A 57,671-nucleotide genomic window follows, 5' to 3' on the forward strand; every position below is an offset into this window, starting at 1 on the left:
TACAGCACCGAGACCCAACGGCGCGCCGCCTTGCCCGGCTGGCTACACGGCTACAACCATCACCGCCACCACACCAGCATCGGCGGCCCACCCGCCAGCCGCGTAACCAACCTCTCAGGTCAGTACACCTAGTCGACGCCCGCGGCGGTGACCACCGCGTCGCGCAGGGCCGCGCGCAGGCGGCCGACCTCCAGCGGTGAGAGCACCGCGGTCTCCCCGGGCGGCGCGACGATGACGACCCGGCCGTGGTTGACGAACACCGACATGTCTCGTCGCCGTCCGGCGACGTCGCGGCAACTGACGTGCCACTCCTGGTTGGGCCCCACAGTCCCAGCCTCCCTGTGCCGATCCGCTTGGTGCGGTGGAGCCGCGCAGCGCGCGCTCCTGGTGGAGGGACGCACCGATCCGAGGGGCGTGACGGCACTTCGCCGAAACAACGGGGAAAGTGCGCGCGGTCACGGCCGGGTTCGCGGGCCCGAACGCAACTCGGGGCGACCCCCACAACCGGGAATCGCCCCTGAGCGAACGCTGTTAGCCGACGACACTCGTCCGGGCCAAGGAACCGTCAGACCGGACGCACCTTCAGCCCTGCGGGCTCGGCGGAGAGCACGACCGCGCCCTCGAAGTCGGCGATCGGGAGCTCGTCGCGCACCAGGCGGTGCGGCGCGTCGGACGCCTCGATGCGGATCTTGCCGGTGTTGATCGACCGCTCGTCCAGCCCCTGGCCGCCGAACTGCACGCTGAGCTGGTCGCCGGTCACGGTGGCGGTCAACCAGCCGCCGTCGATGACCTGCTCGGTGCCGTCGAAGGAGACGGTCAGCCGGCCGTCGGTGGGCTTGTCGCCGCGCACCGCGACGTGCGAGATCGCGACGTCGCGCTTGCCGGATTCCTCGCCGGCCAGGGCGATGACATCGCGGGTGACCTCGTCACCCGGCTCGGTGCCGGGCTTGGGGGTCAGCACCGGGGCGCGCAGCTGCGCGGCGAGCCGGTAGGGCTGCCACGAACCGGCGCCGATCAGGTTGACCACGGCGCTGACCGCCACGTCGGCCAGCAACCGGTCGCTGCCCGGGGCGGGCGTGACCTCGATCGCGGGCACGTCGCGCCGGGCCAGCAGATCGCGCAGTGCCTTGGCGCGCTGACGGCTGTTGCGGTCAAAACCGCGGGTGATCGCCACCGTCCCCGATCCGGCGGCCGCGACGGCGGCCTCGGTCAGGTCCGCTAGCGGCGCCCAGATCTGCGCGGGGTCCTGTTCAGGACGCTGCCGGCGCGAGCGGGCGAAGCCTGGGGCATCGGTCGTGGTTTCCATCGCCCTCCACTTTAGTCCGCGGCGAAGGATGACCTTGCCTTCCGGTGGGGGCTTTCACGGTGTGAAATCGATCGCGGTCGCACTGCTCCATCGGGGTGGCTTTTCCCCCCGGAGGGCTCATCCGCTGCGGCATTCGTCGCATTCTCGCAGGTCTTGGGAGCCGGGGGGCGGCATGACCGATCTTCACCTGCCGGGCGCGGGCCCGGCCTGCTGGCTGCTGGTGCGCTGGCTGGCCTCCGACGGGAGCCGGGTGCGGGCGGGCCAGCCGCTGGCCGAGCTGCGTCCCGCCGAGGCCGACGGCGCCGCGATCCGGGTGTCGGCGCTGGCCACGGGGACCCTGTGGCACCAGGTGCGGCCTGGCGAAGCGCTCCACGTCGGCCAGGTGATCGGGTTGATCGAGTGAACCCGCGCGCCCCGGGGGCTTGCCCTCGGTTGTTAGGTTGGTGCCAGTGACGCGGGGTGCCCTGCCAGGGCTGAGAACAGACCCGTTGAACCTGACCTAGCTCGTACTAGCGGAGGGACGTCATGGCTCCCAATGTGCTGACCATCGCCGGGACCGACCCCAGCGGCGGCGCCGGAATCCAAGCTGATCTCAAGGCGTTCTCGGCCAACGGCGCCTACGGCATGTCGGTGATCACCGCGCTGGTCGCGCAGACCACCACCGGGGTGAGCCGGGTGCAGGAGGTCCCGCCGGACTTCATCACCGACCAGCTGGTGACGCTGCTCGACGACGTCCGGGTGGACGCGGTCAAGATCGGCATGCTCGCCAACGCCGAGGTCATCCGCGCGGTCACGGCCGTGCTGGAGCGCTACTCGCCCCCGTTCGTGGTGCTCGACCCGGTCATGGTCGCCAAGAGCGGTGACCGGCTGCTCGCGCCCGAGGCCGTCGGCGCGCTGCGCGACGAGCTGCTGCCGAGGGTGGACCTGATCACGCCGAACCTGCCGGAGGCGGCCGACCTGCTCGGCGAAGCCGAGATCGGCGGCCCCGACGAGATGCCCGCGCAGGCCGAGCGGCTGGCCGCGCTGGGCGCCAAGCAGGTGCTGCTCAAGGGCGGGCACCTCAGCGGCGAGTCGAGCGTCGACCTGCTCTACGGCGACGGCCTGGCGGAGTTCCTCAGCAGCGAGCGGGTGGCCACCACCAACGACCACGGCACCGGGTGCACGCTCTCGGCGGCGATCGCGGCGCTGCGCCCGCAGCGCGCGGACTGGCTGGAGGCCGTCCGCGAGGCCAAGCGGTACCTCACCGAGGCCCTGCGCGCCTCGGAACGCCTCGACGTCGGCCACGGCCACGGCCCGGTGCACCACTTCCACCAGTGGTGGTGAGCGGCTGAGGGCGGTCTCGGTCCGAACCGCCCGTGGTCGAAGTCCGCTTCGCCCGGACGGTTCGGACGACAACGCCCGCAGCTGCGCCACCGCACCCGAGATTCCGAATTCTGTGAGGGGTTCTCATGAGCACGTTGCCCGCTCCGCCCGCCGGAGGGTTCTGCGCCCAGGCCTGGGAGCGCACCGCCGGATTGCAGCAGGCGATCGTGGACCACCCGTTCAACAAGGCGCTGGCCGACGGCAGCCTTCAGCGGGACGTCTTCGTGTTCTACATCGTGCAGGACGCGCGCTACCTGGTCGGCTTCGCGCAGGCGCTGTCGGCAGCTGCGACCAGGGCCGATGACGCGGCCGACGCGGCGTTCCTCGCCGGGGCCGCGCAGGGCGCGCTGGTGGAGGAGCGGCGGCTGCACGCCGGTTACGTCGCCGAGTTCGGCCTGACCGACGAGGAGATCTCCGGTGTGGACACCTCGCCGTCGTGCCTGGCCTACACGTCCTACCTGCGCGCCTGCGCGCTGACCGAGTCGTACCCGGTGCTGCTGGCCGCGATCCTGCCGTGCTTCTGGGTGTACCAGTACGTCGGCAGCAAGATCCTCGACGCCACCGGCGACATCGAGGGCCACCCCTACAAGGCGTGGATCACCACCTACGCCGACGACGAGTTCGCCGAAGCCGTGCTGGCCGCCCGGGAGCTCGTCGACAGGGTCGCGGCGCGCTCGGACGACGCGACGCGCGAGCAGATGTTCGCCGCGTTCACCCGGGCGACGGAGTACGAGTGGGTGTTCTGGAACGGCGCGTGGGTCAAGGAAACCTGGCCCACTGCGAAATTCCTTGCGTGACAAGGGTTTCGCGTCTCGGAAACATCGATGACGGCTCGCCGGGAACGGCGGGCCGTCATTCGTTTCGCACCACACCACCGCGTGATTCATTCTGTGATGCGCGACACAATCTTGGGGTGTTAACGAAGTGGCTCGCACAGCGACATGCTGGGCGAGCCCCCTGTCCTAGCAGGGCGTTGTGAGTGGCGGAATCTTCCGCAGGCGTGGATGGAGTTCTGGGGCAATGTCTTCACTTCTGATCGTTTTTCTCGGCATGTCGGTTCCGATCCTGGCCGCCGCGCCGTTCTACATCGCCGACCGCCGCAAGGACGTTCGCGAGACCCCCGAGTCCGCGCAGCTGCTCCCCGGCATCGAGGCGCCCCAGATCTGGCCGCAGTCCGCTGTCGAGCCCGAGGCCCCGGAGTGCGAGATCCCCGAGTCGCGCACCCCGGAGGAGACCAACGCGCTCGCCGAGACCGTGCGCATCGAGCAGGACCGGGTCGCTCAGCCGTAGATCGCCTTCGCCAGCGCCGCCTTGCGCTGCTGCAACTCGCGCAGCGCGGCGGAGCTGAAGCCGCCGGCGCTCGGGCTCGGCGGGATCCGCAGGCCCTCGCTCAGCTCCCAGCCGGAACCGCGGTCGATCAACGACCGGTGCTTGTTGGTGTAGTAACCGGAGTTGATCGACACCGCGACCCCGCTCGCGCCCGCGGCGGCTGCCATCAGGTGCAGGTGGAACCGCGTCGACAGCCACCGCTGCCCGGGCTTGGCGGGCAGGCCGTCGCGCATGATCTCGTCGAACGCGTGGAAGCGGGCACCCGGCAGGTCGTGCTCGACCAGCGAGAACACCTCCCGGTCGGCGCGCGGGATGCCCTCCACGAAGGCGACCTGCTCGGGCTTGACCCGCCACTCGCGCAGGGTGTCCAGCAGGAATCCGGCCAGCGCGGGCACCGACTCGTCGAGCAGGTCCGACTGCATGCACACCACGACGTCGCGGATGTCGTCGTCATCGGTGCGGAAGAGCCCGGGTTCGACGCCGAAGAACATGTCGTCACCGGTGACCGACGGTTCGATCAGCAGCGATGCCGACGCCTCGTCGCGAACGTCGACGACCTCGAACTGCTCGGCGAGGCTGCGCAGCAGCGGCTCGGCGCCCTCGGCGATCGGCGACAGGCCCTGCCCGGTCATCACCGCCCGGCCGCCGGAGCGGTGCGCTGCGGCGGCGGTGGCCGCGAGCAGGCCGATGTGCCGCGGCCAGATGCCGTTGATGAAGCCGCCGCCGATCACGTGGAACAGGTCCATCTGCGAGGCGAGCTCGATGCCGGCGACCCAGCGCGGCGCCAGGCCGGGGTTGTGGATCGCGTGCTGCACGAAGGCCGCCACCGACCACGGCTCGTCGCCGGGCGCCTCCCAGCACAACCGCCAGAAGGTGTCGGTGAACTTGACGTTCGGGTGCAGGTGGGACAGCCCCACGGAGCTGGGCCCGGGGTTGGGGGAGTCCAGCCAGACCTCGCTGTGGGGAGCCACCTTCGCCAGGTGCTTGAGCCAGGCCGCGGCGATGAGCTCGTCGCCGTAGTTGGGGTGGCCCGTCGTGGCGACGAGGTAGATCCTGGGCGGGTTCTTCACCTGGGAGACTCCAGCCGTAGGTTGCTAGGTTCGCCGTCGAACCTAGCAACCGGCAAAATGCCCGTACCAATATCGCACCGCACGGGCGGGACGGCCGGGGTCAGCCGGCGTTGCTGATCTCCGCGCGGATGCGCTCCAGGCGTCGCTGGGAGCGGTTGAACCGGGCCCGGTAGCGGGCGTCGAAGATGTCGGTCGGCAGCTCCGGCATCTCCATCGGTTCCGGTTCGCGGGGCTTCGGTGCGGTCGCCTCGATCTTCACCGGCTGCGTGGCCTCGCCGTCACCCTCGCGGTCGGTCTTCTCGTCCGAGCCGTTCGCCTCCGGGGTGGTGGCGGAGTCCTTCGGCGCCGAGGTCGCCCTCAGCGCGTGCTTGCCGTGCGGAGCGGTCTGCTGCGATTCGGTCGTCTTGCGGTGTGCGCGGTGGAGCAGCGGCCAGAACACCAGCGTGGCCACCGCGACACCGCACACGAACATCAGCACGAGCATTTCCACCAGCGCCTCCCTGATCAGTTCTGCCGCGCACTGGGAGCCTTCGACGCTCCGTTGGTGGTGTGCTGCGGCTCGATGGGGATCGTGTAGGTCTGCACGTCGTCGCGCTGCTCGGGCAGCGTGACCTGCTGCAACTGGTGCTCGTCCGGCTCGACCGGGCCGGAGGGCTCCGGCGTCGCGGCGGTGTCGGTCTTGGCGCGCACGGTAGCGGCCGATTCTTCGAGCACCTGCTTTGCGTTGTCCATCGCCGCGAGCACCGAGGTCCGGAGCTCTTCCAGCCGCAGCCGCTCGACGCGGATCTCCTCCAGCGCCTCCAGCCGCATCTGCTCGGACTCGGCGTCCCACTGGCCGCACTGCCTGCGGGTCTCGGCGATCAGCGCGTCGGATTCCTCCTGCGCGTTGGCGATGACCCGCTTGTACTCGTTGCGGATCTCCTGGCGCAGCCGGTACTCGCGGCTGCGCTGCTCGCTGATCTTCTGCTCGTGCTCGCGCTGCAGCTTCGCGCGCCGGGACTCGACGTCGTTGACGAGTTCGGTGCACTCCTCGCGGAGTTCGTCGGCGGCGCGCTCGGCTTCGCTGATCAGGGCTCGGGCCTCGGTCTCCGCGGTGCCGCGGATGATCTCGGCCTGTCGCTTGGACTGATCGCGCAGGGTCTGCACCTCGTCCTCGGCGATCGCGAGCATGTTCTGCACGCGCTGGGAGGCGGCGGGCAGGCCCGTGTCGGAGGACTCGATGCTCTTGAGTCGTTGTTCGGCTCGGTCCAGGCTCCTGCGGGTGTCGTCGCAGAGCGTGCGCAGGTCGTTGTTCAGCTTGACCGCTTCGTTGCGGTCGATGGTGACCATGCGCAGCTGATCTTCCAGGAGCTCGATGTGCTCGACGACCTGGTTGCGGCTGAAACCGCGGACCTGGATGTCGAAACCCGGCCGGAGCGGCACGACTGCGTCGGCGTCATCCATGGGTGATCTCCTCTCCGGACGGTAGGCCCATTCGATGAATCGGAGAGTAGGGCGGATGTTCAGGCAACGCCCAGCGAGACACAACGACCGTCACCGGATCAGGTGTTGATCAATCGTGTGGTCTTGCTGCCACGTCCGAGGATGCTGACACGCATCTGTCCACTGTGCACGTTGTGGGAGGACGCCGATTCGTCCGGTCGGCCCGATCAGTCCCGATCTCCGGGTGATGGCCTGTCTCCCGGCGGAGTGATTAGGTTAGGCTCCGCTTACAAATTGTCTTGGGAGGGAGCGCGGCGTGTCTCACGGAGCCGACCTGGTCGGGCGACAGCACCAACGGGCCTCGGTGCTGTTGCGGCGTTGGCTGGCCGAGACCCACACGCCGGTCGCCGAAGGTCCGCTCCGGCTGACCATCGCATCCTTGCCGCTGCACGTCGACGTCGTCTACGACTCGCCGACCGGTGCGCACGGGTTCGGCTCGATCGGCGTGCTGGACAAGTCCGGTCGGACGCTGGTCTCGGCGGACCCGGCGCTGCTGGCCGCCGCCTGCTCGGCCGACGCGCGGGCGCGCTCGCGGGCGGACGCGCCGATCAACGCGCCGGAGTCGGGAACGCTGGTCGACTGGCTGCTGGACGCCCTGCCGCGTCGCGAGGTCGATCCGCTGCCGCTGCCCGACGACCTGGTGACCGTCGGTCGCTCGCTGTCCAACGCCGCCGAGGCGCAGCGCTGGCTGACCGGGCACATCGAGGAGCGGCTGCTGCCGGGGGTCCTCGCGTCCGACGGCGCGGACCGCGCGGAGTTGACCGCGCGCCTGCTCAGCCGGGGTGTGCTGGTGGTCGTCGGCCTGCTGGGCCGCCGCGGTGTGGTGCACGAGGAGTACATGCTCGCCGAGCTGGTCAAGCGGCTCGGCGCGATCGCCGAGCAGCACCCGCAGAGCGCTGACCTGATCGACCACTGGCTGACCAGCCCGACCCTGACCGATCTCGCCGCGCTCAACGGTTCGCAGCTGCGCTACCGGGATGAAACCGGTGCCGTGCGGGTCCGTCCGGTCGCCTTCGAGGTCCGCAACCCGCTGCGCCTGGAGCCGCCGGCGGCGGTGCCCGGGGTGCCGCTGCCGGAGCTCGGCGACGGCTGGAGCCTGCGGCCGGTGGCGATTACCGGCGACGACGGCGGCCCGGACGTCGAGCTGGTGCACCGCTGGATGAACCGCGAGCACGTCGCGGTCAACTGGAACCAGGACTGGTCGCTCAAGCGGTGGCGCGACGAGCTCGCGACGCAGCTGGCGGGGGAGCACTCGGTGCCGTGCATCGTCTCGCGCGACGGCCGCGACATCGGTTACCTGGAGCTCTACCGCGTGCAGCGGGACAAGCTGGCCCGCTGCTACTCGCACGCGCCCCACGACCTGGGCGCGCACATCGCCATCGGCGAGCCGGACGCGATCGGCAAGGGCGTGGGTTCCGCGCTGCTGGAGGCCGTCGCGCGGGGGTTGCTGGCGGCGGACCCGGCGTGCCGCAGCGTCGTCGCCGAGCCGAACGTCCACAATGGAGCTTCGGTGGGCGCCTTCGGCAAGGCGGGGTTCGCCCGGGCGGCCGAGGTCGGTTTGCCGAACAAGAACTCCGCCTTGATGGTGTTCCCACGTCCAGGTGAGTAGTCCCACGTCAGGCGGTCTGGCGTGCGGTTGTGCTCCCGATCGAACCTGAACTAAGGTTAGCCTTACTTTTGTGTTGATCGTGGGGAGAGCAATGCCGTCGCGAGCTGACCAGCTGCCGTTGTCCGCGGCGCAGGCCGGAATCTGGTTCGCCCAGCAACTCGACCAGGCCAAACCGATCTTCAACACCGCTGAGCGCGTGGAGATCGCGGCCGAGGTCGACCCGGAACTGTTCGCCGAGGCGCTGCGCGCCGTGGTCGCCGAAGCCGAGACGCTGCGGATGCGGGTCGTCGACGACGGAGACGGCCCGCACCAGGTCATCGACGCGCTCGACGCCGTCGAGCTGCCGGTGCTGGACTTCTCCGACGAGGAGTACCCGGACGCCCGCGCGCAGGAGTGGATCCAGGCCGACCTGAACGCACCGGTCGACCTGACCCGCTCGCAGGGCGACGGCGGCAGGCTCTGGACCGCCGCGCTGTGCAAGCTCGGGGAGCGGCGCTGGTGGTGGTACCAGCGCATTCACCACGTGGCCATCGACGGCTACGGCTTCTCGATCATCATCCGCCGGGTCGCTGAGCTCTACAGCGCGCTGGCGGCGGGCGAAGATCCCGGCGAGTCGCCGTTCGCCGGGTTGGACGCGCTGATCGACGACGAGCGCGCGTACCTGGAATCGGCGAAGGCCGAGCGCGACGCCGCCTACTGGCGCGAGCGCTTCGCCGACGAGCCGGACGTGGTCACCCTGACCGAGCGCTCGCGGCCGACCGCGCACACCTTCCACCGGCAGCTCGCCGCCACCTCCTCGCTGGAGGGGCTCGGCGCGGCCGCCGAAGCGGCGCGCACCATCTGGCCGGACGCGCTCATCGCCGCCTTCGGCGCCTACCTGCACCGGATGACCGGGGCCAACGACGTCGTGCTGGGCCTGCCGGTGATGGGCCGGATGGGTTCGGTCGCGCTGCGGGTGCCGGGCATGGTCGTCAACGTGCTGCCGCTGCGGCTGCGCGTCGAGCCGGGCACCACCCGCGACGAGCTGATCGCGCAGGTCGCCAAGGGTGTGCGGGACCTGCGCAAGCACCAGCGCTACCGCAGCGAGCAGCTGCGTCGCGACCTGATGCTGCTGGGCTCGGACCGGGCGCTGTTCGGGCCGATGCTCAACATCAAGTCCTTCGACTACGACCTGGACTTCGCCGGTGCGCCGGGCCAGGTGCACAACATCGCCGCCGGACCCGTCGAAGACCTCAGCGTGCTGGTCCACACCGAGGGCGACGAGCTGCGCTTCGAGTTCGACGCCAACCCCGACCGCTACACCCCGGAGGAGCTGACCGGGCACCGCGAGCGGTTCCTGCGTTTCCTGGACTCCTTCGCAGGCGCCGACGCCGACTTCCCGGTCGGGCGGATCGATCTGCTCACGCCGGCCGAGCGCACCCGCGTCCTCGACGAGTGGAACGCGCCGGTGCCCGGCTTCGCCGAGGCCGAGCCCGCGACCCTGCCCCAGCTGTTCGAGGAGCAGGCGCAGCGCACGCCGGCCTCGGTGGCGGTGACCTTCGAGGACGAGTCGCTGACCTACTCCGAGCTGGACGCGCGCGCCAACCAGCTCGCGCACCACCTCATCGACCACGGCGTGGGCCCCGAGCAGCTGGTGGCGCTGGCGCTGCCGCGCTCCACCGAGCTCGTCGTGTCGCTGCTGGCGGTGCTCAAGGCGGGAGCTGCCTACCTGCCGCTGGACCCCGGACATCCGGCCGAGCGCGTCGCCCACATCGTCGGCGACGCGCAGCCGACCATGCTCATCAGCGACCGCGAGCACGCCGACCGGCTGCCCGAGGGCATCACGCGGGTGCTGCTGGACGAGGACAAGGCGATCGCCGAGATCGTCCGGCACTCCCAGCGCAACCCCAAGCCAGGTGAGCGCGGGCCGCTGACCAGCGAGCACGCCGCCTACGTCATCTACACCTCGGGTTCGACCGGAGTGCCCAAGGGCGTGTCGATCCCGCACCAGAACGTGGTGCGGCTGTTCTCGGCCACCGACCCGTGGTTTGGCTTCACCGGCGAGGACGTGTGGACGCTGTTCCACAGCTACGCCTTCGACTTCTCGGTGTGGGAGCTGTGGGGCGCGCTGCTGCACGGCGGCAGGCTCGTCGTGGTGCCGCACGAGGTGAGCCGCTCGCCGAAGGAGTTCCTGGACCTGCTCGAACGCGAGCAGGTCACCGTGCTCAACCAGACGCCCTCGGCGTTCTACCAGCTCAGCCAGGCCGACCGGGAGAACCCGGGCGCGCGGCTGGCGCTGCGCTACGTCGTGTTCGGCGGCGAAGCGCTGGAACTGTCCAGGTTGGACGACTGGTACCGGCGGCGCCCCGAGTCGCCGAAGCTGATCAACATGTACGGGATCACCGAGACCACCGTGCACGTCTCCTACGTCGAGCTCGACGCCGACCTGGTCGCCCGCCGCGACGGCAGCGTCATCGGTAGGGGAATCCCGGATCTGCGCGTGTACCTGCTGGATTCGCTGCTCCAGCCCGTTCCGCCCGGCGTGACCGGTGAGATGTACGTGGCCGGTGAGGGTTTGGCGCGCGGGTACCTCGGGCGGCGCGGGCTGACCGCGCAGCGGTTCGTCGCCGATCCCTTCGGCGAACCCGGTTCCCGGATGTACCGCTCCGGTGACCTCGGTCGCTGGCGGGACGACGGGTTTATCGAGTTCATGGGCCGGGCCGACCAGCAGGTCAAGGTGCGCGGATTCCGCATCGAGCTCGGCGAGATCGAGGCGAACCTGGCCGTGCACCCGCAGGTCAAGCAGGCCGCGGTCGTGGTGCGCGAGGACGTCCCGGGTGACGAGCGGCTGGTCGGCTACACCGTCGGCGACGCCGACCCGGCTCAGCTGCGCGCCCACCTGGCCGACCGGCTGCCCTCCTACATGGTCCCGGCCGCGTTCGTCGCGGTCGACGAGATCCCGTTGACCGCCAACGGGAAGCTCGACACCAAGGCGTTGCCCGCGCCCGAGGTCGCCGGTGGCGGTCGGCAGCCGCGCAACGACGCCGAGCGGGCGCTGTGCCGGTTGTTCGGGGAGGTGCTCGGCGCCGAGCAGGTCGGCATCGACGACGGCTTCTTCGAGCTCGGCGGGCACTCGCTGCTCGCGACCCGGCTGCTGGCGCGGGTGCGCACCGAACTCGGCGCCGAACTGGGCATCCGGACCCTCTTCGACCACCCGACCGTCGCGGAAATGGCCGAGCGGCTGGAGGTTTCGGGCGGTGGCAGGCACGAGCTGCGTCCCGCGCGCCGTCCCGAGGAAGTCCCGTTGTCGTTCGCGCAGCAGCGGCTGTGGTTCCTCAACCGGCTCGAAGGCCCCAGCGCCACCTACAACATGCCGCTGGTGCTGCGGATGACCGGCGAGCCCGACGTGACCGCGCTGCGCGCGGCGATCGGCGACGTCGTCACCCGGCACGAGAGCCTGCGCACCACGTTCCCCGACACGCTCGGCGAACCGCGTCAGCTGGTCGGCAAGCAGGTGCCGGAACTCCCCGTCACCGAAGTATCCGATGTGGACTCCGCGCTGGCGGGTGCGGCACGCCGGGGCTTCGACCTGGCGCAGGAACCGCCGATCCGCACCGAGCTGTTCCGCGACGGCGAGCGCACCGCGCTGCTGGTGCTGCTGCACCACGTCGCGGGCGACGAGTGGTCGGTGCGGCCGCTGGTGCGCGACCTGTCGGACGCCTACGCCGCCCGGCTCGACGGCCGCGCGCCGGAGTGGGAGCCCCTGCCGGTGCAGTACGTGGACTACGCGCTGTGGCAACGAGAACTGCTCGGCGACGAGGACGATCCGAACGGCCTGGCGGCCCAGCAGCTCGACTTCTGGAAGCAGGAGCTCGCAGGCCTGCCCGACCAGCTGGAACTGCCCACGGACTACCCGCGCCCGGCGGTGTCGAGCCACCGCGGCGAGACCGTGCGCTTCGGCCTCGACGCCGAGCTGCACCGGCGCATCCGCGAGCTGGCGGCCGAGCACCAGGCCAGCGCGTTCATGGTGCTGCAGACCGCGCTCGCCGCTCTGCTGACCAGGATGGGCGCGGGCACCGACATCCCGATCGGTTCGCCGGTCGCCGGACGCGGTGACGACCGGCTCGACGACCTCGTCGGGTTCTTCGTCAACAGCCTGGTGCTGCGCACCGACACCTCCGGCGAGCCGACGTTCGCCGAACTGCTCGACCGGGTCCGCGACACCGACCTGGCGGCGTTCGGCAACGCCGAGCTGCCGTTCGAGCGGCTCGCCGAACTGCTCAACCCGGCCCGCTCGCTGGCCCGGCATCCGCTGTTCCAGGTCATGCTGGCCTACTGGGGCGCCGCCGAGTCGGTGCGCGCCGACCTGCCCGGCGTCGAGACCGCTGTGGACACCATCCCGGCCGGGGCGGCGAAGTTCGACCTGGCCTTCAGCCTCAGCGAGAGCGCCGACGGCGACGTGCGCGGGCTGGTGCAGTACAGCACCGACCTGTTCGGCGAGCGCACCGTGGAATCCCTCGTCGAGCGGTTCGTGATGCTGCTCGAATCCGCCGCGTCCGCACCGGAAACGCCGATCGGACGGCTGGACATCCTCGGCGACCAGGCGCGCGAGCAGGTCCTGGCGTGGGGTGACGCGACCGGAGACGTCGGCCCGGCGGGGACCTTCCCGCAGGTCCTCGCCGAACGCGCCGACGCCACCCCGGACAAGCCCGCGCTCGTCTTCACCGACACCGAGCTCACCTACCGGCAGCTGCGCGAGCGGGTCACCGAGCAGGCGAAACTGCTGGTGGAACGCGGTGCCGGGCCGGGCGACATCGTCGGCGTGATGCTGCCGCGCTCGGCCGAGCTGATCATCGGCCTGCTCGCGGCGATGCACGCCGGTGCCGCCTACCTCGCGCTCGACCCGGAGTACCCGCCGGAACGCCTGCGGCACATGGTCGACGACGCCCGGCCGCGCCTGGTGCTCACCGACGACCTCGACGCCGACCTGCCGACGACGCTGGTGCACCACGCCGATCGTCCCGAGGGCGATCCGCGCCTGCCGGAGCCGGAGCTCGACGACGCCGCCTACGTCATCTACACCTCCGGTTCCACCGGCACGCCCAAGGGCGTCGTCGTCGCGCACCGGGGCATCGGCAAGCTGCTGGCCACCCAGAGCCGCCGCGTCGGCATCACCCCGGAAAGCCGGGTGCTGCAGTTCGCCTCGCCGAGCTTCGACGTGGCGTTCTGGGAGCTCTGCATGGGTCTGCTCGGCGGCGGAACGCTCGTCGTCGTGCCCTCCGACCTGCGGGTTCCCGGCGAAGCGCTGGCCGAGTACGTGCGGCGGCACGAGGTGACGCACCTGGCGATCGGGCCGTCGATGATGGGCATGTTCCCCGCGGACGTGCGGCTGCCGGAGAACGCGACGCTGCTGTGCGGCGCCGAGAAGGTGCCCTCCGACCTGGTGCAGCGCTGGGGACGGGACCGGCCGATGCTCAACTGCTACGGACCCACCGAAGCGACCGTGAACACCACGCTGTGGGACTGCGACCCCGACGCGGTGTCGAGCTCGGTGCCGATCGGCGTGCCCGACCCGGGCGCCCGCGTGTACGTGCTCGACGAGCGGCTGCAGCCGTGCCCGCCCGGCGTCGTCGGCGAGCTCTACGTCTCCGGGCTCGGGCTCGCCCGCGGCTACCTCAACCGGCCCGGGCTCACCGCGGAGCGGTTCGTGGCGGACCCGTTCGGCGAGCGCGGCGCGCGCATGTACCGCACCGGTGATCTGGTGCGCTGGCGCGCGGACGGCACGCTGGACTTCGCCGGCCGCGCCGACGACCAGGTCAAGATCCGCGGTTTCCGCATCGAGCTCGGCGAGGTCGAAGCCGTGCTGGCCAGGCACGACGACGTCGCGCAGGTCGCCGCCGTGGTCCGCGAGGACACCCCGGGCGACAAGCGCCTCGTCGCCTACGTCGTCGGTGACCCCGACGCCGAGTCCGATGCCGCGGCACTGCGTCGTCATGTTGGCGAGGAGCTGCCCGACTACATGGTCCCGGCCGCGGTGGTGTTCGTCGACGCGCTGCCGCTGCTGCCCAACGGCAAGCTCGACCGGCGCGCGCTGCCCGCGCCCGACCTCGCCGAGGTCGTCGGCAACGACATGCCGCGCAACCCCACCGAGGAGATCCTCTGCGGGCTGTTCGCCGAGGTCCTGGGCCTGCCCCGGATCGGCGTGCACGACGGGTTCTTCGACCTGGGCGGGCATTCGCTGCTCGCGGCCAAGCTGATCGGCCGGATCCGCGACGCGCTGGGCATCAAGGTCAACGTCGGCAGCCTGTTCGCCGCGCCCAGCGTCGCCGGGCTCGCCGAGCGCATCCGCACCGGAGGCGGCCGGGACGCGCTGGAGATCCTGCTGCCGCTGCGCACCAGCGGCAGCAAGCAGCCGCTGTTCTGCGTGCACCCGGCGGCCGGTCTGGCGTGGCCGTTCTCGGGCCTGCTCAAGCTCATCGACGACGAGCGGCCGATCTACGGCATCCAGACCCGGGGCCTGGCCGAACCGGCACCGGTCGCGGGCAGCCTCGCCGAGATGGCCGCCGAGTACCTGGAGCACATCCGGACGGTGCAGCCGCACGGGCCGTACCACTTCCTCGGCTGGTCCTTCGGCGGCGTGGTCGCCCACGAGATGGCGACCCACCTGCAAGCCGAGGGGGAGGAGGTGCGCTTCCTGAGCATGCTCGACTCCTACCCCAAGGACGTCTGGGACACCCTGCCCACCGAGGAGGAGGCTCTGCTGGCCCTGCTCTACATGGCCGGCCACGACCTCTCCGAGCTCGGCGAAGGGCCGCTGAGGCGGTCCGACGTGCTGGAGATCCTCTCCGCCGAGGGCAGCGCCCTGGCGAACCTGGAGGAGCACAGCGTCACCGCCATCATCGACAACTTCGCCAACTGCGCGGTCCTGGAGAACTCCGCCGACCACGACAAGTTCCGGGGTGACGTGCTGTTCTTCAACGCCACCGTCAACCCGGCGAAGGAGTCGCTGACCAGCGCGATGTGGCAGCCGTACGTGGACGGCGACGTGATCAACCACGACATCGCCTGCGAGCACAAGGACATGACCCAGCCGGAGCCGCTGGCCGAGATCGCAGCAGTCGTGCAGCGAGCACTCACCGAGACCGAAGGCTGATCCGGCGTTCCGCCCGGCGGGCGGTGTTTCGGGGAGGTCGAGTGATCGGTGGACCGAGGAGGAGCAAGGCGATGACGAACCCGTTCGAGGACCCAGACGCGCAGTACTACGCCCTGATCAACGATCAGGACCAGTACTCGCTGTGGCCGGCCGCGATCGAGGTGCCCGCCGGGTGGACCGTCGCGCACGGCCCGACCGACCGGCAGTCCTGTGTCGACCACATCGAGGTGCACTGGACCGACATGCGGCCCGCCCGCTGATGGCCACCGCGTTGCGCCGGGTGAACCCGCAGGTCGCGGTCTGCGTCTGCTACGTCGCGGCGATGTTCATGAACGGCATGGACGCCACCATCGTCAACGTCGCGCTGCCCGCGCTGGTCGAGGACTTCTCGGTGTCGGCGAGCTCGGCGTCCTCGGTCAACGTCGGCTACCTGGTCAGCCTCGCGGTGTGCATCCCGGTCTCGGGGTGGCTCGGCGACCGGTACGGCACGAAGCGGGTCTTCCTGTCCGCCTTCGGCGTTTTCGTGCTCGCCTCCGCGCTGTGCGGGCTGTCGGGCGACCTGCTGCAGCTGACGCTGGCCCGCATCCTGCAGGGCGCCGGTGGCGGGGTGATGAGCCCGGTCGCGCTGACCCTGCTGTTCCGCGCCTACCCGCCGGCCGAGCGGATCCGGTTGTCGCGGGTCCTGCTGCTGCCCACGGCGGTGGCCCCCGCGCTCGGACCGGTGCTGGGCGGGTTCTTCGTCGAGCACCTCACCTGGCGCTGGGGCTTCTTCGTCAATCTGCCCGTCGGCGTCGCCGCGCTCGTCTTCGGCGCGCTGCTGCTGCCCGAACACGTGGAAGCACCGGACAAGCGCTTCGACCTGCGCGGATTCGCGCTGGCGGCACCGGGTCTCGGACTCGTGGTCTTCAGCCTGGAGGGCATCGCCACCGGTGCCTCGGCGACCGTGAGCTGGCTGGCCGGTGCTGCCGGGCTCGTCCTGCTGGGCCTGCTGGTGCGGGCCCAGCTGCGCACCGAGCACCCGATGCTGGACCTCCGGCTGTTCGCCGACGACCACTTCCGCAGAGCGAGCCTGATCCTGTTCACCTGCTTGGTCGGATTCCTCGGCACGCTCTACGGGTTCACCTTGATGTACCAGGTGGAGCTGGGCGCATCGGCGTGGGAGACGGGCCTGGTGACGCTGCCGAAGGCGGTGGGGCTGATGATCGCCTCGCAGCTGGTCGGCTGGGCGCACCGCAGGCTCGGGCCTCGACCGCTGATCGCGGTGGCGATGTTCGGCGCGGCCCTGTCCTTCGCGGCGATGAACCTCATCGGACCGCACGACGTGTGGATGGCCGCGCTCGTCCAACTGGCCTCCGGCTTCTTCGTCGGGGCGGCCACGGCCGAGCTGCAGGTGGTCGCGTTCATGACCATCGACAAGACCGACACCGGCGGTGCGTCGACGCTGTTCAACGTGCAGCGGCAGGTGGGTTCGGCGCTCGGCGTGGCCATCACGGCCAGCGTTCTGGCGGCCTCCGGACCGGGCCTGGGTTCCTACCACTGGGCGATGTTGACCTCCGCCGGATTCGCGATCATCGGGGTTCTGCTGGCCCTGCGCGTGACGGAATCCGTGGTGCTGCAACGGGAACCGGTCCCGGCGGGGCGCTGAGAGATCTGAGCCACCGAGGGGAAGACAATCGTCCGATCTATGGTTAGGCTAGCCTTAACTCAATGATCGTTGGTGGAGCGGAAAGGAACGCATGGTCGATGGGTACTGCGGATCGACTTCGGCGCAACCGGCCCCCGGCACGTGACCTCGAGGTGCTGCGCACAGCCGAGCTGAGCCCGTCGATGCGTCGGGTCACCCTCGGAGGCGAGGAGCTGTCCGGCTTCCTCGACCAGCACACCGGACCCAACATCAAGGTCTTCGTGCCGCGACAGGGCCAGGACCGCCCGGTCCTCCCGCAGCTGGACCCCGAAACCGGCCGGTACAGCTGGCCGGAGCCGGAAGTCCGGCCGACCATGCGCACCTACACCGTCCGCCGCTACGACGAGTCGCGCGGCGAGCTCGACATCGACTTCGTCATGCACGGCGAGCACGGGGTGGCCTCCAACTGGGCGCGCCACGCCCGGCCCGGTGACCGCCTCGGCGTGATGGGCCCCGGCGGCAAAACCTGCCGGGCCGCCGACTGGTACCTGCTGGCCGGCGACGAGACCGCCATGCCGGCGATCGCCAGCATCGTCGAATCGCTGCCGCCCACCGCGCGCGGCCACGTGCTCGTCGAGGTCGACACCGCCGACGACCGGCAGCACGTGCAGTGCCCGCCGGACCTGCGGTGGACCTGGCTGCACCGCGACGGTCGCCCGGCGGGCCTGTCGCAGCAGCTGATCAACGCCGTGCACGGGCTGGACGTGCCCGCCGACGTCGACGTCTCCGCCTGGGTGGCGGGGGAGTCCGGCGTGGTGCGCGGCATCCGGCGGCACCTGCGCGACGAGCGAGGCATGGACGCCAAGTCCGTGCTGGCCATCGGTTACTGGAAGTACGGCATGGCCGAAACCGAGTACCACGACAAGCACAACCACGATCGGGACTGACCGACGCGGCGAAATCCGGCCTGAGCCCCGCGGGTTCGCCGGTACATCCACTCGCCCGCGAGTCGGGCACCGGCGAACCGAGGGGACGACGTGTCTGCGGCGCTGAACCAAGAGAAAGTCCACGACGTGCTGGGGATCGGCTTCGGGCCGTCCAACCTGGCGCTGGCGATCGCGCTGGAGGAGCACAACCGGACCGCGGGCAACGACCCCATCGACGGGGTGTTCTTCGAGCGCCAGGCGTCCTTCGGATGGCACCGGGGCATGCTCATCGAAGGCACGACCATGCAGGTGTCCTACCTCAAGGACCTGGTCACCATGCGCAACCCGGCCAGCGACTTCTCGTTCCTGTCCTACCTGCACGCCAAGGACCGGCTGGCCGACTTCATCAACCACAAGACCCTGTTCCCCACCCGGGTCGAGTACCACGACTACCTGGAGTGGGCGGCCGGGCGGCTCGACGATGTCGTGCGCTACGACTCCGAGGTCGTGGAGGTGCAGCCCGTCGACGAGCACTTCGAGGTCGTCGTCCGGCACGGCGGTCAGCTGGCCGTGCACCGGGCGCACAACATCGTCATGGCCGTCGGGCTCGAAGCCTCCTTGCCCGAGGGCGCCGAACTCGGTGAGCGTGTGTGGCACAACCTCGACCTGATGCACCGGGTTCCGGAGCTGACCGACCAGCCGAAGCGCTGCGTGGTCATCGGCGCTGGCCAGTCCGCCGCCGAGGTCACCGACTACCTGCATCGCACCTTCGCCGATGCCGAGGTGTGCGCGGTGTTCGGCCGCTACGGCTACAGCCCGGCCGACGACAGCCCCTTCGCCAACCGGATCTTCGACCCGCAGGCCGTGGACGACTTCTACGCGTCCTCGCCCGAGGTCCGCGCCAAGCTCATGGACTACCACCGCAACACCAACTACTCCGTGGTCGACCTGGAGCTGATCGAGGAGCTCTACGCCCGCTCCTACCAGGAGAAGGTGCGAGGAGCGGAGCGGCTGCGGATCCTCAACGCCAGCCGGCTCGTCGACGTCGACACCCGCCCGGACGGGGCGAAGGTGACCGTCGAGTTCCAGCCCACCGGGGAGCGCAGCGTCCTCGACGCGGACCTGCTCGTCTACGCCACCGGCTGCCGGCCGCGCGACCCCTACACGCTGCTCGGCGCACTGGCCCGGCACTGCGAGTGGGACGAGCAGGGCTCGTTGCAGGTCGAGCGGGACTACCGGGTCCGCACCACCGGCGAGCTGCCGGGCGCGGTCTACCTCCAGGGCGGCACCGAGCACACCCACGGCATCACGTCGTCGCTGCTGTCCAACGGCGCGGTCAGGGCCGGCGAGATCCGCGACTCCCTCGTCGCCCGCCGCACGACCCCCGCCCACGACTTCGCCCTCTCCCGCAGCTGAACCCCGCCCCGGCCTGCGCCATTCGAATTTCGCGCGAAATTCGAGCGCGAACTTTCGGACTCGAATTTCGCGCGAGATTCGAATGGCCCTGGTCACGGCGTGGAACAAGGTCGGGGGTGCGGGGGTTGTACGGCGTGATGAGTGCGAGTGAGGATCAGATTCGGGGTTCGGCCAAGGGCGAGGCCTCGGTGCCGTTGTCGGTGCTGGATCTGGCGACCGTGGGAGTCGAGGACTCGCCGTCGGTCGCCCTGGCGGGGACCACGGAACTGGCCAAGCGGGTCGAGGAGCTCGGCTACCATCGGATGTGGGTGGCGGAGCACCACGGGATGCCCGGGATCGCCAGCTCCTCGCCCGCGGTGGTGATCGCGCACCTTGCCGCGCACACGCGGACCCTGCGGCTCGGTTCCGGCGGCGTGATGCTGCCCAACCACGCGCCGCTGGTGGTCGCCGAGCAGTTCGGGACCCTGCAAGCGCTGCACCCCGGCCGGATCGACCTCGGGGTCGGCCGCGCGCCCGGCACCGACCAGGCCACGGCGCGGGCGCTGCGGCGCACCGAGGGGCCGCTGTCGGCGGAGGACTTCCCGCAGCAGCTCGGCGAGCTGATCGCCTTCCTCGACGACGACTTCCCGCTGGACCACGCCTACGCCGAGGTGCAGTCGGTGCCGCACGGCCCGCTGCCACCGGTGTGGCTGCTGGGCTCCAGCGGCTTCAGCGCGCAGCTGGCCGGGGCGCTGGGGCTGCCGTTCGCCTTCGCCCACCACTTCAGCGCGCAGAACACGCTGCCCGCTCTGGAGCTCTACCGCGAGTCCTTCCAGCCCTCCGAGGTCCTCGACGAGCCGTACTCGATGATTGGCGTGCAGGCCGTCGCCGCCGACACCGAGGAGGAGGCGCTGGACATCGTCCGGCCGATCGCGCTGAGCATGCTCAAGCTGCGCCAGGGCGTGCCGGGCAAGCAGCCCACCCGGCAGCAGGCGCGCGACTACCCCTACACCGAGCTCGACCAGGCGTTCGTCGACCACTGGCTGGCCGACGCCGTCCACGGCACCCCGGACGCGGTCCGGGCCGGGCTGGAGGAGCTGCGCGAGCGCACCGCCGCCGACGAGCTCATGATCACCGCCAATCTCCCGGACGCGGAGACCAAGCTGCGCTCGTTCGAGCTGATCGCGAAGTCCTTCCGGATGATCTGACCCGGGTCTTCCCTGGTCAGAGGACCGCGGGTCCAAGCGGAGTGTGCCTGGCCACTCTATGCCGAGGTCGCGAGCGGGCGCGTGTTGCGCGTGTCGTACGGTCTATTGACACCGGTGTTGCAGGTGCCCGGTGTGTGGGCACGACGCGGGATTGAGGGATTGGCGTGAAGCCTGGTGTGCTGATCTTCTACCGGATCATGGCGTACGTCACTGCCGTGCTGCTGATCCTCTTGTGCGCCGCCATGGTGCTCAAGTACGGGCACTTCCTCGGCCTGTGGCCCGAAGGTTCGGCGACGCAGCAGACCGGTACGACGTGGGTCACCACGATCGGCATCGCGCACGGCTGGCTCTACATGGTGTACCTGCTGGTCGCCGTCGTGGCCACGACGCAGCTGCGGGTCCCGATGGGCCGGATGCTGCTAGTGCTGCTGGCCGGGACCATCCCGTTCGGCGCGTTCTTCGCCGAGCGCAAGGTCGTGCGCTGGCACGAGCTGCGGTTGGCGGGCAAGCCGATCGTGCAGCCGCAGACCGCGGAGGAAACAACCGCCTCATGACAGCCATCCCCGAGTCAGTGAACCGGTCCGAGCAGCCCGCGCCGGAGAAGCCGGTGCGCCGCCGCACGGTGCTCGGCGCGTACTTCGCGCTCACCAAGCCGCGCGTCATCGAGCTGCTGCTGGTCACGACCATCCCCGCGATGTTCCTCGCCCAGCGCGGCATCCCGTCCCCGTGGCTGGTCGTCGTCACGCTGCTCGGCGGCGCCATGTCCGCCGGGAGCGCCAACGCGCTCAACTGCGTCGCGGACTCCGACATCGACGCCGTCATGGACCGCACCAAGAAGCGCCCGCTGGTGCGCTACGAGGTGCCGCGCCGCAGCGCGCTGATCTTCGGCATCGCGCTGGGCGTCGTGTCGTTCCTGGTGCTGTGGCTCGGGGCGAACCTGCTGGCCGCCTCGCTGTCGACGGCCGCGATCCTGTTCTACGTCTTCGTCTACACGCTGGTGCTCAAGCGCCGCACCTCGCAGAACATCGTGTGGGGCGGCGCGGCGGGCTGCATGCCCGTCGTGGTCGGCTGGGCCGCGGTGACCGGGAAGGTCGAGTGGCCCGCGATCGTGATGTTCGGCGTGGTGTTCCTGTGGACGCCGCCGCACTTCTGGTCGCTGGCGATGAAGTACAAGGACGACTACGCCCGCGCGGGTGTGCCGATGCTGCCGGTGGTGGCCACCACCAAGCAGGTCTCGGCGCGCATCCTCGCCTACAGCTGGGCCACCGTCGGCTGCACGCTGCTGCTGTTCCCGGTCACCAGCTGGGTCTACATCGCGCTCGCCGGTGTGTCGGGCGTGATCTTCCTGGTGGTCGCCCAGCGCCTGCACAACAACGCCCGCAAGGGCCTGGCGCTGAACCCGATGAAGCTGTTCCACCTGTCGAACTCGTACCTGACGCTGGTGTTCGTGGCGATCGCGGTGGACGCGGCGCTGACGCCCGTGATCGGCTGACTCAGCGCATCACGGGGAACACCGGGGCGTCGCCGCGTCCGGTCGCCGCGTCGATGAGGGCGACCGGATCGGCGGTCTCGGCCAGCAGCCGGATCGTCACCTTCAGCGCTTCACCGGCCATCGGACCGGGCATGTCGCGGTCCAGGGCGGCGGCGATGTCGAAGTAGTGCACCACGCCCTCCATCACGAAGATCCGCAGCGCCTCGCGCGCGGGCACCACCGCGAACCCGCCGTAGTGCACGGTCCTCTCCAGGTCGGCCTCGCGGAGCCGGTCGATGGCCTGCGGGGCGACGGTCGTGAACTGGGCGACCAGCTCGTCGGTGGACATCGTCTGCGACCGGGTGGTCGCCGACTCCTTGAGCAGTTCCGCGGACTGCTCCGCCACGCCTCCCGGGCGCTGCATGAACGACAGCAGGTCGGCGGCGTCGTCATGGCTGACCGGAGCATCGGGGGAGGGGGCCTCGACGCCCGCCAGGGTCGCCGACGGGAACGGGCTGCAATGGGTGTAGACGTCCTTGACCGTCCAGCTCGGCAGCCGCGTGGGACGGGTCCACTCGTCCTCGGTCAGGTCTCCGCCCAGTCGCGCCCACACTTGCCAGGTCTGGTCCAAGGCGTCGATGATCATGCTTCTCCGATCGGCTGGAAGGACTCTTCTCTTCGGCCTGAGGTACCCATTCACTCACGAGATGTCGGGTGACGCGGATAATCTTTCCGGGTGTTCCGGTGTTGATCGACGACGAGACGCGGGAGCGTGCGATGAGCGGAGGTAGTCCGGCGGAGCAGTCGCCGGAGCCACCGAGTACCGGCGAACCGCCTCAGGCCCCGGCCAGGCGCTGGGTGCCGCGCGTCCTGACGCCGGATTCGGTCGAGGCGGTCAACGTCGTCGAGCTGGCCGACGAGTTCGCCCGCACCCGGGGCGAGCCGCACGCCGGCCCGGCCGACCGGCTGGCCGCGGGCGTCATCGTGCTCGGCGAGGCGCTGGCGACCGAGGACTGCGCGCTGGTCGCGGCCTGGCTGCACTCGGCGCCCGCCGACGTGCGCGGGCCGGTGCTGTCGGCCCTGCTGGCCGCCGAGCCGCCGCGCGAGGTGCTCACCGATCTGGCCGCCGAGCACGCCGGTCGCGCTCGGATAGCCCTGCTGCGCTGCGAGATCGCCGATCTGGTCAGCGGATCCCAGGTGTCCGAACCGGTGCCGCTGACCTCGCACCCGTGGGGTGCGGACGAGGCGGAGGAAGCCCGGTCGCTGCTGGCGGAGGCCGCCGCGGAACTCGTTCCGGAACGCGTCGACCTGCTGTTACGCACGGCCACCTGCTTCGGCGTCGACCTGCCGCCGGACCGCTTCGCCGCCGAGCGGTTCGCGGGCTGGTGGGCCTCGCACCCCGAAGCCGGGCTGGACCCGGCGGCGTGGCCCTGCGGCGACGAGCTGGTCGCGCTGCTGCGGCAGACCCTCGGCGAGCGGCTCAAGCACTCCGACGTCGTTCTCACCGCCGTGAACGAGCACTGGTGGCCGCTGCTGCGGCACACCGCCACCGACCCCTTCGAGCCGCTGGACGCCGCGGTCATCTCGGCGGCGGTGCGCGCCAAGGGCGACGCCCGCCGCGAGATCGTCGACCTGTTCGCCGACCGGCTGCGCGATCCCGATCTCCCCGACACCCCGGAGGCGGTGCTGGCCGCGCTGTTCAGCGCCGCACCGCCCACTGTGGACGAACTGCACCGGCTGATCGGCGCGCTGCCGGCCACGGCCATCACCGAGTCGATCGCGCAGCGCGCGTTCTCGGTGCTGAGCAAGGCCAAGGTGACCGCCCGCCACCTCGACCTGCTGCGCGTGCTGAGCCACCACCTGTGCGCCGACCAGCGCGAACTGTGGTCCGAGGACGGCCGGGTGCGCTCCTGGGTGGCCGCGTTCTCCCGGGGTGCTGAGGTCGGCTCGTTGGACGAGGTGTCCGAGCGGGTGCTGCGCGCGCGGTTGCCCGAGGTGGTGACCGCGTTGCTGGCCGCCGAACCCCGCGCGGCGGTGCGCGCGATCGTCTCGGCCGGTCAGGTCCTGCAGCGGCTGCTGATGCGCGAGCTGCCCTCGGTGTGGAACGACGAGCGGGCCGAGGAGTCCCGGCGGGACCGCGCCGTCGCGGTGGCCTTCGTGCTGGCCTGGTCGGACACCGCGACCGCCGACGTGCGCACGGCCTACGACCGCGAGCTGGAGCGCTGGGCCCGCAGCGGCAGGCGTGCCGATCACCGGCGGATCAGCAAGCTGCTGCGCGTCTCGGCCGCGGATCACGCCGCCGGTTGGCACGAGTGGTTGCAGGAGATCGTCAAGACCCCGGCGGAACCCGAGCGCGCCTCTCGCAAGTGGTGGCAGCGACGCCGTTGAGTGTCTGGACCCGTTCAGCGGTCTCACTGGAAAGGGTTCCCGTACGGCTGAACGCATGACACCGAGGGTCAATATCGGACATTCGTCGCATCGATAGTGTATGACCGGTCACGGTGCGATAACGATCGACGTTCCGAGCGGGATACTCCTCGTGGGTAGTCATCGCGCAGGGCCACCACCGCATCACCGCCGGTGCCCGCGCCGAAGGAATTCCACGGGAGGTTCGCTCATGGGGGCGGCGCTCAAGGCGCACGCGGCATGGCTGGTCAACGCGCTGGGCATCGGGCGGAACCCGCTGCGCCGGCCGATCGACCGGCTCGCCGCCGGGCTCACGTTAATGCTGCTGATGGTCGCGATGATCGCGGTTCCGGTGGCGGGCATGGTCGCCGATTCCACGCACCGGGACCTCTCCGAACGCGCCGAGCAGGCGGCCCGCACCAGTCGTCCGGTGACCGCGGTGGTCGTGGCGCCGCCCTCGTTGAGCATCCCGGTCTCCGAGGTCTACAGCCAGGACGCGGTCAGCTCCACGGCCGAGGTGGCGTGGAAGGCGGGTCTGCACGAGCAGCGTTCCCGCGTGCAGGTGCCGTCGTCGGCGAAGGTCGGTGACGACGTCGAGGTGTGGGTCGACGAGCAGGGCTACCGCGTCCCGCCGCCGCCCGACGAGGGGTCGATCACGGCTTCGGCGGTGTTCGCCGCCCTGCTGCTGCTGGTGGTCCTGGAGATCGGGAGCTTCGCGCTGATCGGTGCCGTGCAGGCCGGTGCCCGCCGGATCGCCATGAACGCCTGGGCCCGCGAGTGGGATCACGTGCAGCGCGGAGGGACCTGGTCGCAGCGCTGACCCTCCGTCTCCGCCGGTGCGCGGAGCCGCTTTTCGGTCACCCTTCGTCGCCGTGAACTTGAGGATTCGTGGCGGCAACGTTATCGATGAGCGACACCAGCGTGCGCTGCCTTCACCCGGTCGGGTTAAATGTGGCCGCCGAACTTGTCAGTGGGACCTGGCGCTGTGTTTGGGTACCCGCGTGGATCTCCACAACGGAGTAACACCTTTGACGAGCCGGTTGGTGCCGAGACCGGCACGTCATCGCAGGGACGAGGACACTCGCCCGCTGACGATCATGAGGGGATGCGGCAATGGGGGAGCAGCAGTCGACCGAGACGGCGGAGAGCGTGCCGATCTACGAGGAACTGGCCAACGAGCTGTGCGATCCGGCCGGCACGACGTGGCAGTTCTCGCCCGTGCCGTCCTTCGCCGAGGAGCTGGCCGAAGCGCTCGAGAGCGGCGAGGCCGCGGTGGCGAGCTGACCGCTCACCGCTGGACGGTCTCCGGCGCGGTGATGTCCAGGTCCTTGGTCTCGCGGGAGAGCGCGAACGCCACCAGCGAGATGAGCGCGGTGATGATCATCCACACCGCCACCAGCCAGCCCGTTCCTCCGCCCTGGATGACCAGCGCGGAGGCGACCAGCGGGGAGAACCCGCCGAGCGCCGCGCCGATCTCGCGGGACGAGGCGAACCCGGTGTAGCGCACGCGGGCGCCGAACAGCTCGGCGTAGAACGCGGGCTGCACCGCGATCATCGGAGCCAGGCCCAGCCCGGCGGCGACCACCAGCGCGGTCCAGATCAACGCGGGCTGCTGGGTGTCGAGCAGGGCGAAGAACGGGAACGCGAACAGCCCGGTGAAGATCACGCTGAACAGGTTCAGCGGTTTGCGGCCCACCCGGTCCGACAGCGCGCCGTAGAGCGGTTGCAGCACGATCACCACGAACGTCGAGGCGATCACGCCGGTGAGGCCGACCCAGCGCGGCAGGTCCAGAGTCTCCTGGACGTAGGCGACGCTGAAGGTGGCGTAGATGTAGACCACGGCGGTGTCGCAGATGTGCGCGCCGATGCCGATCAGGAAGTTGCGCGGGTAGCGGCGCATCGCCTCGAACACCGGCAGCTTGATGGTGCGGCGATCGGCCGACATGCGCTCGAACACCGGGGATTCGGCGACCCGCAGCCGCACGTACAGCGACAGCGCGATCATCACGAAGCTGAGCAGGAACGGCACCCGCCACGCCCACGCCTGCACGGCCTCGTCGCCGAGGCTCTCCACCAGCAGGAACGACACGGTTCCCAGCAGGAGCCCGATCTGCACGCCGGTCTGGGCGTAGGAGCTGAGGTAGCCGCGCCGGTGGGGCGGGGCGTGCTCGCACAGCAGCGTCGAGGCGCCGCCGAACTCCGCGCCCGCGCCCAGGCCCTGGAGGACCCGCAGCAGCGTGAGCAGGACCGGAGCCCAGACGCCGATCGTCTCGTAGGTCGGCAGCAGGCCGATGAGCCCGGTCGACACGCCCATGACCAGCGTGGTGAGCACCAGCGTCGCCCGGCGTCCGACGCGGTCGCCGAGGTGCCCGAACAGGAAACCGCCCAGCGGCCGGATGGCGAAGCCGACGCCGAAGGTCGCGAAGCCGGCGATGGTGCCGACCGCGGGGTCGCTGGTGGGGAAGAAAAGCTTGTTGAACACCAGCGTGACGGCGAAGCCGTAGATGAAGAAGTCGTACCACTCCAGGGCGGTGCCGACGACGGAGGAGGTGACCACGCGCCGGAGTTCTCGCGGCTGCGTGGGCGGGATCTGCTCGGAACCGATGGCGGCGCTGCTCATCGTCACTCCTCGATGCACCAGGGCGTGAAAAACCCCTGCGGGCAACGGGTTCCGCGTTGAACCCAGTTGGTGAGGTATGCCCGCAACCGCCCTGTCCGGGTCATTGGCGGCAATCGTGCCACGGCGGATGCGGAAGACAAACCCTCCGCTTGTCTCGTGGTCCCTTCGTAATCGCCCCGTGCCCGCCCTGCTCCGAACGCGCGCGCTCGCTGGGCCGAACGTCGGGGTGGTCGCATCGTCGACGTCCGTCGGCAGTGGGCGGTTTTGGCCTGAACCGTTCGTGGTCAACGTCCGTCTCGCCGGGTCGATCCGGACCAGAACCGCCCCGCCCCGAGGGGCTACCAAGCGGCTGCTTGCTTGGGTAGGCTCCGTCCCGGGTTCGCGACGTCGGTGTCTGACCCGGGAGGACGAGATGGCTCGTGCGCAGGGCGTGGAGTCGATTCCGGCTGCGGTCCGGAACGCGGCGGAACGCTTCGGCGAGGTCGAAGCGCTGGTGGACGGCCCGGTCCGGCTGACCTTCGGTCAGCTCGCCGAGCGCGTCCGGGAGCTGGCGCGGATGTTCGCCGCCGTCGGCGTCCGCCCCGGCGACCGGGTGGCCCTGAACTCGCCGAACACCCACCACTGGGTGCTGGCCGCCCTCGGCGCCTCCTGCGCGGGAGCGACGCTCGTGCCGGTCAACACCCGCTTCACCGGCGTGGAATCGGCGGACCTGCTGCACCGCAGCAAGGCTCGCGCCCTGGTGGTGGCCGACGAGTTCCTGGGCGTGGACCGGCTCGCGGACATCCACGAGGCCGCCGGCGAGGGGCCCGGCGAGGTGGTCGCCGGATTGCCGGAGCTGCGTGCGGTCCTGCGCGTCCCGGTCGGCACCGCGTCGCCGGCGGGACCCGGCGTGCACGACTGGGACGAGATCGGCGAGCTGGCCGCGAAGGTGCCGGAGTCGGAGGTCGAGCGCCGCGCCGACGCGGTCACCGAGGACGACCTCGCCGACGTGCTGTTCACCTCCGGAACCACCGGTCGCGCCAAGGGCGTGATGTCGCTGCACCGCCAGACGCTCGGCGTGGCCAGGGCGTGGGCCGAGTGCGGCAACGTCCGGAAGGGCGACCGATATCTGCTGGTCAACCCGTTCTCGCACAGCTTCGGCTACAAGGCCGGAATCCTGGTGTGCCTGCTGACGGGCACGACGATGGTCCCGCAGGCGATCTTCGACGCGGCCTCGATGCTCGACGTCATCGACACCGAGCGGATCTCGATCCTGGCCGCCGCCCCCACGATCTTCCAGACCCTGCTGCACGCGCCGGAACGCGGCGACCGGGAGCTGCCGGGACTGCGCCTGGCGGTCACCGGTGCCGCGACGGTGCCGGTCGCGCTGGTCGAGCGCATGCGCTCCGACCTGGGCTTCGACACGGTGCTCACCGCCTACGGGCTGACCGAGGCGGTCGTGGCCACCATGTGCCGTCCCGGGGACGACGCCGAAACCGTCGCCCGCACCTGCGGTCGTGCCGCCGCCGGTTTCGAGGTGGCGGTGGTCGACGCCGACGGCAACGACATGGCCCCGGGGCAGGCGGGGGAGGTGGTGCTGCGCGGCCCGAACGTGATGCGCGGCTACCTCGACGACCCGAACTCCACGGCGCACGCCATCGACCACGACGGCAGGCTGCACACCGGCGACATCGGGGTCCTGGACGAGCGCGGCTACCTGCGGATCACCGACCGCCTCAAGGACATGTACGTCTGCGGCGGTTTCAACGTCTACCCGGCCGAGGTGGAGCAGGCCCTGGCCTACCTGGACGGGGTGCGGGACGTGGCGGTGATCGGGGTGCCGCACGAACGCCTCGGCGAGGTCGGCAAGGCGTACGTGGTCGGTGACGATTCGCTGACCGAGGAGTTGGTGCTGGCCTTCTGCAAGCAGCGGCTGGCGAACTTCAAGCTGCCGCGCTCGGTGGAGTTCGTCGGTGAGCTCCCGCGCAACGCCTCCGGCAAGATCCTCAAGCGGGTTCTCGCGGAGCGGTGAGCCGGTTCAGCAGCGCAGTCTTGATCGACGGCCGCGAGCCGAACAGCAGCAGGAAGGTGGCCTCCCGGACCAGCCGCTGGGCGTGACTGCCGGGCAGCACCGATCGGCTGCCGTGGTGCACCGCGGCAGCCGAGGCCGCCCGCATCGCGAGCTCCGACGCCTGCGCCCGCACCTCGGAGAGCTCCTCGTCGGTGGCCGTGACCAGCTTCGATCGCGTGGCGTCGAGCTCGCCGGGCAGCCCGCCCGCGTCGTCGCCGAGCAGCGCGATCGCCCGCCCCGCCACGCCGAGGGCGAGGGCGCCGTTGAACCGCACGGAGCTGGAATCGCCCTTGAGGAAATCGGCTTGCGGCACGGTCGAGGCGATCCGGTCGCGCGGCACGAAGTGCCTGTTGAACCGCAGCGTCACGGTGCCGCTGGCCCGCACCGCCATCAGGTCCAGCGGTTCGGCGTGCAGCGTGTCGGTCTCGGCGACGTCGAGCATCGCGAAGATCAGGGTGTCCTCGGAGTTGCGGCCGGCGACCAGCAGCGAGTCGACCATGCCCCAGCCCGTGAACCAGGGCGCGGTGCCTTCGAGCAGGTATCCGCCGACGACCGGCGAGGCGCGCAGCGGCGCCGGCCCCGTCCGCAGCGCCGACGCCAGCGCGATCCCGCCGCGGCGCTTGCCCGCGAGCAGGTCGGACAGGTAGTTCTCGCGCAGGTTGCGGTTCTTGGTGGTCTCGGCGGCGTTGAGCACGCCGTGGTGCTGGATCCAGACGAACGTCGTGGTCAGGCAGCCGCTCGCGAGGACTTCGATGAGCCGCAGCACCGACGCGAGGTCGCCGACGTCGAGCGTGGCCAGCTCCTGGGACGCCGCGAGTCCGTAGAAGCCGCGCTCGGCGAGCAGGTCCAGGTGGCTGTCGGGGACCCGCTCGGCGGCGTCGACCTCCAGCGCGGCGGGGAAGAGCACGTCCTCGGCGATCTGCCGAGCATCCTGCAACGCGGGCGACTCCGGAGTCATCCCCCCAGTTTCCCCGAGTCCCCACGACCGGCACGACAGGGCTCGGCCGACCGCTCGTGAGTGGGGGACCGGGCGGTGCGGTGGGAGGTGGCGCACCGCCCGGTCCGGTGGGCTCGGCGTCGTGTCGGGGGCGCGTCGGCGCCGAGCCTGGTCTTCGCGATTTCAGGGGTGTTTCGGGTGCGTCGGCATGGGGACGTCGGCGAGGCGGTGGGCCGCGACGTTGCAGTCGGGGCAGGTCGGCCAGAACCAGGCGAAGGTCGAGTTGTCGGCGTGGACGTCGTCGCCGCAGAGGGCGGTGATCTCCGCTTCGTCCGGCCAGCCGCCGGGAGGCCGCGCTTCACCTATCGCGTGTCGTCGGCCGTCCCCGGGGACCCAGCTGAACGGGTGCGGCCGGTACCTCGATTCGCCCATGCGCGGCGCCTCCATCTGCGGTGATCTCTGCTGGTTGCGACGTGGGCCACAAGATCAGCTCCACATGAGTGAAGGTATTGCATGTGTACACATGCGCCAATTACCGAACTGGGTGAACGCAATGTGGGCACTCCTGTTGCAGGATGATCAGCAGTCAGATGCGCAGCCAGGGAGTGCGAGAGATGGTCGAAGAGCACGAGGACGGGCCGGGGCCCAACCTCCGGCGCCGCGAGCTCGGGCGGGAGCTCCGCCAACTGCGCGAGCAGGCGGGCAAGAAGGTCGCCGACACCTCCAAGTACGCGGGCTTGACCGTCACCACGATTAACCGGATCGAAGGCGGCAAGCAGGTCATCCTGCCGCGCAACGTGCGCCTGCTCTGCCAGTTCTACGGCGTGGAGGCTCCGCTGTCGGACAACCTCGTCCGCCAGGCCGAGGAGTCCAACGAACGCGGCTGGTGGGCGATGTACTCCGACACCATGCCGGAGTGGTTCGAGAAGTTCGTCGGCCTGGAATCCGACGCCGACGAGCTGTGGAACTACTCGCCGATCGTGGTGGACGGACTTCTGCAGACGCCCGAGTACGCGCAGGCGATGTTCGGGGTCAGGGCGTCGGCCGTCGACGAGCAGACGCTTCAGCGCTCCATCGGCCTGCGAAAAGCCAGGCAAGACCGGGTCAACTGCGAGAAGAACCCGACTCGGCTGCACGTCGTGCTCGACGAGGCCGCGCTGAGGAGAGCGGTCGGCGGCGAGGAGGTTCTCCGGAACCAGCTGCGCTACCTCGTCACGACGGCCGCGAAGCCGAACATGACGATCCAGGTCATGCCGTTCGCAGCAGGAGCGCATCTCGGTCTGCAGACGCCGTTCTCGATGCTCCGGTTCCCCGAGGGTTTTGACGACATGGATGCCGTGTACGTCGAAAACCTCAGGGGTGGTGTCTGGCTGGAGCGTCCGAACGACATCAAGCACTACACCGAGGTCTTCGAGCAGATGCGTGCCGAAGCGCTCACTCCTGCCGAATCCGTGGAGTTCATGGATAGCCTTGCGTCGTCCCTGTGACACACCTGCGAAGGGGAGGACGCGAAGATGAACGAGCTGGCGGGCGCCGTGTGGCGGAAGTCGAGTCGGAGCACCGATCAGGGGCAGTGCGTCGAGTTGGCGCAGAACCTGCCGCACGTCAGCGGTGTTCGTGACTCGAAGGCTCCTGAGCAGGCCGCTTTAGCCTTCTCGAAGAAGCGGTTCGCGGACTTCCTGTCAGCCGTCAAGGCGGGCGAACTCGACGGCTGACCTCGCGCGGCCCCTGCCTTCGCGGCGGGGGCCGTGTTGTTTGCCGGAGGCGAGTGCGCCATGGTCGCGTCGAAGAGGGTTTTCGGTACCACCTAGCCCGAAATCCACGAGCAGTGGTATTCCGCCCCGTCGAATCCAGCGCGCCGACCAGCAGTTGTCCGCTTTGGGAAGTGTCGAATCACGAACCCGAGATACTCGAACTCGGATCACGACATCGCGCGGTTCGACCTGACGAACATCCAGCGGATGCGCGCGGAGCCCGCAGCATCAACGCAGGGCTGCGGCATCGCTCCTACCAGCGGGAACGATGCCGAAATGCGGCCGGGACGAGCCTGACCCCAGAGGACGCGGTCTCGTGAAAGCATCCATCCACTGTGGATCTGAATTCTGCCGGAGCGCCGGATGAATCGTGCCGTCGCGGCATGGTTCATACGGTGAGTCGTCTTTCTCGTCACAGTTTTCGGCGGCTGAGGTAAACAAGTGATCACGATGCGTCCAATATCGCCTGCCGTTCGCGGCGTCTGGTAAGTGTTGTGTCGTGGGGATGTTGATGACCGGCGCCATCGGGTAGGTGCCGTTGTCCTTGTTTTTCCGGGGGAGAGATGAACGAGCCTGACGAGCAGGCGTCTCAGTCGCTCGCGGTGTCCACGGCTGCCGTGGCTGCGGTGCGCGATGCCGTGGAGTCGTTGGACCTGAAGCTGGACCCGGAGGCGGGAGAGTCGATCCGCTCCGCCCTGGACGAGCGCTTGAACTCGGTCGACTCCTGGTTGTCGCAAGCGCGCAACCTCGCCCGGCAGGCGCCGCTGGGGCAGAACCCGGTGGGCGCGGCGATGGCGGAGAAGTTCGCCGGCCGAGCCGAAGGTGGCGAGCACTCGCTGGTCGCGGTTCTGACGCGCTACCGGGACGTCCTCGTGGACGCCCGAGACGCGATCGAGAGCGCGATGCGCACTTACCGGGAGACCGACCAGCGCGTCGCGGACTCCTTCCAGAAGCTCATCTGATCCGCCTGGAATCCAGGCCGAGGAGAAGAGAACATGCCGCAGGACTCACCCGACCTCGCGTTGGTGGAGACGCAGAACTGGGCATCGCGCAGCCACCGCGAGCTCTACGACGCTGTGCACATCGAGAACGATCCGGGCCGCGTCGGTCAGCTCGCCGACGAGTGGACCAAGCTGAGCCGCGCGATGGCCGAGTCCGCCGACCGGATGTCCGAGCAGCTCCGCGCCACCGAATCGGGCTGGCAGGGCGAGGCCGCTGACGCCGCGCGATCGGCGATCGAGAAGCTGGCGAACTGGAGCCGCGACGCCGGGGAATCCGCTGGTGCGCTGGCAGATCGGGTCTCGGAGCAGGGCCGCGTCATGGAGACCGCGAAGGCCGAGATGCCCGAGCCCGTCAAGGGCGCCAAGGAGCTCCACGCGACCGTCGCGCAGACCTTCGCCGCCGGTGACCTGGAGTCCTTCACCAAGGCGATGGGGGACCTGCGCGCCAACCAGGAGCGTTCCTCCAGCGCGCACGAGCAGGCCGTGCGGGTGATGACGCGGATGGAGGAATCCTCCCGCGCCATCGACGGCGACACCCCGCGCTTCACGCCGCCACCGGACCCCATCGAGGAGCTGAACCCCCCCAAGATGGTCCGGTCCGTGGCCGCGACGGAGGCCAACGGGGCGGGCGAAGCGCCGACCCAGCAGCAGTCGGCGGCCGGGGGCGCCGAGGCGACGCAGAAGATGACCAGGCCCGCATCCGCACCAGCCGGTCAGCCGACGGCTCCGCCGCTGGCCGCGCAGACCGGACCCGCTGGGGTCGGGCCGGACGGAATGCCGCTGGCGGCGCAGACCGGCCCCGCCGGGGCCAACGCGCCGACGAAGAAGATGCAGATCCCGAAGATCGGCGGCCCGAGCTCGATGGATTCGCCGACGATTCGGGCGAATCCGGTCAAACCCGCGGCCAGCGCCCCGAATCCGAAGCCTCCGTCGCTGGAGGACTACAAGCCCAAGAGCACCACCTCGCAGAACGCGACCTCGTTCCAAGGCGGCGACAGGCAGACCGAGAAGACCCAGAAGCTGCGGCCGCACCAGGGACCGGACGGGGACGTCTTCGGTCCGGGCGGGCGTCGTCCCGGCAAGCCGAACAACCGCGACGGCAACCGGAACTGGGGCGGGCAGATCCCGCCGATCCCGAACACGACCGGCCCGAACGGCGAGATCCCGCCGATCGGCCAGACGAAGGCGGCCGGCGGAGGCTCCCTCGGCGCAGGTGGTGCGGGCGGTCTGGGTGCGACACCGCCGCCGATGCCGTCCGGAGGTGCGGCCGGCAGCAGCATCACGCCCGGCGGCACGTCCGGCATCGGCGGGACGCCCGCCGGTGACCACGGCGGAGCCGGTCCGGTCCAGGGCGGCGGTGCCGCTCCGGGACAGGCCTCGGCAGGTGGTGCCGGCGGCATGATGGGCGGCGGCCCGATGGGCAACCGCGGTGGTCAGGGCAGCGAGGACGAGGCGCGCAAGGCCAAGTACGTCGAAGGCGGTCCCGTCGTCGAGGTCCCGGGCAAGGACCTCCCGCCGCCGGTGATCGGCGAGGGCAAGAAGAAGAAAAAGAGCGAGGAATGACGAACCCGGACTTCGTGCTCTCCGCGGCCGAATTCGACCTGGTCTGGGCCGAACTCGGACTCGGCAAGATCCCGTACCCGCTGGAGGTCCCGAGCCTCGGCGCCACGATGCGGGAACGGGCGGAACTCACCGCAGAGGCCTTCCGCTCGCTGGCGCGTCGCGGACTCGCCATCGACCGCGACCTCGACCCGAGGCTCGCGCACCTGCTGCGGTTGCTGGTCGACCACGACACGTCGGTGGACGTGATCGGACACCGCGATCAGCCCATTCGCGCCCTCGCCGCCGTCGCACCACGCAGCGGAGCGCTCGCGGAGCTGGTGGGAGACGAACTGCGGCTCACCGAGATCCGCCCCACCGCGCTGGCCCTGTCCGCCGTCGGCGTGCTGCCGCCGGGCGAAGCGGGCCTGCAGCGGGCGATCTCGGTTCCGGCCGAAGCGCTGTCGAAGGCCCTCGAAGAGGACGACGACGATCCCTTCGGCGGCGACGTGGACGAGGACGTCGCCCTGGTCAAGGCCGGGTTGTCACCGCAGGACGCGGCGACCGTGCTCGAACTCGCCAACAACCGCCGAGCAGGCGGCCAGTTCGGCGTTTCACGCGGAACACGCCGCTCGACAACCCTCGTGACCTGGTTCGACACCCACCAAGGCCGCTACCTGATGGTCAGCCAGGGCGCCTGGCTCAGCATCACCCCGGCCGACAACAAGAAGATCGAACACCGCCTCGCCGACGTCGTGGCCTCAGTCGCCTGACGACCGGAGGATTGGGGAACTCATGACGTCGTTCAACGTTCAGGCCGAAGACCTGACCGCGCACGCCAGCCACCTGGAAGGGCTCACCGACCGGCTGGACACCGCGATCTCGGCGGCCCAGGCCGTGAGCATGTCCGACGAGGCCTACGGGCTGCTGTGCTCCTTCCTGCCTCCCATCGTCAACCCGATGGAGGAGGAAGGGATGAACGCGCTGAAGGCGGCCAAGGAAGGCATCACCGTCACGGCCGACAACGTGCGCTCCACCGCCAAGGACTACCTGGACACCGACGACGCCAACGCCGATTCGTTCAAGACGTTCGACGAGGCGGTCAAGGTGAACCGGTCGGCCGTGGCGCTGCGCGGAGTCCCGCCGGTGGGAACCCCGCAGCAGCAGGGGACTCCGGTGCTGGAGCCGGAGCGCGGCACATCGGCCTGACCGGTCGATTCACACCGAACACCGAGGATTTCGAGATGTCGACGGAGGTTGTGCGATGACGGGCCAGAGCTCGGGGGGATTCGCGGTCGCCGGGGCCGACCCCGATGAAGCGGAACGTCGCATCCAGCAGTGGGCGCAGGGCTTCGCCGAAAAAGCCCAGCGGTACCAGGAAGTTCAGGCGCAGACCGAGCAGCTGCGGCTGTCGGCCAGCAGCCCGGACGGTCGCATCAAGGTGACGGTGCGCGCCGACGGCAGCGTGACCGACCTGGAGTTCACCGACAAGATCCGCTCGATGCCGCCGAACGAGCTCGCCGCGCAGATCCTGTCGACGATGCACCGCGCGCAGGCCGACATCGCGGGCAAGGTCGGCGAGACCATGGCCGCGACACTCGGCGACGAGGACCAGCAGACCCGCTCGATGATGCTGGACAACCTGCGCGAGCGGTTCCCGGAGCAGCCGGAGGACGAGGTCGAGGAGGAATCTTCCTCGAAGTGGGACGGCCCCGCCGAGGACGACGAAACCCCGGCCCCGCCCGCCGCACCGGCAGCGCCGACGGCACCACCGGCGCAGCCGAGGCGACCGCGCTTCGAAGACGAGGACGACGAGTTCGGCCCGGACTTCGACCCGCTGCGCGACTGAGTTCTCCTACCTGATTTCTTGTTCTGGGGGTTGTAGTGACGAATCCGTTGGTGGCGCAGCGCGAGGACTCGACGCAGGCGTTCAGCGGTATCCAGATCGCGGAGTCGGTCGCCGACACGCAGAAGGCGATCGAGTCCGGTGACTGGGCCTCGGGCGTCATGGGCGCGGTCGGGACCGGCCTGGACGCGCTGGGCATGGCGCTGGACCCGTTCGGCGCGATCTTCTCCGCTGGTGTCGGCTGGCTGATCGAGCACGTCGGGCCAGTCTCGGACGCCCTGGACTCGTTGACCGGCGATCCGGATGAGATCAAGTCTCACTCGGAGACCTGGAAGAACATCTCGGCCGAGCTCGAAGCCATCAACACCGAGATGAAAGACCTGGTCAAGGCCGACACGGCCAGCTGGCTGGGCGAAGCGGGCGATGCCTACCGCAAGCGCAGCGAGGACACAGCGAACCTGATCGCGGCCGCCAAGTCCGCCGCCGACGGCGCAGCGGACGGCATCGGCACCGCAGGCGAGGTCGTCGCCGCGGTGCGCACGCTGGTGCGCGACATCATCGCCGAACTCGTCGGCCACCTGATCAGCTGGGCGCTGCAGGTCGTCTGCACGCTGGGCATCGCCCTGGCCTGGGTGGTGCCCCAGGTCGTCGCCGAGGTCGCCAAGGTCGCGGCCCGCATCGCCGACATCACCACCAAGCTCATCCAGGCGATGAAGAAGCTCTCGCCCATGCTCAAGAAGCTCGGCGACTCCTTCGGCGACACCAAGAAGGCCCTCGACAAGATCAAGGCCGACAACACCAAGAACGACGGCCCAGCCGGGACGAACGCGCAGAACGCTGACGGTTCCGGGTCGAAAGGTGATGGGCACGGCGGAAACGGCGGCAAGGGAGACGGGCCCAAGGACGAAGGTGCCAAGGGCGACGGCGCTGGCTCACCCGGACCCGCAGGAACCAGGTCGCAGAACGCGGGGCAGTCCAACAAGCAGAACACGGATCGGCCCAACAACAAGCCGGAGAACCCGGAAAAGTGCGCGACCCGGTCGGAAGATCGCCCCTGTGACAGTACGGAGCCGGTCGACCTCTCCACCGGCGAGATGGTGATGGTCGAGACCGACTTGGAGATTCTCAACCCGCTTAGCCTGGTGCTGGAGCGGATGTACGTCTCGTCCTACAGCGCTGGCCGCTGGTTCGGCCTTGCCTGGTCGTCGACGCTGGACCAGCGGCTGGAAGTCGACGATGAGCACGTCTGCTACTTCTCGCCGGACGGCATGATCTTGGTCTACCCGTTGCCGTCGGTAGGAGAGGAGGTGCTCCCGATCGAGGGTTCGCGCTGGCCCTTGCGCGTGCGCGAGGACGGTGGGTACAGCATTGAGAAGCCGCTGGAGCACGAGGTCCTGCACTTCCATCGGCTGGGGGAGCACGACTGGGTGGTGCCGCTGCACGCGGTCGAGGATGCCGAAGGTCGTCGGGTCGATGTGGAGCACCGCCGGTTTGGCCCGCCCAAGGCGTTGCAGCACTCCGACGGGTACCGCGTGGAGATCGACAGCGAGAACGAGCGTGTCACGGCCATTCGTGTCGTTGACCCGGACAATGACCTCAATGTGTTGGTCAGGAAGTACGGCTACGACGACACGGGCCGACTTGCCGAGGTCATCAACTCTTCGGGCAAGGCGCTGAAGTACCTGTACGACGACGCCGGCCGACTCACTGAGTGGCAAGACCGCAATGGCTTCTGGTTCCGCTACGTCTACGCGGAGAACGGTCGTGTTGTCCGGACAGTGGGGCCCGACGGTTTCTTCGACTCCGTGTTCACCTACAACGGAAATGTCACCACGTACAAGAATTCCTTGGGCGGTATTAAGGAACTCGAGTTCGACGGTAGGGGCCAGATCGTCCGGGAGACGGATGCGCTGGGCAACACCACTCGCTCCGAGTGGGACCGTTACGGACATCTCCTGTCCCGCACCGACCCGTTGGGGAGGACCACGCACTACCACTACGACAGTCAGGGGCGGGCGAGGTGGATCACACGCCCGGACGGCAGTGTCGTCCGGCTGTTCCTCAACGCCGCCAGCTTGGTCGAGTCGATCATGGTGAAGGACGGTCAGCGGTCCTGGACCCGCAGTTACGACAAACCGCTGGACCCCTTTGGTGGGAACGTCGGCGCAGTACCCGAACTCGATCTCGACAGTCTCCGGTCGGACCGGGCGGAATCGGCCGATCCGGCCACCGATCCGGCAGGCATCGGGCAGGAACTCACGGGTCCGCGGCTGCTTGATCTTTTCGGCCGCCCACGGGAGGAGAATTCGCCGCAAGGCGGCCGGATTCAGCTCGGCTGGACGGTGGACGGGCACCGGTCCTGGCGCGTCGACTCGCTTGGCAATCGGACACAGTGGCGCTACGACCCCGAAGGCAACGAGATCGCAGAGGTCGATGAGCTGGGCGGGGTGAACGCCACAGAGTACGGCCCGTTCGAGACCCCGCTGGTCCGCGTCGACGAGACCGGTGCCCGCACCACGCGCACCTACGACACCGAGCGGCGGTTGACCTCCGTCACGAACCCGCAGGGTCAGACCTGGCGGTATGTCCACGACCTCGCGGGCAGAGTGGTCGAGGAGCATGATTTCGACGGCCGGGTGCTGCGCTTCACTTATGACGCCGCCGGGCAGCTCGTGCGCTCGGTCAACGGTGCCGGGGAACAAACCGAGTACCTCTACGACGAGCTAGGCAACCTGGTCGAGTGGCGTGCTCCGTCCGGCACCACCACCTATTGCTACTCGCCCGTCGGCGATCTCGTGCGAGCGGCGAACGACGATGCCGTGCTGGAATTCGTGCGAGACGACCAGAGCCGAATCGTCGAGGAGAAGATCAACGGCCGGACGGTCACGTTCGATTACGACAGCAACAGCGGCGTGATCCGGCGGCGGACACCGTCCGGCGTTGCGAGTGCCTGGACCTATGACGAGAACGGCCGGGCGGTGAAGCTGTCTTTCGGAGGGCATTCGCTGGACTTCGCCTACGACGCTGCAGGCCTGCAAATCAAACGGGCGATGGACGGTGCAGTGGCCCTCGTCCAGTCCTACGACATCGAACAGCGGCTCACTTCACAGGAGATCACGGGGGGTGCGGGGCAACCTGCTCTGCAACGGCAGTACCACTACCGCCCCGATGGTGAACTGATCGGCACGGATGACGGAGTCGCTGGCAGCATTCGCTACCAGATCGACCCATCCGGCCGCGTCGTCGAGGTAATCCGGCCGGAGCGGAGAGAAAGCTACCGCTACGACGGGCTCGGCAACGTCGTCGCCACGGACGGCTTGGGTGATGCGGAAAACGGCCTGCGCCGCTATGTGGGAAATCGCCTGATCGCCGCCGGAGCGGTGGATTTCCAGCACGATCCGCAGGGACGGCTGGTGCAGCGTACCGAAAATCCTGGCCGGAACTGGCGTTATGCATGGGATTCCTATGACCGGCTGGTCGCGGTGACCACCCCGGACGGAGTCGTATGGCGCTACCGCTACGACCCGGTCGGTCGGCGGATCGCCAAGCAACGGCTGGTCCCGAACTCATCAGCGGTGGCCGAGCAGGTCGACTTCGTCTGGGACGGCGGCACGCTGATCGAGCAGGTGCACACCGATGCCAACGGTCGTCGGGTGGTTACGACCTGGGCGCATCATCCGGACGGTGAGGTGCCCGTCGCTCAGCTTGAGCGTGATGTCGACGCGCAGGAACGGTTCCACCTGGTCGTCACCGACCAGCTGGGGACGCCGACCGAACTGGTCGGTGCGGGCGGAATGCTGGCCTGGCAGCGCCGCACAAGCCTGTGGGGCAAGGAGCTCCCCAACCCGCAGGCCGTGGCCAGCACACCGCTTCGGTTCCCCGGGCAGTACGCGGACTTGGAATCCAGTCTGAACTACAACGTCTACCGCTACTACGACCCAACCACCGGTCGCTATCTCAGCCAGGACCCGCTGGGCTTGGTTCCGGCCCCGAATCCCATCGCCTACGTCACGAACCCGAACAGCGAGGCGGACCCACTCGGCTTGATGCCGAAGAAGCCAGGCATTGGCCACGGCCCTGCGGGCAACGCCAAGCAGACCGGAAATGGCGGCCAGGGAGCGAAGAACAAGGGCGGCAGCAGCAAGGAAACGCCGCAAGGGTCGGGGCCCGCGAAGGAGAAGTACCTGAACTCGCACGAGGTCAACGGGAAGAAGTACGACGTTGAAATCGAAGCCCACCAGAACAAGCACCAGGGCAAGGGCCAGTTCATCTCCGGCATGGACAACAAGAACGTAAGCAACGGCGGTGCTACGAAGTTCCCGGAGCACATTACCGAGCAGACGCACAAAGAGCACTTCTCGAAGAATGCCGCGGAGATCGCGGATATCAAGCGGCAGGAGAACCTGGAGAAGGTCAAGGAAGCTGGCGACGCTCGTTTGGAAGCCAAGATGCACCGGGAGGATGTCTGGCAGCGCTATCAGCGCGGCGAGGCCGGTTATGAGGAGCTCCAGGCCGCTGACAAGAGGTCTGGAGATGCCCTGAAGGATGAGATCACGGCACAGAAACAGGCCGACATCATCCGCCACGACGGCTTTTTGACTAATGACGGAAAGCTCGTGGAGGGGGGCATCTGCCCCAACAACAGCGTGGACGGCGTCCGCTACCAGGTGGCTGGAGATTTCAGCGGCGGTTCCAACAACGTGAGCTACCACTGCTACCCGGGCTTCGACAAGACGAGCGACTGGAACAAGGCTTACGGGAGTACCTACAAGTAACGCCAGGTTCGCACCACATCTTCACTGGCTGTGGGTCCTGGCCGAGCGAGGCGAGTGTCACGGGTTGCTTCGGCGGCGCGTTAGAAGGCGTGGCAGGTTTCGGGGGGACGACCTATAGAACCCACCGCCCTGCTGCATGTGAGCCCGTCAGGCCTCGGCCGCCAGTTTCACTCCGAGGCCGACGAGGACCGTCGCCGTGACGCGGTCCAGCCAGCGGCGGACTCGTTGCTTCTGGAGGAGGGCTCTGGCTCTTCCTGCCATCCAGACCAGGGTGGGGAGCCAGAGCAGGCCGGCGGTGAGGTGGATGGTGACCAGCAGGGCGCCCCAGGCGGAAGCGGTCGGGCCCGTGGGGAGGAACTGGGGCAGCAGGCTCATGTAGAAGACGCCGACCTTGGGGTTGAGGAGGTTGGTCATCACGCCTGCGCGGAAGGCGGAACGCCCGGCCGGGAGCTGAACGTCTTCGGTGGCCGGTTTCCTGTTGCGGGGCAACGTCTTCCACAGCGCGGTCGCGCCTAGCCAGATGAGGTAGGCGGCGCCGAGGACGCGGACGACGTTGTAGGCGACCTCGGACGCCGTGAGCAGCGCGGTCAGACCGACGATGCTGGCCGTTCCCCAGACGAGGCAGCCCGTCGTGATCCCGAGGACGGCGGTCAGGCCCGCCTTGCGGCCGCCGAGGAGGGCGTGGCGCAGGGCGAGCATCGTGTCCAAGCCCGGTGTGATCACGGCGAGGACCGCGACGACGGTGAACCCCCACAGCGCTGCGCTGGTCATGCCCTCTCCCGCAGATCGTCCGACGGTGTCCTCGGAGGAGAGTGCATCACGTCGGCGGTCCGCGGTGAGGGAGATCTCGGACACCGGGGCAGTGGGCGGTTCTGGTCCGAACCGTCCATGATCGATGTCTCCTCTGTCGGGTCAGTTCGGACCGCAGTCGTCAACGCTCGATCGCTGCGCCCGAGTTCGCTCAGGTTGCCCCGATCTCGGCTGCTCTTACGCTCGTAGGGGCACCGCTGGATCGAGATTGTTGAGGCTTTCTCTCATGGGTGATCTCGCTAGCAAGCTGGACAAGGCTTACGAGGGCAAGAGCGTGGCGGACCTGGCTGACGCGCCGGTGGCCGCGCTACAAGGCGTCAGCGACTCCGATGCCGAGCACCTCAAGTCGGCCTTCGGCATCAAGACCGTGCGCGACCTCGGCACGAACAAGTACTTCCTGTGGGCCCAGTCGATCGCGAAGCTGGCCGAGTAGCCGGGAGCCCGAAGCGGGGGGTTGATCTTCATCAGGATCAACCCCCGCTTGCTCACCAGGGGGTTTGCGCCCCCAGCAGGACTCGAACCTGCGACCTAAGGATTAGAAGTCCTTTGCTCTATCCGGCTGAGCTATGGGGGCCGTTTGGTGGGCGGTATGCCCGACGTTGTGCAGCAAGCAGGGTAGCGGTCGGCCGCATCGCTTGTGGGATCTACGCGGCAACGTTGCCGAGCCGGTACCTAACGGCAAGCTTTTCGACAACCGGCAAGCGGGTTATGCCGGGGGTAGTTTTCCCAGCGCCGCGGTGGTCAGGCCGAAGAGCCGGTCGGCCGTGTCCGCTGCTGAGGCGTCCTTGAGCGACAGCATCGTCAGCAGTGATCTGTCCGATCGGATCGCCGTCGCGGCCGTGCAGGTCTGGTAGCCCGTCACCGGTTCGCAGTACAGCCAGCTGGAGTAGCCCCGCACGTCCACTTCGACGCCGCGCGGTTGGCGCCGGGCGATCGACGTGAACGGTTCGTGGAAACCGGCGGCGGCCGTGTTGTCCGGGTGGCCGCCGAGCAGGTGCGCGCACGCGCCCGGCACCGGGTTGCCCGGGCGCGGGGGACCAGCCACGCCGCCGACCGGGACCAGGTCGTCGGGGGAGAGCAGGGTGCACGGGTCGACCTCGCCGCGCGGGGCCGGGATGCGCGGTGGTTGCGCGATCGCCGACCGCGTCTGCGGCGTCTCGGGATGCTCCTGGAACCCCGCCGCGGGGATGGGGCTGCCCACCACGGCGGTCGAACAGCCGCTCAGCGCCGATCCGCCGATCAGGACGCACAGCGCGAGCACCCGCGGTAGGCGGTGACGGACATTCGGCACGGGGTAACCGTAGCGGCGCGGAGTGCGCGAGACCACGTCCAGGTGCGCCATCCTGACCGGTGAGGCCGACACGTGGGCCGTTACGCTCGGTGTGTGCCATCAGAGTCCGTCGCCGAACCGAATTCCAGGCGCAGTGCTTCCGGCACGGTCGGCGTGCTGGTCTTCACCGCAGGAGTGCTCGCGGCGCTGATCGCCGCCGCCTTGACCACGCTGTCCGCCGGAGCCAACTACGCCCTGCTCGGACTGCCCGACCCGGGTCCCGTGACCCAGTACGGGCTGGCGGTGGTGCGGGTCCTCGCCGAGACCGGGTCCGTGGTGGCCATCGGTTCGCTGCTGCTGGCGTCCTTCGGCATCCCCGCCAACCGCTCCGGCGCACTGCTCGCCGACGGCTACGCGGCGGTGCGCACGGCGGGCTGGGCCGCCTCGGCGTGGTTCGTCGGTGCCGCCCTGATGGTGCCCTTCATCTGCGCGGACGCCACCGGGCGCCCGGTGAACGAGGTGCTCAGCGCCGACGTCCTGTTCGGCCTCATCGACGCGCTCGAAGAGGCCAAGGCCTGGGCGCTGACCGCGGTGATCGCGTTCCTCGTCGCGCTGGCGTGCCGGATCGTGCTGTCGTGGGGCTGGACCGTGGTGACCTTCGCGCTCGGCCTGGCCGGGCTGCTGCCGGTCATCGCCACCGGTCACTCCGCCAGCGGCGGGGCGCACGACATCGCCACCAACAGCCTGCTGTTCCACCTGGTCGCAGCCGTGCTGTGGGTGGGCGGGCTGATCGCCCTGATCGCTCACGCCGCCCGAGGCGGGGCGCACCTGCCGCTGGTCGCTCGCCGGTTCTCGGTGATCGCCCTGGTCAGCTGGATCGCCATGGCTCTGTCCGGGGTGATCAACGCGCTGGTGCGGGTCACGCCGGAGCAGCTGTTCGGCTCCACCTACGGCCTGCTGGTGCTGCTCAAGGTCGCCGGTCTGCTGGTGCTCGGCGCGTTCGGATACGTGCAGCGCAACAAGGTCGTCGCCCGGCTGGAAGCGGGGTCGTCCGGGTTGCTGCGGCTCGGCGCCGTCGAGGTGCTGATCATGTTCGCCACGCTCGGTGTCGCGGTCGCGCTCGGCCGCACCCCGCCGCCCGGCGGCTACACCACCGTGCCCAGCCGCACCGAGCTGATCATCGGCTACACGCTCGACGCGCCGCCGGACGCGCTGCGGCTGCTGTTCGACTTCCGCTTCGACCTCGTCTACGGCACGGTGGCGCTGGTCCTGGCCGGCTTCTACCTGTGGGGCGTGCAGCGGCTCAAGGCCCGCGGCGACAAGTGGCCGGTCGGCCGCACGATCGCCTGGCTGTGCGGCTGCCTGACGATCCTCGTCGCCACCTCCGCCGGTGTCGGCCGCTACGCGCCCGCCGTGTTCAGCGTGCACATGGGGCAGCACATGCTGCTGTCCATGCTCGCCCCGGTCTTGCTGGTGCTGGGTGGACCGACCTCGCTGGCGCTGCGCGTGCTCAAGCCCGCCGGCAAGGGGATGCCCGCCGGGCCTCGCGAGTGGTTGGTGGCGTTCGTCAACTCGCCGCTGACCCGCGCGCTCACCCACCCGATCGTCGCCCTCGTGCTGTTTGTGGGCTCGTTCTACGCGCTGTACTTCACCGGCCTGTTCGAGCTGGCGCTGAGCCAGCACTGGGCGCACCTGGCGATGAACGCGCATTTCCTGCTGGTCGGCTACGTCTTCTACTGGCCGGTGATCGGCATCGACCCGTCGCCGCGCCAGCTGCCGCCCATCGGCAAGGTCGGCATGGTCTTCGCCTCGATGCCCTTCCACGCCTTCTTCGGCATCGCGCTGATGATGTCCGCCAAGCCCATCGGCGGTGACTTCTACCGCAGCCTCGACCTGCCGTGGCTGACCGACCTGCTCGCCGACCAGCGGCTCGGCGGCGGCCTGGCGTGGGCGTCCGGTGAGGTGCCGCTGGTCGTGGTGATGCTGGCGCTGCTGATCCAGTGGTCCCGGGCGGACGACCGGCAGGCGCGGCGGATCGATCGCAAAGCCGACAAGGACGGTGACGCCGATCTCACCGCCTACAACGAGATGCTCAAACGCCTGGCCGATCAGGACTCGCCGCGCGGCTGAACACCCGGCCATCGCCTGTTCGGGTTCCCGGGGGCCCGCATGCGCGGCGCCGGGTGGGACGCAACTACGATTCGTCGCATGGCCGAGTTCATTTACACCATGAAAAACGTGCGCAAGACGCATGGTGACAAGGTCATCCTCGACAACGCGACCATCCAGTTCTACCCGGGCGCCAAGATCGGCGTCGTCGGGCCGAACGGGGCTGGCAAGTCGACCGTGCTGCGCATCATGGCGGGACTCGACCAGCCGAACAACGGTGAAGCGTTCCTGTCGCCGGGTTACACCGTGGGCATCATGCAGCAGGAACCCCCGTTGAACGAGGAGAAGACGGTCCTCGGCAACGTCGAGGAGGGCGTCGGCGAGATCAAGGTGAAGCTCAACCGCTTCAACGAGATCGCCGAGCAGCTCGCGACCGACTACTCCGACGAGTTGATGGAGGAGATGGGCAAGCTCCAGGAGGACCTGGACCACGCGGACGCGTGGGAACTGGACTCCCAGCTGGAGCAGGCGATGGACGCCCTGCGCTGCCCGCCGCCGGACGCCGAGGTGACGCACCTCTCCGGTGGTGAGCGACGGCGAGTCGCCCTGTGCAAGCTGCTGCTGAGCAAGCCCGACCTGTTGCTGCTCGACGAGCCCACGAACCACCTCGACGCCGAGAGCGTGCTCTGGCTGGAGCAGTTCCTGGCCAACTACCCGGGCGCCGTCCTCGCCGTGACGCACGACAGGTACTTCCTGGACAACGTCGCCGGCTGGATCCTGGAGCTCGACCGCGGTCGCACCTACCCCTACGAGGGCAACTACTCCACCTACCTGGAGAAGAAGCAGGAGCGCCTGGCGGTCCAGGGCAAGCGGGACGCCAAGCTGCAGAAGCGCCTCAAGGACGAGCTGGAGTGGGTCCGCTCCAACGCCAAGGCCAAGCAGACCAAGTCGCGCGCCCGTCTGTCGCGCTACGAGGAGATGGCCAACGAGGCGGAGAAGACCCGCAAGCTCGACTTCGAGGAGATCCAGATCCCGCCGGGCCCGCGCCTGGGCAACACGGTGGTCGAGGTCGAACACCTCAAGAAGGGCTTCGACGAGCTGCTGATCGACGACCTGTCGTTCAGCCTGCCGCGCAACGGCATCGTCGGCGTCATCGGCCCGAACGGCGTCGGCAAGACCACGCTGTTCAAGACCATCGTCGGACTCGAGGAGCCCGACAGCGGCACGGTCAAGGTCGGCGACACCGTCAAGCTGTCCTACGTCGACCAGAACCGCGCGAACATCGACCCCGACAAGAACGTGTGGGAGGTCGTCTCCGACGGGCTGGACTACATCCAGGTCGGCCAGGTCGAGATGCCCTCGCGCGCCTACGTCAGCGCGTTCGGTTTCAAGGGCCCGGACCAGCAGAAGCCCGCGGGCGTGCTCTCCGGTGGTGAGCGCAACCGGCTGAACCTGGCCCTGACGCTCAAGTCCGGCGGCAACCTGATCCTGCTGGACGAGCCGACGAACGACCTGGACGTCGAGACCCTGGGCTCGCTGGAGAACGCGCTCGAGCAGTTCCCCGGCTGCGCTGTGGTCATCTCCCACGACCGCTGGTTCCTGGACCGCGTCGCCACGCACATCCTCGCGTGGGAGGGAGATGAGGAGAACCCGTCCAAGTGGTTCTGGTTCGAAGGTAACTTCGAGGGGTACGAGCAGAACAAGATCGAGCGGCTGGGCGCCGACGCAGCCCGACCGCACCGGGTTACCCATCGCAAGTTGACCCGCGGCTGAACGGAGGCGCCTTGGCGAGCGTGGCCGCTGTGGCAGAGTCCAGCTCGGTGGAAGGGTTGCTCGAAACCGCGTGGCAGATGCGGTGGAGAGTCCCGGAACTGGCATTGGTGCTCAGCGACAGAGCGGTCACGTTCGCCAGGCGCACCGGCGACCGGGGCGCGCGGTTGCGCGCCGAGGCGCTGGCCCTGTTCGCCGCCAACCGGCTGGGACGCGGCGTCTCGGCCACCGGCCGGGCGCTCGCCGCGGTCCGCGACGCCGAGGCGTCGGGCGGCGACGTCCTGACCCGGCTGCGCATCGAGCTCGGCTGGTGCGCGGTCAGCGCGGGCAGCCACGAGGTGGCCGTCCGCATCCTCCGCCGCGAGCTGGCGCAGGAGCGGGTCGACCCCGCCGTTCGCGCGCACGCCCTGCTGGCCCTGGCCTCGGCGCTGCCCGCTCACCAGGACGTCGACGAGCGCAGCCAGGCCCTCGACGAGGCCGAGCGCCTCTACGCCGACTGCGACGCCGACCAGGACCTCACCCGCGTGCTCAAGGCCCGCGTGTGGGTCGTCCGGGCCGCGCACTGCCGCAGGCTCGGCGAGTTCGGCGAGGCCGTCGCCGCCACCGACGCGGGGCTGGCGCTGCTGCGGCGGCTCAGCGACCCGGAGGCCGAGGCCGGCGAGATCCAGACCCGGTTGCTGCTGGAACGCGTGCACGCCCTGCTCGACCAGGGCCATCGCGTCGAAGCCGTCGAGACCAGCCAGGCCGTGCTCGCCGAACCCGTGCGCGCGGCCGCCGCCGGACCCACCGGGTGGCTCGGGTTAGCGCTGGCCACCCGCGTGCACCTGCCCGCCGGGGACCACGAGGCCGCCCTGCGGGTGCTGGCCGAGACCGCCGCGATCTCCGAGCGGCACAAGCTGGACGGGTTGCTCGCCGAGGCGCTCAACGCGCTCTCCCGCGCGCACGAGCGCGTGGAGGAGATCCCCGAGGCGTTGCAGGCGCTGCGCGGTGCCTACTCAGCCGACCGGCGGTGGCGGGCGGCCGTGCACAACGCGCGGGTCAGCCTGCTCAGCGCGTACCCGGCGGAGACCGACGCGCCGCGCGGTCGGCGGACACCCGTCGTGGCGGCGGTGCCCGAGCCCGTCGCGCCTGAGCCCGTCACGCCGGTGGCCCCTGAGCCCGCCGTTCCCGAGCCCGTCGAGCCAGTAGCGGCTGCGCCCGTCGTTGCAGAACGGTTCGAGCCCCTCGTTCCCGAGCCCGAACCGGCCCCTGCGGAACCCGCCGCGCCCGAGCCGTATCGTCCCGAGCCGGTCCAGCCCGAACCCGCGGCTGCCGATCCGCTCCGACCTGAACCCGTCGTTCCCGAGCCGGCTGCGCCCAGGCGTGGCGGTTACGCCGAGGCCCACGACGCGGCTCGGCTGCTGATGGAGGCGTTGACCAGACGCGCGGCCAAGGAGGCGGAGGAGGCCGAGCCCGCTCCCGCCGAGGCCGCCGCTGAGCAGCGGTCGATGCCCGAGCCGCGGGTGGCCTTCGACGCGGTGTCGCCGAGCGAGATGTTCCGCTCCGGCCAGGAAGAACCGGCCGCGGAGGAATCGCAGCGCTCCACAAGCACCTGGTGGCCCTCCAGCGAGTCCGAGCAGGCCCGCCCCGCCGAGGAGGAGGAGTTCGGCGCGGACGACGAGTCCGGTGGCTACGAGGACGACTACGGAGACGACGACCCCTCGCAGCGGTGGAGCGGTGATCCGCTGGCGGCGGCGGCCGACAGCCTGCGGCGCATCACCGAGGCCCACGACCGCCGCGGGCGCACCCGCGAGCCGGAACCGGAGCCCGCGACCCCGCCGCACGGATTCCCGGTCCAGGAGTCATCCGAGGAGATCCCGGAGCAGGTCGCTGACGACGTTCCGCAGGGCGGGCGCCGGTCCCGGGGCAAGTCGCTGGCCGAGATCCGCGCCGACCTCCAGCTGCCCGCCGATCACCGGCCCTCCCGGCGCCGCGCCCGGCACGCCGATCCCGATCCGCTCGCCGCGTTCCAGCCGGGGCAGGCCGTTCCGGAACCCGAGACTCCGGCTCCCGTGCCGTCGGAACCGACGGCCGAGGACACCAACCCCAGCTTCCGGTTCAGCGTCCCCGAGCCCGACCCGGTGCCGCCGGAGCCGAGCGCGGACGCGAGCCTGGCGGACCTGCTCGCCGACGCGCTCATGGCCTACAACGCCGGCCGCACCGACGAGGCGAAGCAGCAGGTCAGCGAGGGTATCGCCGCCGTCGGGTATGGCAGCGATCACAATTCCGGTTACGGTGAGCCGGGCTACGGCGACAGCTACAGCGACAGCGATTCGAAACACACGGATCAAGGCACCGGCGGTGAGACCGGGCGCAAGCGCCATCAGTCCACAGAGGATGATCAACGAGCGGGCTTCGGGGCCCGCCACCGCGCATCCGGATTCGGTGGTGCGGCAGCGGATCCGTTGCTCTGAGAAACCTCGTGGACATCGATCGTTGCGCCTGTTTTCACCAGCGGTCCGCAGTCAGATCCCGGCCCCGTGAGCGGGAACTGGCAGTCTTAGAGTGGAACCTGTTGGCACAACGAGGTGCCGTTAAGCGTGGAGCTGCCTGACATGACCTCGAATCCCGGACACGTGCAGACCGGAACGACCGGCGAGCAGTCCGAGAACCCCGAAATGGCCAAGCGGCGGTTGCTGGACCGAGCCGTCGAGTTCGCTCCCGAACTCGGCGAGCTGCTGCGCACCTACTACCGCCACGTCCCGGCCGAAGAGCTCGTCGACGACGACCCGAACGACCTGGTCGGAGCCCTCAGATCGCACCACCGGCTGGCCGCGAGCCGCGCCGCCGGGCGCCCCCTGGTGCAGATCTTCAACCCGACCCTCGACGAACACGGCTGGCAGAGCCAGGCCACGGTCGTGCAGACGGTCACCGACGACATGCCGTACCTGGTGGACTCGCTGATCGCCGAGCTCGGCCGCGACAACGCCGACGTGCTGCGCGTCATCCACCCCATCGTCGTCGTCAGACGAGACCTCGCCGGTGAGCTCCTGGAGGTGCTGCCGGAGGCCGACCCGTCCGACCCGCCCGCCGGTGCCATGGCGGAGAGCTGGATGTTCGTCGAGGTCGGGCAGGTCGTCGACCTCGAACGCCTCGCGGCGCTCAAGCAGAACCTCGACGGCGTCCTCAACGACGTGCGCGAGGTCGTCGAGGACACCGAGCGGATGCACTCCTGCGTCCGCGCGCTGGCCGACGAGCTGGAGAAGAACCCGCCGCCGCTGCCGAACGAGGAGGTCGCCGACGGCGCCGGCCTGCTGCGCTGGCTCGCCGACGGGCACTTCACCTTCCTCGGCTACCGGCACTACGAGCTGGTCGAAGACGACGGCGAGGCGCTGCAGGCCGTCCTGGCCTCCGGGCTGGGCGTGCTGCGCAGCGACAGCATCGCTTCGCGAAGCCTGACCACCGGCCCGGACTCCAAGGCGCTGTCCAGGGAGCTGCTGGTGCTCACCCAGGCGGGCGCACCGTCCACAGTGCACCGTCCGGTCCACCCGTTCTACGTGGGCGTCAAGACCTTCGACGAGTCCGGCCGGGTCAGCGGTGAGCACCGCTTCCTCGGGCTGTTCACCACCACCGCGCTGCACGAGGACGTCCTCGACATCCCGTTCGTGGAACGCCGCGTGCGCGAGGTGATCCACCGCGCCGGATTCCCGCTGGAGTCCTACTCGGGCCAGCGCATGCTGGAGGAGATCCAGAGCTACCCGCGCACCGAGCTGTTCTCCACGGACTTCGAGACCCTGCAGGAGACCCTCACCGGCGTGCTGGCGCTCGCCGAGCGGCGCAAGCTCAAGCCGTTCCTGCGGCGCGACCCCTACGGCCGGTTCTTCTCCTGCCTGGTCTACCTGCCGCGGGACCGCTACACGACCAGCTCGCGGCTGGCCATGCAGGAAGTGCTGCTCGACGAGCTCAGCGGCACCGGGCTGGAGTACAGCACGCGCGTGGGCGAATCCACGCTGGCGCGAGTGCATTTCGTGGTCCACACCGATCCCGAGGACGAGATCGAGCCGAACCTCGCGCGCATCCAGCAGCGGCTCGACGAGGCCATCCACACCTGGGACGACCAGATGGTCGCCGAGGTCGACGCCGAGCGCTCCGGACGAGGAGTGGTCGGCGGACCGGCCCGCGCGCTGTCGGAGGCCATCAGCCAGGCCGGCCAGGACTACGCGTCCGGGTTCCCGGAGGCCTACAAGGAGGACTTCAGCGCCGCCGAGGGCCTGCAGGACCTGCGCCGCCTGGAGTCGCTGAGCGGCCCCGACGACCTGCGCATGTCGTTCTACGTGCCGCGCGACGCCAGCGCCGGTCAGCGCCGCTTCAAGCTCTACGTCGGCGGTCGGGTCACGCTGTCCCGGGTGCTGCCGGTGCTGCAGAGCATGGGCGTGGAGGTCGTCGACGAGCGGCCCTACGAGCTGACGCTGGAGAGCTCCGGCGATCGGTTCTACATCTACGACTTCGGGCTGCGGCTGGACTCCGGCCTGCTCGACAGCACCGATCCGCAGCTGCTGGACTCGCTGCGGCAGCGCTTCGAGGACGCCTTCCGGGCGGTCTGGCTCGGCGACGCCGAGGTCGACCGGTTCAACGCGCTGGTGCTGCGGGCCGGGCTGAACTGGCGGCAGGCCTCGGTCCTGCGCGCCTACGCCAAGTACCTCCGCCAGGTCGGCATCGCCTACACGCAGGACTACATCGAGGACTCGATCCTCGCGCACCGCACCACCACGACCGCGCTGGTGCGGCTGTTCGAGGCCCGCTTCGACCCCGAGCTCAGCGAAGCCGACCGCAAGGCGCGGGAGACCGAGCTCACCGAGTCGGTCACCGCGCTGATCGACGAGGTCACCAGCCTCGACGTGGACCGGATCCTGCGCAACTACCTGAGCCTCATCCGGGCCACCCTGCGCACCAACTACTACGTCGACGCCAGTGAGCGGGAGCGCCCGTTCCTGGCGTTCAAGCTGGAACCGCGCGAGATCCCCGGCCTGCCCGAACCCCGGCCGCAGTTCGAGATCTTCGTGTACTCGCCGTGGGTGGAGGGCGTGCACCTGCGGTTCGGTTCCGTGGCGCGCGGCGGTCTGCGCTGGTCGGACCGCCCGCAGGACTTCCGCACCGAGATCCTGGGCCTGGTCAAGGCGCAGGCGGTGAAGAACGCGGTGATCGTGCCGGTCGGCGCCAAGGGCGGCTTCGTCGTCAAGCGCCCGCCGCTGGCCACCGGCGACCCGGCGGTGGACCGCAAGGCCTCGCTGGACGAGGGCGTGGCCTGCTACCGGATGTTCATCTCCGGCCTGCTCGACCTCACCGACAACCTGGTCGGCGGGGAAGTGGCCCCGGCTCGCGACGTGGTGCGCCACGACGGCGACGACACCTACCTGGTCGTCGCGGCCGACAAGGGGACGGCGACGTTCTCCGACATCGCCAACGACGTGGCCCAGTCCTACGGCTTCTGGCTCGGCGACGCCTTCGCCTCCGGCGGCTCGGTCGGCTACGACCACAAGGCCATGGGCATCACCGCCAAGGGCGCGTGGGAGAGCGTGAAGCGGCACTTCCGCGAGCTCGACCTCGACACCCAGAGCGAGGAGTTCACGGTCGTCGGCGTCGGCGACATGGCCGGTGACGTGTTCGGCAACGGGATGCTGCTGTCCGAGCACATCCGGCTGGTGGCCGCGTTCAACCACATGCACATCTTCATCGACCCGGAGCCCGACGCCCCCGTCTCCTACGCCGAGCGGCGCAGGCTGTTCGAGCTGCCGCGCTCGACCTGGGACGACTACGACCGCGGCAAGATCAGCGAAGGCGGCGGCGTGTGGTCGCGGTCGCTGAAGTCGATCCCGCTGAACCCGCAGATCCGGGCGGCGCTGGGCATCGACGAGTCGGTGAGCAAGCTGGCACCGGCCGAGTTGATCAGGCGGATCCTGCTGGCACCGGCCGACCTGCTGTGGAACGGCGGCATCGGCACCTACGTCAAGTCGGCCACCGAGACGCACGCCGAGGTCGGCGACAAGGCCAACGACGCCGTGCGCGTCAACGGCGGTGACCTGCGGGTCAAGGTCGTCGGCGAGGGCGGCAACCTCGGTCTGACCTCGCTGGGGCGCATCGAGTTCGCCCGCCACGGCGGCAAGGTCAACACCGACGCGCTGGACAACTCCGCCGGTGTGGACTGCTCCGACCACGAGGTCAACATCAAGATCCTGCTGGACCAGCTGGTCACCGAAGGCAGGCTCACCGGTCAGCAGCGCAACGAGCTGCTCGGCGAGATGACCGACGAGGTCGGCGAGCTGGTGCTCACCGACAACCACCGGCAGAACGCGGTGCTGGGCATCTCGCGGGCGCACGCCGCCCCGATGCTGCCGGTGCACGCCCGGCAGGTCGCCGCGCTGGAGCAGTCCGCGGGCCTGGACCGCGAGCTGGAGGCGCTGCCGACCAAGAAGGCGTTCCGCGACCTGGAGAAGGCGGGCGAGGGCCTGTCCTCGCCGGAGCTGGCGACGCTGATGGCGCACGTCAAGCTCCAGCTCAAGCGGGACGTGCTGGCCAGCGGCCTGCCCGACACCGAGTCGTTCGCCGAGCGGCTGCCGGAGTACTTCCCCCGGCCGCTGCGGGAGCGCTACGGCGACGCGATCTCCGCGCACCCGCTGCGCCGCGAGATCATCACGACCCTGCTGGTCAACGAGATGGTCGACGGCGCGGGCATCTCCTACGCCTACCGGCTGACCGAGGAGCTCAGCGCGTCGACCACCGACGTGGTGCGGGCGTTCGCGGTCGTCACCAACGTCTACGACCTGCGGCAGCTGTGGGCCGACATCGACGCCCTGGGCGGTTCGGTGCCCAGCGCGATCGCCGACGAGATGGTGCTGGAGAGCCGGCGCCTGCTCGACCGGGCCGCGCGGTGGATCCTGACCAACCGGCCGCAGCCGCTGGCCATCGGCGCCGAGATCACCCGGTTCCGGCCGGTCGTCGCCGAGCTGACGCCGAGCGTGCGCGCACTGCTGCGCGGTCGCGCGGCCGAAGGCGTGACCGCGCAGATCGATCGCTGGGTGGCCGCCGGTGTGCCGGAGGCGCTGGCCGAGCGGGTCGCGGTGCTGCTCGACGCCTACGCGCTGCTGGACATCCGGGAGGTCGCCGAGCTGGGCGAGCGCGACGCCGGGATCTCGGCGGAGCGCAGCCCGGGCGAGAGCGCCGAGCTGTACTACGCGCTGTGGGCGCACCTGGACGTCGAGCGGATGCTGATCGCGGTCAACGAGCTGGAACGCGGCAACAGGTGGCACGCGCTGGCTAGGCTGGCCCTGCGGGATGATTTCTACGCATCGCTGCGCGCGATCACCGTGGACGTCCTGCGGACCTCGGAGCCGGAGGAGAGCTCGGAGGAGAAGATCGCCAGGTGGGAGTCGACGAACGCCGCGCGACTGGCGCGGGCCAACTCGTCGCTGGAGCAGATCGTGAGCTCCGGGCGGCTTGATCTGGCCACGCTGTCGGTGGCGGCGCGTCAGCTCCGCAGCATGGTCCGGTGACCATCGTGGTGGGTGGGGGTTCGCAGCCCCCGCCCACCACGAACACGGCAGAGAGGAAAGGCCCAGTGGGCGCGTACGTAGCCGAGGTAGCCCTGCGCTGGTCCGACATGGACGCGTTCGGCCACGTCAACCACGCCAGGACGATCACGTTGCTGGAGGAGGCACGAGCCGATCTGCTGTTCACCGAAGCGGAGAAGCAGGGCCTGCTGGGCATGGCGGAGGGCATGGTGGTCGCCCGCATCGTCATCGACTACCACGCGCCGCTGATGTACGCGGCCAAGTCGTTGCAGGTCCGGATGTCGGTGCGGGAGCTCAAGGCGGCCTCGTTCGTCATCGACTACACCGCGGTCGCGCACGAAGCCGTGTGCACCGCCGAGACGCTGATGGTGCCCTACGACCTCCGCGCCGGACGGCCGCGCCGGCTGACCACCGACGAGCGGGGCTTCCTGTCGGAGTGGCGGGCCGAGCAGTTGGAGACCGGTCGTGCCTGAGCTCCGCATGCCCGACCGCGTCGAGCGCGACGACCTGGGCGCTTTCGTCGCCCGCGCCGTCCGGCTGGACAACCAGTCCATGGTCCGGATGCGCAACCGCCCCGGGACCGACCGCATGGACGTCTGGGCGGCGACCCCGTTCGACGCGCTGTCCACCCGCTCGGTGGAGGGCTCGGTCGACCCGGCCGACCTGACGATCTCCGGGAACGAGCTGCTGGCCACGCTGACCGTCGCCGGCGGTGACGTGATGGACCCGGGTGCGCCCAAGGACCTCATGTGGCGCTCGGAACTGCCCCCGGCCACCGGCTGGAAGCTCGTCGACGACCTCCCGGCCCGGCTGGTCGGCGAGGTCGCGGAGCGCGGCATCGACGTCGCCAAGGAGAACGTGGGCCCGAAGGGCACGCCCCCGGCGTCGCTGCTGGACCAGGAGGTCTTCACCGTCCAGGGCTCCGGCCTCGACGTGAAGGTCCCGCTGCGCTGCCTGTTCGTCCTCTCCGGCATGGGGTTCCTCGTCAACACCCCGGCGGAGGAGGAGATCGTCCGCGTCAGCGCCACCGACTCCTGGCTGCGCCTCGATTCCCGCTTCGGCGCGGTGGTCCGCCGCCGCCACGCCCTCCTCCCGCTCCTCCTCTGATCACCGACCGCACCACCCCACGACGCGATCACCTGGATCACCGCCGCATTCGGACCCCCGATTGCGGCGGTTTTCCGTGCGCCTGGCGGTCGGGAGACCCGATTACGGCGGTATTCCGGTCCCCAATTACGGCGGTATTCCGGGGGAGACGCGGATTACGGCGGTTTTCGGGTTCCTGATTGCGGCGGTATTCCGGGGGAAGTGGTGACTGCCGGTGTGGTCGCGGAGCCGATTGCTGGGGTGGTCGGGTCAGGGTGTGGGGATGCGGCGGGGTTTGGTGGACCAGCGGACGATGTCGCTGACGAGGGCTTCGAGGGGGCCTCGGCGGAAGAAGTGGCGCCAGGTGTAGGTGAAGGTGAACGTGAAGACCAGGAACACCTCCGGCATGAAGGTGTTCACGAACGCCACGAGCCCCGTCGGCTGCTGACCGTCGCGCGGGAACCACGGCATGTTCGGGTCGTCCAGCGGCAGCGCCGGACCCATGCTGGCGAGGTGAGCGAGGTTCTCCGGGACGCCGCTCAGCGGCCAGCCGCCGGTGACGATCTGCCAGGCCAGCGCCAGAGCGTGCGCCGCGTACAGCGTCAGCGCCATCGAACCGGCCTTGGCCAGCGGTGTCAGCGCACGCCCGGTCCGGTCCGCCAGCTCCAGGCAGACGGCCAGGATGACCAGCGCGATCCCGCCCGAACCCAGCAGTTCGAAGGTCGTCCCGCTGTGCGCGTTGGCGGCCAGCAACCACTCCGGGTGCCCGACCGGGATCGTGCCCTCCACGGGGTTCGGCGGGCCGATCGGCACCAGTTGGAACGACACCTGGTAGCCGATCAGCGACATCACGAATCCGAACAGGCCGATCCGCAGCCGGACCCTCGCGGAGGTCAGGTCCATCCGCCCGACCGCCAGCCCCGCCAGCACCAGCGGCAGGTAGGACGCGGCGGGGTAGAACCCGAACAGCAGCAGGTCGAAGATGCCCTCTTCGGCGATCAGGTGCCCGGGATCGACGCTGTTGACCAGCGACACCAGAGCCGACATGGGCGTGTCGGCGGCGTTCCAACCGCGCAGCACGAACGACAGCTGCGGCCCCAGCGCCGCGCTCACCGCCGCAGCGGTGATCAAGCCGCGCGCCCGCAGCCGCAGGAACGGCACCGCCAGCAGGAAGTACACGCCGTAGAACGGGATGATCACGGTCAGCAGGAAGCCGGTCGCCTCGGTCGCCTTCGCCAGCGCCAGGCCGAGCACCAGCAGCACGGCCGCGCGCACCGCCACCCGCCGGCTCGCGTCGCGCAGCGCCTGGCCCGTCGGCGGCGTCGACCGCCCGGTCATCAGGGCCAGCGACACCCCGGCCAGGAACGTGAACAGCGCGGTCGACCGGCCGGAGAAGAACTGCGCCAGCCACACCTCGGGCCAGCCGCCCGCGAACGGCACGCCGAAGTGGATGCAGAACATGCCGAACACCGCCACGAAGCGGGCGACGTCCACGCCGACCAGGCGGCCCGGTTTTCCGGTAGCTCGCCGCACCCGAGGTGAAGTCCGTTCGGGCGCAACAGCAGTCATGACATCCACTTGAGGTCGGGGACGTTGGCCGGAAATCTACCGACCGCTTCGACGCCCCCGGGAACCTGCCCGCGTTGGCGAGGTCCCGCTCACACCAGCCAGGCGGTGCTGCCCGGCGGCAACTCACCCGCGACCAGCGGCCGAGAGCTCAGCAGCACCTCACCGGGCGGCAGCGGAACCGGCTCCGCCGAGGTGTTCAGCGCGCAGATCAGGCTGCTGCCGACCCGGCGGAACGCGAAGCAGTCCTCCGGGGCGCCGAACCACTCCACGTCGTCGCCGGTGAACGCCGGGTGCGTCGCCCGCATCTCCAAGGCGTGCCGGTACAGCGACAGCGTGGACTCCTCGTCCTCCAGCTGCGCCTCGACGGTGAAGTGGACCCAGTCGTGCGGGATCGACGACCAGTCGGCCCGCGCCGCCGAGAACCCGAAGGGCCGCATGAGGCCCTCCCAGGGCATCCGGATCCGCTCGGTCCCCGGCAGACCCAGCTCCTCGCCGTGCCGCAGGCACACCGCTCCCGGCAGCGCCAGCTGCACCAGCGCCATCGCGCGCACCGGCGTCAACGCCGCGTGGTCGCGGATGCGCGTGCTGTCCCGGCTGGCCATCGCCCACGCGGGACGCGGGCCGCGGGCGTCCAGCACCGTCGTGATCGCCTTGCGCACCGGATCCGC

General features: G+C 69.8%; 45 protein-coding genes, 1 tRNA gene, 1 pseudogene and 1 riboswitch (1 of these 48 running past the window's edge). Of the genes and pseudogenes, 33 read left to right on the top strand and 14 right to left on the bottom strand.

Annotated features, from left to right (window positions below; genetic code table 11):
* Positions 1-132 (top strand): annotated as a pseudogene (locus E1181_RS14185) (IS481 family transposase); the annotation flags it as partial.
* Here E1181_RS14185 and E1181_RS14190 read toward each other — a convergent pair.
* Together E1181_RS14190 and E1181_RS14195 are read right to left on the bottom strand one after the other, a co-directional pair.
* Entirely contained in the window at positions 129-326 is a 198-nt protein-coding gene (locus tag E1181_RS14190) for a hypothetical protein (protein WP_132674889.1), read from the bottom strand. The pseudogene E1181_RS14185 and the gene E1181_RS14190 sit on opposite strands and share 4 nt — an antisense overlap.
* 239 nt (positions 327-565) lie before the next feature.
* Positions 566-1,306, bottom strand: coding sequence for a hypothetical protein (locus E1181_RS14195; protein WP_132674891.1), 741 nt, complete (start codon positions 1,304-1,306; stop codon positions 566-568).
* A 172-nt stretch (positions 1,307-1,478) separates the two neighbouring features.
* On the opposite strand from E1181_RS14195, the gene E1181_RS14200 reads away from it, so the two are divergent.
* From E1181_RS14200 to E1181_RS14215, 4 genes are all read left to right on the top strand, one after another.
* The gene (locus tag E1181_RS14200; protein WP_132674893.1) at positions 1,479-1,709 is read left to right on the top strand and encodes a biotin/lipoyl-containing protein; all 231 of its coding nucleotides are present in this window, start codon (positions 1,479-1,481) and stop codon (positions 1,707-1,709) included.
* Between the two features lie 42 nt (positions 1,710-1,751).
* Positions 1,752-1,844: riboswitch (TPP riboswitch) on the top strand.
* The gene (gene thiD, locus E1181_RS14205) at positions 1,832-2,629 is read left to right on the top strand and encodes a bifunctional hydroxymethylpyrimidine kinase/phosphomethylpyrimidine kinase (protein WP_132674895.1); all 798 of its coding nucleotides are present in this window, start codon (positions 1,832-1,834) and stop codon (positions 2,627-2,629) included. It overlaps the preceding riboswitch by 13 nt.
* Positions 2,630-2,754: 125 nt before the next feature.
* On the top strand, positions 2,755-3,465 hold the full coding sequence (tenA, locus tag E1181_RS14210; RefSeq protein ID WP_132674897.1) for a thiaminase II: 711 nt from the start codon (positions 2,755-2,757) through the stop codon (positions 3,463-3,465).
* 253 nt (positions 3,466-3,718) lie between these two features.
* Positions 3,719-3,958: a hypothetical protein gene (locus tag E1181_RS14215; protein WP_132674899.1), complete on the top strand. Its 240-nt coding sequence runs from the start codon at positions 3,719-3,721 to the stop codon at positions 3,956-3,958.
* Here E1181_RS14215 and E1181_RS14220 read toward each other — a convergent pair.
* The 3 genes from E1181_RS14220 to E1181_RS14230 all read right to left on the bottom strand — a co-directional run bounded on the left by E1181_RS14220 (position 3,949) and on the right by E1181_RS14230 (position 6,510).
* Positions 3,949-5,067 (bottom strand): polysaccharide pyruvyl transferase family protein, encoded by a 1,119-nt coding sequence (locus tag E1181_RS14220; RefSeq protein WP_132674901.1) that lies wholly within the window; start codon positions 5,065-5,067, stop codon positions 3,949-3,951. The two genes, E1181_RS14215 and E1181_RS14220, sit on opposite strands and share 10 nt — an antisense overlap.
* A 100-nt stretch (positions 5,068-5,167) precedes the next feature.
* Entirely contained in the window at positions 5,168-5,557 is a 390-nt protein-coding gene (locus tag E1181_RS14225) for a hypothetical protein (RefSeq protein WP_132674903.1), read from the bottom strand.
* A 14-nt stretch (positions 5,558-5,571) separates the two neighbouring features.
* Positions 5,572-6,510, bottom strand: coding sequence for a hypothetical protein (locus E1181_RS14230; protein ID WP_132674905.1), 939 nt, complete (start codon positions 6,508-6,510; stop codon positions 5,572-5,574).
* Positions 6,511-6,805: 295 nt separating this feature from the next.
* On the opposite strand from E1181_RS14230, the gene E1181_RS14235 reads away from it, so the two are divergent.
* From E1181_RS14235 to E1181_RS14275, 9 genes are all read left to right on the top strand, one after another.
* Positions 6,806-8,158, top strand: a complete 1,353-nt coding sequence (locus E1181_RS14235) for a GNAT family N-acetyltransferase (RefSeq protein WP_235876763.1) — start codon at positions 6,806-6,808, stop codon at positions 8,156-8,158.
* Between the two features lie 91 nt (positions 8,159-8,249).
* The gene (locus E1181_RS14240; protein WP_132674907.1) at positions 8,250-15,290 is read left to right on the top strand and encodes an amino acid adenylation domain-containing protein; all 7,041 of its coding nucleotides are present in this window, start codon (positions 8,250-8,252) and stop codon (positions 15,288-15,290) included.
* A gap of 71 nt (positions 15,291-15,361) precedes the next feature.
* Positions 15,362-15,550, top strand: coding sequence for an MbtH family protein (locus tag E1181_RS14245; protein ID WP_093424246.1), 189 nt, complete (start codon positions 15,362-15,364; stop codon positions 15,548-15,550).
* Positions 15,550-16,935, top strand: a complete 1,386-nt coding sequence (locus tag E1181_RS14250; protein WP_132674909.1) for an MDR family MFS transporter — start codon at positions 15,550-15,552, stop codon at positions 16,933-16,935. Before E1181_RS14245 ends, E1181_RS14250 begins: the two co-directional genes overlap by 1 nt.
* 98 nt (positions 16,936-17,033) lie before the next feature.
* Positions 17,034-17,861 carry a siderophore-interacting protein gene (locus tag E1181_RS14255; RefSeq protein ID WP_132674911.1) on the top strand — a complete coding sequence of 276 codons (828 nt, stop codon included), beginning with the start codon at positions 17,034-17,036 and terminating at the stop codon, positions 17,859-17,861.
* A gap of 90 nt (positions 17,862-17,951) precedes the next feature.
* Positions 17,952-19,256 carry a lysine N(6)-hydroxylase/L-ornithine N(5)-oxygenase family protein gene (locus tag E1181_RS14260; RefSeq protein ID WP_132674913.1) on the top strand — a complete coding sequence of 435 codons (1,305 nt, stop codon included), beginning with the start codon at positions 17,952-17,954 and terminating at the stop codon, positions 19,254-19,256.
* A 137-nt stretch (positions 19,257-19,393) separates the two neighbouring features.
* Positions 19,394-20,443: an LLM class flavin-dependent oxidoreductase gene (locus E1181_RS14265; protein WP_132674915.1), complete on the top strand. Its 1,050-nt coding sequence runs from the start codon at positions 19,394-19,396 to the stop codon at positions 20,441-20,443.
* Positions 20,444-20,607: 164 nt separating this feature from the next.
* Positions 20,608-20,997, top strand: a complete 390-nt coding sequence (locus tag E1181_RS14270) for a DUF3817 domain-containing protein (RefSeq protein WP_132674917.1) — start codon at positions 20,608-20,610, stop codon at positions 20,995-20,997.
* Positions 20,994-21,935 carry a heme o synthase gene (locus E1181_RS14275; RefSeq protein ID WP_132674919.1) on the top strand — a complete coding sequence of 314 codons (942 nt, stop codon included), beginning with the start codon at positions 20,994-20,996 and terminating at the stop codon, positions 21,933-21,935. The genes E1181_RS14270 and E1181_RS14275 overlap by 4 nt, the downstream gene beginning before the upstream one ends.
* A gap of 1 nt (position 21,936) precedes the next feature.
* Here E1181_RS14275 and E1181_RS14280 read toward each other — a convergent pair whose 3' ends face one another.
* Positions 21,937-22,560: a maleylpyruvate isomerase N-terminal domain-containing protein gene (locus E1181_RS14280; RefSeq protein WP_132674921.1), complete on the bottom strand. Its 624-nt coding sequence runs from the start codon at positions 22,558-22,560 to the stop codon at positions 21,937-21,939.
* A 131-nt stretch (positions 22,561-22,691) separates the two neighbouring features.
* On the opposite strand from E1181_RS14280, the gene E1181_RS14285 reads away from it, so the two are divergent.
* The 3 genes from E1181_RS14285 to E1181_RS31445 all read left to right on the top strand — a co-directional run bounded on the left by E1181_RS14285 (position 22,692) and on the right by E1181_RS31445 (position 25,604).
* Positions 22,692-24,302: a GTPase-associated protein 1-related protein gene (locus tag E1181_RS14285; protein WP_132674922.1), complete on the top strand. Its 1,611-nt coding sequence runs from the start codon at positions 22,692-22,694 to the stop codon at positions 24,300-24,302.
* A 229-nt stretch (positions 24,303-24,531) separates the two neighbouring features.
* Positions 24,532-25,140, top strand: a complete 609-nt coding sequence (locus E1181_RS14290) for an Rv1733c family protein (protein ID WP_132674924.1) — start codon at positions 24,532-24,534, stop codon at positions 25,138-25,140.
* 293 nt (positions 25,141-25,433) lie between these two features.
* Complete coding sequence (locus E1181_RS31445) at positions 25,434-25,604, top strand: hypothetical protein (protein WP_165944625.1); 171 nt, start codon at positions 25,434-25,436, stop codon at positions 25,602-25,604.
* Between the two features lie 4 nt (positions 25,605-25,608).
* Here the strand turns inward: E1181_RS31445 and E1181_RS14295 are convergent, their stop codons facing one another.
* Positions 25,609-26,940, bottom strand: coding sequence for an MFS transporter (locus E1181_RS14295; protein ID WP_132674926.1), 1,332 nt, complete (start codon positions 26,938-26,940; stop codon positions 25,609-25,611).
* 412 nt (positions 26,941-27,352) lie between these two features.
* Here E1181_RS14295 and E1181_RS14300 point away from each other — a divergent pair, with 412 nt between their 5' ends.
* The gene (locus E1181_RS14300) at positions 27,353-28,951 is read left to right on the top strand and encodes a FadD3 family acyl-CoA ligase (protein WP_132674928.1); all 1,599 of its coding nucleotides are present in this window, start codon (positions 27,353-27,355) and stop codon (positions 28,949-28,951) included.
* On the opposite strand, the gene E1181_RS14305 is transcribed toward E1181_RS14300, so the two are convergent.
* Positions 28,926-29,948, bottom strand: coding sequence for an acyl-CoA dehydrogenase family protein (locus E1181_RS14305; protein ID WP_132674930.1), 1,023 nt, complete (start codon positions 29,946-29,948; stop codon positions 28,926-28,928). The genes E1181_RS14300 and E1181_RS14305 overlap by 26 nt on opposite strands.
* A 162-nt stretch (positions 29,949-30,110) precedes the next feature.
* Positions 30,111-30,359, bottom strand: coding sequence for a zinc finger protein (locus tag E1181_RS14310; RefSeq protein WP_132674932.1), 249 nt, complete (start codon positions 30,357-30,359; stop codon positions 30,111-30,113).
* A 182-nt stretch (positions 30,360-30,541) separates the two neighbouring features.
* Between E1181_RS14310 and E1181_RS14315 the strand changes: the two genes are divergently transcribed.
* The 8 genes from E1181_RS14315 (at position 30,542) to E1181_RS14350 (ending at position 40,842) form a co-directional block, all read left to right on the top strand.
* Complete coding sequence (locus E1181_RS14315) at positions 30,542-31,414, top strand: helix-turn-helix domain-containing protein (RefSeq protein WP_235876764.1); 873 nt, start codon at positions 30,542-30,544, stop codon at positions 31,412-31,414.
* 27 nt (positions 31,415-31,441) lie between these two features.
* Positions 31,442-31,642: a DUF397 domain-containing protein gene (locus E1181_RS14320; protein WP_132674934.1), complete on the top strand. Its 201-nt coding sequence runs from the start codon at positions 31,442-31,444 to the stop codon at positions 31,640-31,642.
* Positions 31,643-32,244: 602 nt separating this feature from the next.
* Positions 32,245-32,643, top strand: a complete 399-nt coding sequence (locus tag E1181_RS14325; protein WP_132674936.1) for a hypothetical protein — start codon at positions 32,245-32,247, stop codon at positions 32,641-32,643.
* Positions 32,644-32,676: 33 nt separating this feature from the next.
* A complete protein-coding gene (locus tag E1181_RS32570; protein WP_132674938.1) occupies positions 32,677-34,245 on the top strand; it encodes a WXG100-like domain-containing protein in 1,569 nt (522 codons plus the stop codon).
* Complete coding sequence (locus E1181_RS14335; RefSeq protein ID WP_132674940.1) at positions 34,242-34,994, top strand: ESX secretion-associated protein EspG; 753 nt, start codon at positions 34,242-34,244, stop codon at positions 34,992-34,994. Before E1181_RS32570 ends, E1181_RS14335 begins: the two co-directional genes overlap by 4 nt.
* Before the next feature lie 22 nt (positions 34,995-35,016).
* On the top strand, positions 35,017-35,430 hold the full coding sequence (locus tag E1181_RS14340; protein WP_132674942.1) for a type VII secretion target: 414 nt from the start codon (positions 35,017-35,019) through the stop codon (positions 35,428-35,430).
* 55 nt (positions 35,431-35,485) lie between these two features.
* A complete protein-coding gene (locus E1181_RS14345) occupies positions 35,486-36,070 on the top strand; it encodes a YbaB/EbfC family nucleoid-associated protein (RefSeq protein ID WP_132674944.1) in 585 nt (194 codons plus the stop codon).
* A 50-nt stretch (positions 36,071-36,120) separates the two neighbouring features.
* Positions 36,121-40,842 carry a DUF6531 domain-containing protein gene (locus tag E1181_RS14350; protein WP_235876765.1) on the top strand — a complete coding sequence of 1,574 codons (4,722 nt, stop codon included), beginning with the start codon at positions 36,121-36,123 and terminating at the stop codon, positions 40,840-40,842.
* A gap of 147 nt (positions 40,843-40,989) precedes the next feature.
* On the opposite strand, the gene E1181_RS14355 is transcribed toward E1181_RS14350, so the two are convergent.
* Positions 40,990-41,613, bottom strand: a complete 624-nt coding sequence (locus tag E1181_RS14355) for a LysE family translocator (protein WP_132674948.1) — start codon at positions 41,611-41,613, stop codon at positions 40,990-40,992.
* A gap of 265 nt (positions 41,614-41,878) precedes the next feature.
* On the opposite strand from E1181_RS14355, the gene E1181_RS14360 reads away from it, so the two are divergent.
* Positions 41,879-42,085: a hypothetical protein gene (locus E1181_RS14360; protein ID WP_132674950.1), complete on the top strand. Its 207-nt coding sequence runs from the start codon at positions 41,879-41,881 to the stop codon at positions 42,083-42,085.
* Positions 42,086-42,152: 67 nt separating this feature from the next.
* Here E1181_RS14360 and E1181_RS14365 read toward each other — a convergent pair.
* Together E1181_RS14365 and E1181_RS14370 are read right to left on the bottom strand one after the other, a co-directional pair.
* Positions 42,153-42,226 (bottom strand) — tRNA-Arg (locus tag E1181_RS14365).
* Positions 42,227-42,358: 132 nt separating this feature from the next.
* On the bottom strand, positions 42,359-42,943 hold the full coding sequence (locus tag E1181_RS14370; protein ID WP_235876766.1) for a DUF3558 domain-containing protein: 585 nt from the start codon (positions 42,941-42,943) through the stop codon (positions 42,359-42,361).
* Positions 42,944-43,036: 93 nt separating this feature from the next.
* Here E1181_RS14370 and E1181_RS14375 point away from each other — a divergent pair, with 93 nt between their 5' ends.
* From E1181_RS14375 to E1181_RS14400, 6 genes are all read left to right on the top strand, one after another.
* Complete coding sequence (locus tag E1181_RS14375; protein ID WP_132674954.1) at positions 43,037-45,052, top strand: cytochrome c oxidase assembly protein; 2,016 nt, start codon at positions 43,037-43,039, stop codon at positions 45,050-45,052.
* Positions 45,053-45,130: 78 nt separating this feature from the next.
* Positions 45,131-46,804 carry an energy-dependent translational throttle protein EttA gene (gene ettA, locus E1181_RS14380; protein WP_132674956.1) on the top strand — a complete coding sequence of 558 codons (1,674 nt, stop codon included), beginning with the start codon at positions 45,131-45,133 and terminating at the stop codon, positions 46,802-46,804.
* 29 nt (positions 46,805-46,833) lie between these two features.
* A complete protein-coding gene (locus E1181_RS14385; RefSeq protein ID WP_132674958.1) occupies positions 46,834-49,254 on the top strand; it encodes an ATP-binding protein in 2,421 nt (806 codons plus the stop codon).
* 141 nt (positions 49,255-49,395) lie between these two features.
* Positions 49,396-54,330 (top strand): NAD-glutamate dehydrogenase, encoded by a 4,935-nt coding sequence (locus E1181_RS14390; protein ID WP_132675024.1) that lies wholly within the window; start codon positions 49,396-49,398, stop codon positions 54,328-54,330.
* Between the two features lie 65 nt (positions 54,331-54,395).
* Positions 54,396-54,821, top strand: a complete 426-nt coding sequence (locus tag E1181_RS14395) for an acyl-CoA thioesterase (protein ID WP_132674960.1) — start codon at positions 54,396-54,398, stop codon at positions 54,819-54,821.
* The gene (locus E1181_RS14400; protein WP_132674962.1) at positions 54,814-55,455 is read left to right on the top strand and encodes a hypothetical protein; all 642 of its coding nucleotides are present in this window, start codon (positions 54,814-54,816) and stop codon (positions 55,453-55,455) included. The genes E1181_RS14395 and E1181_RS14400 overlap by 8 nt, the downstream gene beginning before the upstream one ends.
* 249 nt (positions 55,456-55,704) lie before the next feature.
* On the opposite strand, the gene E1181_RS14405 is transcribed toward E1181_RS14400, so the two are convergent.
* A complete protein-coding gene (locus E1181_RS14405; RefSeq protein ID WP_235876767.1) occupies positions 55,705-56,967 on the bottom strand; it encodes a heparan-alpha-glucosaminide N-acetyltransferase domain-containing protein in 1,263 nt (420 codons plus the stop codon).
* Between the two features lie 125 nt (positions 56,968-57,092).
* Positions 57,093-57,671: the 3' portion of an alpha-amylase family glycosyl hydrolase gene (locus E1181_RS14410; protein ID WP_132674966.1), read on the bottom strand. The gene runs 483 nt beyond the window's last position; only the last 579 of its 1,062 coding nucleotides appear in the window; the start codon falls outside the window, past its right edge — the gene reads right to left on this strand; the stop codon is at positions 57,093-57,095.

The sequence above is a fragment of the Saccharopolyspora terrae genome, from assembly GCF_004348435.1.
Lineage (GTDB): Bacteria > Actinomycetota > Actinomycetes > Mycobacteriales > Pseudonocardiaceae > Saccharopolyspora > Saccharopolyspora endophytica.

Coding starts and splice junctions, on each gene's coding strand:
- E1181_RS14275 (WP_132674919.1), top strand. CDS start 20,994: ATGACAGCCATCCCCGAGTCAGTGAACCGGTCCGAGCAGCCCGCGCCG.
- E1181_RS14215 (WP_132674899.1), top strand. CDS start 3,719: ATGTCGGTTCCGATCCTGGCCGCCGCGCCGTTCTACATCGCCGACCGC.
- E1181_RS14355 (WP_132674948.1), bottom strand. CDS start 41,613: ATGACCAGCGCAGCGCTGTGGGGGTTCACCGTCGTCGCGGTCCTCGCC.
- E1181_RS14245 (WP_093424246.1), top strand. CDS start 15,362: ATGACGAACCCGTTCGAGGACCCAGACGCGCAGTACTACGCCCTGATC.
- E1181_RS14325 (WP_132674936.1), top strand. CDS start 32,245: ATGAACGAGCCTGACGAGCAGGCGTCTCAGTCGCTCGCGGTGTCCACG.
- E1181_RS14360 (WP_132674950.1), top strand. CDS start 41,879: ATGGGTGATCTCGCTAGCAAGCTGGACAAGGCTTACGAGGGCAAGAGC.
- E1181_RS14195 (WP_132674891.1), bottom strand. CDS start 1,306: ATGGAAACCACGACCGATGCCCCAGGCTTCGCCCGCTCGCGCCGGCAG.
- E1181_RS14340 (WP_132674942.1), top strand. CDS start 35,017: ATGACGTCGTTCAACGTTCAGGCCGAAGACCTGACCGCGCACGCCAGC.
- E1181_RS14200 (WP_132674893.1), top strand. CDS start 1,479: ATGACCGATCTTCACCTGCCGGGCGCGGGCCCGGCCTGCTGGCTGCTG.
- E1181_RS31445 (WP_165944625.1), top strand. CDS start 25,434: ATGGGGGAGCAGCAGTCGACCGAGACGGCGGAGAGCGTGCCGATCTAC.
- ettA (WP_132674956.1), top strand. CDS start 45,131: ATGGCCGAGTTCATTTACACCATGAAAAACGTGCGCAAGACGCATGGT.
- E1181_RS14345 (WP_132674944.1), top strand. CDS start 35,486: ATGACGGGCCAGAGCTCGGGGGGATTCGCGGTCGCCGGGGCCGACCCC.
- thiD (WP_132674895.1), top strand. CDS start 1,832: ATGGCTCCCAATGTGCTGACCATCGCCGGGACCGACCCCAGCGGCGGC.
- E1181_RS14250 (WP_132674909.1), top strand. CDS start 15,550: ATGGCCACCGCGTTGCGCCGGGTGAACCCGCAGGTCGCGGTCTGCGTC.
- E1181_RS14290 (WP_132674924.1), top strand. CDS start 24,532: ATGGGGGCGGCGCTCAAGGCGCACGCGGCATGGCTGGTCAACGCGCTG.
- E1181_RS14305 (WP_132674930.1), bottom strand. CDS start 29,948: ATGACTCCGGAGTCGCCCGCGTTGCAGGATGCTCGGCAGATCGCCGAG.
- E1181_RS14310 (WP_132674932.1), bottom strand. CDS start 30,359: ATGGGCGAATCGAGGTACCGGCCGCACCCGTTCAGCTGGGTCCCCGGG.
- tenA (WP_132674897.1), top strand. CDS start 2,755: ATGAGCACGTTGCCCGCTCCGCCCGCCGGAGGGTTCTGCGCCCAGGCC.
- E1181_RS14255 (WP_132674911.1), top strand. CDS start 17,034: ATGGGTACTGCGGATCGACTTCGGCGCAACCGGCCCCCGGCACGTGAC.
- E1181_RS14315 (WP_235876764.1), top strand. CDS start 30,542: ATGGTCGAAGAGCACGAGGACGGGCCGGGGCCCAACCTCCGGCGCCGC.
- E1181_RS14280 (WP_132674921.1), bottom strand. CDS start 22,560: ATGATCATCGACGCCTTGGACCAGACCTGGCAAGTGTGGGCGCGACTG.
- E1181_RS14240 (WP_132674907.1), top strand. CDS start 8,250: ATGCCGTCGCGAGCTGACCAGCTGCCGTTGTCCGCGGCGCAGGCCGGA.
- E1181_RS14265 (WP_132674915.1), top strand. CDS start 19,394: ATGAGTGCGAGTGAGGATCAGATTCGGGGTTCGGCCAAGGGCGAGGCC.
- E1181_RS14335 (WP_132674940.1), top strand. CDS start 34,242: ATGACGAACCCGGACTTCGTGCTCTCCGCGGCCGAATTCGACCTGGTC.
- E1181_RS14320 (WP_132674934.1), top strand. CDS start 31,442: ATGAACGAGCTGGCGGGCGCCGTGTGGCGGAAGTCGAGTCGGAGCACC.
- E1181_RS14295 (WP_132674926.1), bottom strand. CDS start 26,940: ATGAGCAGCGCCGCCATCGGTTCCGAGCAGATCCCGCCCACGCAGCCG.
- E1181_RS14390 (WP_132675024.1), top strand. CDS start 49,396: ATGACCTCGAATCCCGGACACGTGCAGACCGGAACGACCGGCGAGCAG.
- E1181_RS14230 (WP_132674905.1), bottom strand. CDS start 6,510: ATGGATGACGCCGACGCAGTCGTGCCGCTCCGGCCGGGTTTCGACATC.
- E1181_RS32570 (WP_132674938.1), top strand. CDS start 32,677: ATGCCGCAGGACTCACCCGACCTCGCGTTGGTGGAGACGCAGAACTGG.
- E1181_RS14300 (WP_132674928.1), top strand. CDS start 27,353: ATGGCTCGTGCGCAGGGCGTGGAGTCGATTCCGGCTGCGGTCCGGAAC.
- E1181_RS14285 (WP_132674922.1), top strand. CDS start 22,692: ATGAGCGGAGGTAGTCCGGCGGAGCAGTCGCCGGAGCCACCGAGTACC.